The organism is Streptomyces sp. HUAS YS2 (genome assembly GCF_033343995.1).
Classification (GTDB): Bacteria; Actinomycetota; Actinomycetes; order Streptomycetales; family Streptomycetaceae; genus Streptomyces; species Streptomyces solicathayae.
In genome coordinates this window covers 6275037-6331559 of record NZ_CP137573.1, presented here as the reverse complement: position 1 = coordinate 6331559, position 56523 = coordinate 6275037, and the positions used below count along the sequence as shown (strand labels likewise).

The following is a 56523-nucleotide window of genomic DNA, read 5'->3' as shown; positions in this document are numbered from 1 at the left end:
GATCCGCAAGGACCCGATACGGCTCCTCGACGACCTTCGCCGGGAGCTCACCGAACCGGACCGGATGGTCGTCTCCGACGCCGGCGTCCGCTCCATGCTGCTGCGCAACTACCAGGAGGCGCTGCGGACCTCGGCGTACGGCTGGATCGACGACGCGCTCGCCTTCTGCAGTCCCTGGGGCTTCGACCCGGCGGACATCCCGGGCGAGGTGATGCTCTGGCACGGCGAGCAGGACGTGTTCTCGCCGGTGGGCCACTCCCGCTGGCTCGCCGAGCGCATCCCGGGGGCCACGGCGGTCCTGGAACCGGCCGCCGCCCACTTCGACGCCCTGCACGCGCTGCCCCGGGTGCTCACCTGGCTCCTGGAGCGGTGAACCCCGCGGCGAACCGCCGCCCGTGAACGGTGGACCGGGGCTCCCGGCCGGACATCCGGCCGGGAGCCCCGTCCGTCACATCGCCAGCGGCTCCAGGTCGCGGTGCGCCCGCCGCTCCTCGCGCGCCACCCGGGTGAGCGAGTGCTCCTCACCCAGCTGCCGCGCCAGCTCGTCCGCGGTCTCGTTGCGCAGCCGCGCCGCCTCGTCCTTGCGGCCGAGCGCCCCCAGGGTCACCGCCATGTTGGAGGAGACCGCCAGCACCTCGGGGTGCAGCGAGCCGAGCGCCTCGCGGAGCCCGGCCACGGCACGCCGCTCGATCTCCAGGGTCTGGTCCAGCTCCCCGAGGTCCGCCTTGGCGTTGGCGAGGTTGACCGTGCAGAACAGGACGTGCGGATGCTGCTCGCCGAGCACCTCGCTCAGCGTGCGCAGCGCGCTCTGCAGCAGCTGCTCGGCGATCTCCGGGGCCCCGCAGCCCCACTGGTAGATGCCGAGGTTGTTGACCGCGGCCAGGGTGTACGGGTGCCGCTCCCCCGGCACCTTCATGTACTGGTCCACGACCTCCTGCGCCATGTCGCGGGCCGCGACCGGCTCGCCGGACGCGAACAGGTCGGCGGCCAGGTTCAGGTCGCAGGCGAGGGTGTCCGGGTTGGCCTGGGTGTACTTCTCCCGGTACCGGGTGCGGGTGGCCGTGGTCAGCCGGCGGGCGTCCTCGACCTGGTCGGCCCGGCGCAGCGACACCGCGAGCGACTTGGCGGCCGCCAGGGTGCCGGGGAACGTCCGGCCCAGGGTCTCCTTGTAGACGTCGTAGGTGCGGCTGAGCAGGTTGACCGAGTCCTCGTAGCGGCCGACCTCGCGCAGGTCGCGGGCGAGCGAGGTGGCCGAGGAGAGGGTGTACGGGTGCTCGGCGCCGAGCACCTCGGAGCGCCGGTCGAACACCTCCTGGTCGATCTCGCGGGCCCGGGCGTACTGCCCGACCATGCGCAGGTTGAGCGCCAGGTTGTTGGCCGCGGCCAGCGTCCTCGGGTGGGAGTCGTGGAAGATCTCGCTGAAGCCCTCGTGCGCCTCGGTGGCCAGTTCCATCGCCCTGCCGTACTGGCCGAGCGCGCCGAGGTCCATGGCGAGACCACTGGTGGTCATGTACGTGTGCGGGTGCGAGTCGCCCAGCACGGTCCGCTGCCGCAGCAGCGTCTCCTCGCCCAGCTCCCGCGCCTCCACGAAACGGCCCTGCGTACGCAGGATGTTGGAGAGGTGGAAGCGCAGGTAGAGGTACTGGAGGTCGTCGTTGCCGAGCATGTCCCGCCAGGCCTCGCGCAGATCGCTGGCGAGCGCGAACGCGGTCCGCACGTCACCGCGCTTCCACAGGTAGCGGACGCGGTCGATGAGCAGCCGCCGGGTCTCCGAGTCCTTGCAGTAGCGGGCCTCGGACGGGCCGAGGTGCGGCCAGATGTTGTTGAACCGCGGCCAGGTGTCCGGGTTGTCGATCGGCTCGTCGTCGTCCGGCCGGGCGCCGGCGAGGATGCGGTGCACGGCGTGCCGGGCGTCCCGCTGCTCCTCCTCGCTGAGCTGGGACCGGATCACGGCCTGGACGAGGCGGTGCACCTGGATGGAGTTGGAGACCTGGTCGACCTTGGCGAGGGCGAACCGGCCGATCTCCCGGATCACCCGGCCGAGGACCAGCTTCTCCTGCAGGGAGGGGTCGTAGGGCTTGAGGGCCTCGATCATCTCCTTGCTGTAGAGCAGGTTGGCGTGGATCGGCTCGGGCGCGAAGAAGGCGCAGAGCTGGAGCAGCCGGACGGCCGCGGGCGAGCGCTGCTTGAGCCGCTCGATGGAGACGTTCCAGGTGGCGGCGACCGGTTCGGGGTAACCGACGGGCTGGTTGAGGGCGAGGGCGCGGGGCGCCTGCTGCTCCAGTTGCTCCAGGTAGGAGGAGACCGGGGTGGCGGTCTCCGCGATCCAGGCCGCGGCCTGTTCGACGGCGAGCGGCAGGTCGCCGACCGCGCCCGCGACCCGGTCGGCGTCGTCGGCGCTGAGTCCGGGCGCGCGCCGCCTCAGGTGCTCGACGGACTCCTCGCGCAGGAAGACGTCGACGGGCAGCGCGTTGCCGTGCTGGCTCCAGCTCTGGTTGCGGGAGGTGACCAGGATGTGGCCGCCGGTCGGGAAGTACCGGGTGAGCTGGTCGGGGTCGTCGGCGTTGTCGAAGACCAGCAGCCAGCGGTTGGACGGCACGCCGCGACGCAGCAGGTCGATGGCCTCCTGGGAGGCGGCGGCCATGTCGTCGCCGCCCTGGGCGCCGAGCCGGCCGGCGAGTTCGGCGAGGCCGGCCACGACGTCGTCGGTCTGCTCGGCGGAGATCCACCAGACCAGGTCGTAGTCCGCCATGAACCGGTGCACGTACTCCAGGGCCACCTGGGTCTTGCCGACGCCGCCGAGGCCGTACAGGGTCTGCGGCTGCGGCAGCACGACGGCCATGCCGGCGCCGAGCTGGTCGCGCATCCGCTCCAGGACGACGGAGCGGCCGGTGAAGCCGGAGTTCCGGGGCGGCGCGTTCCAGATCTTGGGGACGGTGCCGGGGAACCGCGGTCCGGGCGCGACGCCGTCGGGCAGGTTGACGGGCCGCTCCAGGGCCCGCAGCAGGGCGCTGGTGGCGTGGGACTCGTCGAGCCGGTACAGGTCGACCGGGTTGCGGTCGATGTACGGGGTGGAGAGCCGGACGTCGCCGACCCTGAGCGGCAGCAGGTGGCGGCGGCTTCCGGCCGAGTCCTCGGCCGCGGCGCGCTGCCACACCTCCATGGCGCGGGTGGACTTGAGGTAGGCGCTGGACAGCAACACGACGGTGCGGGCGGCGTGTTCGGTGGAGTGGGCGTCGTCCGGCCCGGGTTCGGCGGAGACGTCGCGCGGGACCACGCGGAAGCCGGCCCGGGTGAGCACGGACTCGATCCAGTCGGCCCACATGCGGTTCTCGGCCACGTACGACAGGAACAGGTCGGCGGGCAGCGCGGGCCGGCGCCGGGTGAAGGCGTCCCGGATCCGCAGCCGCGGTTCCTCGGCGACCGGCGGCATGCCGGTGATCTCGCCCTCGGTGACGACGGCGGTGAGCCGTTCGAACGCGGAGAGCAGGGACGTGGTGAGTCCGGCCTCGTCGCCGAACGCAGCGAGGGTCTCCTCGTAGGCGTAGTAGGGGCGGTACGGGATCTCCACCGAGCCCCAGTAGGCGGTGAGGTCGTCGCCGGTGAGGTCGCTGGGGAAGCCGTCGAACTTGAGCCGCGCGAGGGCGCGTCCGGCGTCGGCCTTCTCCTTCTCGCCCTCGTCGATCCGCATCGGCACCGGGTAGATCTTGATGCCCCGGCCGCGGTACTGCTCGTGGATCTGCCGGGCTATGGAGGCGGCACCGTCGATGGACTGGTCGCTGAGCGTGAAGCAGTCGACCAGGACGTCGGGCAGGTGGACGGTGCAGATGTCGGCGATGTCGCTGAGGCCGGTACGGCTGTCGATGAGGACGTAGTCGTAGTTGGCCTTCATGTCCTCGCGGAGGGCGTCGAAGAAGTGCCCGCCGCCGAGCCGGTTGTAGAAGTCGTCCCAGTCGAAGGTGGAGGCGGTCGCCGAGTACTCGCGGTTCTGCTTGCCCGCGGAGACGAAGTCGAGGGTGCCGCCGGCCGGGAACTCCCAGCCGAGCGCCTCGGGCCGCAGCGAGACCGCGTGCGGCTGGATCCGGGCGTACTCCTGGTGCCAGTCGTCCGGGCGCTCGACGGGGCTGGTGGCGGCCCAGGCGTACTCGGTGATCATGTCGATGACACCGGTGGTGGCGCCCAGGGTGGCCGGGTCGAGGAACGGGTGGAAGAAGCGGTGCAGACCCGGCGCCTCCAGGTCCCAGTCGACGGCCAGCACCCGCTTTCCGTTGGCGGCGAGTATCCAGGCGGTGTTGGCCATGGCCATGGTGCGGCCTGTACCGCCCTTGTACGAGTAGAACGTGACGATGCGTCCGTCACGGCTGGCTGTCATCCGGGTCCTCCGCATCGGGCGCTGGAAGCGTGTCGGGGGTGTACTGGGTGATCGCGTAGTCGTTGGGCATCGGGCCACGCAGCCGGGGGCGTTCGGTGTGCCGGCCACCGGCGGGCGGGTAGACGGTGGCATGCCTGAGGTACTGCTGGGCGGCCGTCTCGACGACCTGGGGGAGGAGTTGGCTGAAGACCTCCATGCTGGGCACACCGCGGGCGGCGGCCCGGCCGGCGGCCCGGCCCTGGCCCATCTTGACGGGCATGGTGCGGGCCAGGATCTCGGTCAGTTCGGCCTCCTCCTCCATGCTCTGCCGGTCCAGCCGGTTCCAGGGGACGATCACGCTCACCCAGGGACGGTGCTCGCTGTCGAAGGCGGCGAGCCGCTCCCGTCTGCTCTCGTCCTTCAGCGCCCAGCGGTCGACGATCAGGATCTCGGGGCGGGTCGGTGGCTGTTTGGCGTCCAGGATGCCGCTGTCCAGGTCGAACGAGCTGAGTCTGACCTGGTAGTTGAGGGATCGGACGAGGTCCTCGGCGACGTAGGCGAGGGGCCTGGCGGCGTCGGGGTAGTAGGGGTTCCAGTCGTGCGAGGACTCCCCGTAGTAGTCGGCCGAGCGGCCGTGGGGCAGGTCGTGGCGGGTGGGGGCGGCGATGGTCACCTGGATGGGCCGGGGGCCGCCGCTGCCCTTGGCCCCGAAGGCGCTGGGGGCCTGACGGTAGTCGAGCGGCCGGGTGGGCGCCACGGCCGCGGAGTCCGCCACCGAGACGATGCGTTTGGCGAGTTCGTAGACGGCACGTTCGTACTCCTCCGCGAACACCCGGAGTTTGATGAGCCCGTAGAGCCCGTCGGTGAAGTAGCGGTCCCCGAACGCCCGGTGGTTGAACTGCAACCGTTCGGCGGGGCCCGGTAGTTGCTCGGGCGGTACGGGCACCCAGAGTGCGGGCACGATCGCCTCGGCCGGTTTGTTGTGCTTGGCGTGGTGGGTGATCGTCCGCTGTTCGAAGGCGAACCACTCCTTGCCGCACATCTCGCTGGCGAAGTAGCGGGGCGAGAACAGCGGGACGAAGACCCGGCACGTGGCCAGGACCTCACCCAGCCGCTCCGACCAGCCCTCGCCGGAGCGTATCTCCCGGTCCATGAAGCCCGCGGGGGCTCCGGCCGGGAGATCCGTCATGGCCATCACATGGCCGCACAGATCGCGGAAGAGTCTCTCGACCCACATGTCCGGGTCCTGGCCACCCGGTCCGTACCTCGGCGTATGCGCGTAACTCAAGAAGAAGTACGGGCGATGGTCCGCCGCTCGCTGTTGCGATGACGCTTGCACACGACCCCCGTCCTGTGTGGCCCACACCCACGATTCGGAAAGGACGTGAGCGAATTAATCATTCCGGAGCAGACCTTGGTCCATCCCCATGACGTTCAGTCAATCAGCGCCGCTTTTCAGTCATCCATAGCACCGCATGGTCGACCGCATCCCTCAACGAGAACAGCCTTGCGAACGTTCCCCCCAGTTGCCCGATGTGCGCCAGCTGCCAGGGGAAGGAACCGCCGACCGCCGCGAAATCGCTGTCGTCGAGTTCGGCGTCCCGGTACTCCGTCCATTGCGGCCCGTCCGCCCCCCGGACCACACAGCGATACGTCCGCTCCGGCGCCCCCGTGCGGTATTCGGCGAGGTGGAACGCGGTGCAGACGGAGAAATCCACGTTGATCATCAGAACCCGCGCATCGGCCCGGTAGAGCGCGCCGAGCGGCGATTCCTCTCCGAGGTGGCTGTGCAGCGGATGCCCGGCCATCAGCGCCTCGGCGTCCCGGCCGACCGCCGCGAACGAGGTCTGCGGATGGGCGCTGCGCACGGCCCCGGGAGCCGTGCGCACCGACTCGGCCAGCCGGCCCATCCCCGGGCAGGGGGTGCGCAGTGGGTCGAAGGCCGGCATCTCCGCCCGGACGGCCGCCGCCTGCCCGGGTGTCAGCCCCGCCACCCGGGCCCGGTAGTGCGGCGAGGTGTCGGAGTTCTCCGGGGTGAACGCCGGGACGACCAGGGTGCCCTCGGGCCCCAGCGCCCTCCGCAGCGCCTCGCGCACGATGTCCGCCTCCAGCCCCGTCCGGGACAGGGAGGCGTGCACCAGCAGTGTCGTGCCCCGCCCGATCCCTAATCGGGCGAGATCGGCGACGATCCGTTCCGCGGGCCCGCCCCGGGGCCCTCCGGCCGCGTCAGTCACGGCTCATCTCCTCGCGCAGTCCGGCCAGCAGCGCCCTGCCGCTGACGGTCGTCTCGGCGGCGCGCTCCAGGGTGTCGAGCGCCCGCGCCGCGTGCTCGGCGTGCCGTGCGTCGCCGGGCTCGTACCCGGCGAGCCCCACCCGCTCGTACGCCCCGGCGAGCAGCCGGGAGTACGGGACCGGCGTGTCCTGCCAGGGCGCGGGGTGGCTCCACACGCCGTCCTGCGCGTGGAGGTCCGCCACTTCGAGGAGTGCCCGCAGCCTGGCCCGCCGGAACCCGACGAGCACTGCCCTGGCCAGATCCGGCACGGTGCCGCGCAGCGGGAGCCCGAGGGCGCCGTACCCGTGCCGGCCGACGGACGGCTCGGTTCCGGCCAACGGGGTGAGGGTGTGCAGCGCGGCGGCGGCCTCCTCGGCCTGGCCGGGCACCCGCTCACGCAGCAGCGCCCAGGCGCGCGCCAGCCGGCCGCTCCACCGGGCGGCCTCCTCCAGGGAGAGCCGGTGGTGCGCGGGCGCGCCGAAGCAGTCCCGGTACGGGTCGAGGTCGTCGATCGCCGCGTCCGGGGCCCCGTCCCGGCCGAGGCTGCGCACCGGCCGCCATTCGGGACCGGTCTCGTCGAGCCGGACGATCCGGCGCTCGACGCCTTCCACCACGACGAGGAAGCCCTTCTCGGCCACCCGCACCTCGGCCTCGCCGCGGGCGGGGGCGCCGGTCAGGTCGAGTTCGCCGAGCGTCGGCAGGATCAGGGCGCCGTTCTCGTAGCCGACCCGGACCGGCAGCTCCACGCCCCCGCGCACGGCCGCGGCGGCCACGTACCGGGCCAGCCGCAGCGCCGTCGCGGGCGCGTCGGGGCGGTCCGCGCGCAGGGCGTGCAGGGCGTCCAGGAGCCAGCCGCGGGTGTACGGGTGCACCAGGATCTCGTCGAGGCCGTCCGAGCGCGCCTCGACGGCGCAGGCGAGCTCCCAGGCCTCCGCCCAGGGCTCGCCGCCCCGGCCGTCGAGCGCGTGGTGGAGTTCGGCGAGCAGGCCGCGGTCGAGCTCGTACTGCTCGACGGGGAGCGCAGCGGGTCCGGCGACGGCCGGGGCGACCAGCGCCGGGGCGGCGCGCTCCTCGATCCCGCGGACCAGCGCCTCCAGGTCGGCGCAGTACACGGAGGGGTTGGCGAACGGGTCCCGGCCGGTGTCGTCGGGCCGGTAGCGGTGGGTGTAGAGCCCGCCGCCGCAGGAACGGACCACCGGGCAGGAGCGGCAGGTGTCGGCGACGCCGGCCAGGCCGAGCTGGCGGGCCCGTACGCCGGGGTGGGCGGCGACCTCGTCGAGGGAGTGGGTGAAGACGTCGAAGCCGGTGGCGGCGGCGCCGTCGTAGGCGCTCTTGAGCGAGTCGACCTGCTCCAGTGTGCCGTCGGTCTCGACCACGACGAGGTCGGTGGGGGCCAGGCCCAGCGACTCGGTCAGGCTGGGGCCGCCGGCGAGGGTGGAGAGCACCGACTCGAAGAACCGGACGGGGACCGGCCGGCCCTGCGCGTCCCAGCGGTCGAAGACGGTGAGCAGCCAGTCGGCGTACGCGGTGGGCGAGCCCTCGGGGCGCGGCGGCGGGTGCTCCCAGGTGGCGTGCGGCAGCAGGAAGTCGATCCGGGGCGGGTCGAGTTCGAGCAGGGCGTCGTACACGGCGACGGGGTCGTTCGCGATGTCGATGGTGCACAGCAGGCCGAGGTCGAGGTGCCGGTAGCGGTCCTGGTGCAGGAGCTCGACGGCCCGGAGGACCTTGGCGTGGCTGCTGCGGCCGTCGGCGTAGCGCCGGTGCCGGTCGTTGGCGGCCTTGTCGCCGTCGAGGGAGATGCCGACCCGCACGCCGAACTCGTCGAAGATGTCCAGATGGCGGGGGCTGAGCTGGATCCCGTTGGTGTGGATCCGCAGGTCGAGCGAGGTGACGGGGGCGACGGTCCGGGTGAGTTCCGCACAGACCGCGCGCAGTCGCGCGGGTCCCGCCAGCAGTGGCTCCCCTCCGTGCAGGATGACCGACACGGAGGTCAGAGCATGTTTCTCGGCATGCTCCGCCAGTCGCAGAGCAGTCCGGGCGACCGCTTGTTCAGAGATCACCCTGGGTCGGGCTCGCCAGCTCTGATCAGCGTGTTCATAGATGTAGCAGTGATCACATGCGAGATCACAACGACTGTGGATCTTGAGAACTACTTCCTGGAAAGGAACCAGGGGTTCGGTCATTCCGCCAGTCTAGAGGGCGGAATTGAAGCTCGATGCACGCTCGGCACGGTCCGCGGTCAGCGGCAGAAGACGACCGATCTTCTTCGCGGTGGCGGCTTCCCGAACGTCGATCTCGGCGAGGGGCACCCGGTTCTTCTTCGCGGCAGCGAAGGTGACAGAGGTCTGAAGGCTCACGACGGCCGTCCTAGATCATCAATGTGCTCATTGCTGAGGCTGGCACCATTGCGGTGCGTGCGCGCACGACTTTACCCTCATGACCACCTGCGGCAAATCAGCGTGCGGCGAGGAAATCTGAACGTCACTTTCGTTCACCTGACCGTACGGAACCGGCCATTACTTCGAAAGAGTGAAGCCACAACCGCAAAGACGGGGGTACGTATGAGCGGGCTCGGCGGTCCTCTCCAGAGCATGGTCTTCCGCAACGCAGATCTGCCGGCGCTCTTCCACCGGACCGACGAGATCGCGGTGACGCGGCAGCGCGAGGCCACCACCGACACGCGGCTCCAGCTGCTTCTTCTCGTCCTGGGTGCCTCCTTCGCCCTCGCTCCGTACCGACTCGCCAGCGCCTTCAGCGCGTTGACCTACGCCGGCGTACTGGCGGTGACCTACCGGGCGTCCCGCAGGCGCGCAAAGTCGCACTGGCAACTGAACCGCTCCGCAGCCGAGTTCATCAAGTCGACCTGCTGGCGGTATGCCGTCCACGGTACCCCCTACGACGCCAACTCACCTGATCCTGATGGGGAGTTCACGGCTCGACTGGAGGACGGGCTGACCGAGCTGCGCAAGGTCGGCTGGCAGGACCCCCGGGAACAGGAGTCCGGGGCGGGCGCCGAACTCATCACCGGACCCATGCGGATGCTCCGCGAGAAACCGTTCAGTGTACGCAAGGAGACGTACGTCCGCGACCGGCTGATCGAGCAGCGGAACTGGTACCACCGGCGGACGGTGGTGTCACGGCGGGCCACCACGTTCTGGTCGGCGACCATCGCCCTGCTCACCCTGCTGGCGCTGTTCTTCGGCGTGCTGCACACCCTCGCCGTCGCCGAGAGCTTCGACCCGGCCGGCGTGCTGTCGGCCGCCGCGGCGGCCTGTGTGGCCTGGGGCGAGGTGCGCCGGCACCAGCCGCTGATAGCGGCCCACTCGCTCGTCGAGGAGGACCTGGCCACCATCCAGACGGCGATGCAGACCACGGTCGACGAGGCGCGCTGGCCGGCCGCGGTCTACGAGGCGGAGCGCGTGGTCTCTCCCCAGCACACCGACTGGCTCGTGCGACACCGCAGTTGACGGACCGTCGGGTCAGCCGCGGCGGACGCCCTCGCGCCAGATCACGGTGACCGGTCGGCCCCGCTCCCGTGCGTACCGCACGATGTCGCCGGTGCCGCCGAGCCCGCGGGCCGGCTCGCCGTCCCAGACCGCGAGCAGCGCGTCGCAGTGGTCGGCGATGTAGGCGCCGGCGGCGAAGTAGGCCTCGTCCGTGGAGTGCGCGAAGGCCATCCGCACCTCGCGCGTGGCCCGCTGCCGCAGGACCTGGTAGCGGGCCAGTTCGCCGGGCTCCTCGAAGGCCTCCTCGTAGTCCCCGCTGGGGATGACCACGGTCAGTTCGGCCCCGCAGTCCAGGGCGATGCCGGCGAACAGCTGATCCGCCCCGGCGGCCAGGCTGGAGTACGCCTCCAGGCCGCCGCCGAAGCCGCACAGCGCGGCCGTGAGCTCCTCTTCGAGAGCGGCCTTCACATGGGGGTAGGCCGCCTCGGGAATGTCTCTGTGGCCGGTCACTCCGATGCGCTTCACTGACTAGCAACCCCCCGTCACCCGGTGCCCGACCGTCCCCACATCCTCCCAGACGTGTGCGAAAGGTCGAGCCCCCGCCCGGAATTCCGGACGGGGGCTCATTGGAGTGAGGGAGTGTCAGTAGACGCTCACTCCGTACGCGCTGAGCGCCTCGGTGACGGGCTGGAAGAAGGTGGTGCCGCCGGTGCTGCAGTTGCCGCTGCCGCCTGAGGTCAGGCCGATGGCGCGGCTGCCCGAGTAGAGCGGGCCGCCGGAGTCGCCGGGCTCGGCACAGACGTTGGTGCGGATCATCCCGTAGACGATGTCCCCGCCGCCGTAGTTGACCGTGGCGTTGAGGCCGGTGACGGACCCGCCGTGGGTGCCGGTGGTGGAGCCGCGGCGGGTGACGGACATGCCGACGGTGGCGTTGGCCGCGCTGGTGATGTCCTGGGAGCCGACGGTGCCGGACTTGGTGACCGTCGAGTTGGTGTACCGGACGATGCCGTAGTCGTTGGTCGGGAAGCTGGAGCCCGCGGTGGAGCCGAGGACCGTGGTCCGGCCGGAGTTGGACCACCAGGTGCCCGCGCCGTCGGTGCAGTGACCGGCGGTCAGGAAGTAGTAGTTGCCCGCGCTGTCCCGGACGTTGAAGCCGAGGGAGCAGCGCCAGCCGGACGCGTAGATCGCGTCGCCGCCGGAGATCAGCTTGGTGAACTTGCCCGGGGTCCGCTCGACGCGTATCGCGCCGGCGTTCGTCCCGGCCTCGCGCTTGATCTTGGCGATCTCCGCCTTGGAGACGGTGGAGTCGGCGGTGACGACGAGGGCTCCGGTGGCCTGGTCGACGTGCCAGGCGGTGCCGGGGACGTCGGCCTTGAGGACGGCGTCGCCGGCGGCGGAGAGCTGGGAGGCGCTGAACGTTCCGGCGGAGTCCGCGTTCGCGGTGGGGACGGCGAGCACGGCTGCGGCGGCGACGAGACCGGTGGTGACGGCGAGGAGGCGGGTCCGTCTCGTGGCTCCGCTGCGGGGGGTGGTGCGCTTGATCCTCACTTCTCGTTCCTCCAGAGGGGAATCGGGGGCCCGCCGTGGGGTGTCGGGCCCGTGAGGCGCGGCCAGGGGCCGGCGCTGTGGGGGAGTCTCGATCCGCCCGGGGCGGCGCCGCAAGGGCGCCTTTCGGCCGTACAGCCCTCAACTACCGGGCGGATCGGGCGAGTTGTCGCGACAGCGATCAGTAGAGGCTGACGTTGTACTTGGAGAGGGCCTCGGTCACCGGCTGGTAGAAGGTGGTGCCGCCGGAGCTGCAGTTGCCGCTGCCGCCCGAGGTGATGCCCAGGGCCTTGGTGCCGTCGTACAGCGGGCCGCCGGAGTCGCCGGGCTCGGCACAGACATTGGTCTGGATCATGCCGCGCACGGTGCCGCCGCCGGAGTACCGCACGGTGACGTTCAGGGCCGTGACGGTGCCGCCATGGGTGCCGGTGGTGGAGCCGGTGCGCTTGACGGACTCGCCGACGTAGGCGTTGGCTGCGGTGAAGCCGCCGGTGTGGCTCAGGGACGCGTTGTCGTAGCGGACCAGGGCGTAGTCGTTGCCCGGGAAGCTGGAGCCGACGGTGGCGCCGATGAGGGTGGTCTGGGCGGAGCTGGTGTACCACGTGTTCGCCACGTCGCCGCAGTGGCCTGCGGTGACGAAGTAGTAGGTGCTGCCGCTGCGGGCGTTGAAGCCCAGCGAACAGCGGTAGCCGCCGCCGTAGATGGCGTCGCCGGCGGCGAGCAGCGGGGTGAAGACGCCGGGAGAGCGCCGGACGTCGAGGGCGCCGGCGTCCGCGCCCGCCGAGCGTCTGATCTTCGCGATCTCGGCGTCGGAGACGGTGGAGTCGGCGGTGACGACGACCCGGCCCGATGCACGGTCGACATACCAGGCGGTGCCGTCGACGTCCGCCCCGAGTACGGCGGCGTCGGCGCGGGCGAGCTGGGCGGCCCCTGCGGCGGCGGGGGCGGGCGCCGCCTGGGCGCCGGGGAGTGCGAGAGCGGTGGTGGCCGCGAGACCCGCCGCGACGGCGAGCAGACGGGTGCGCTTGATCCTCACTGATCTCCTCCTGGAAAAAGTGGAGGGGCCCGGGGGTGGCGGGCCCGTGAGGCGCCATCAGGTGATGTGTCCCTGACATGCACCGCCAGCGATAGTGGCCTCACCGGGCGCGGCGCACAAGACCGCGGGACGTACGGGGCCACGGCGACGGACGGGACGGCAGTTCCCCGGCCACCCCGATTCCCACCGCCGACCTGCGGATCAGCCGGTCAGCACCTGCCGCTCCCCCGCCGGGACCGGAACCGGCAGCGTGTTTCCGGGCGGCGGGAACGGGCAGATGAAGTGGTCGGCGAACGCGCACGGCGGGAGCAGGGCGCGGTTGAAGTCGACCGTCACCGAGCCGTCGGCCGCCGGGGCGGCCGGGCGCAGGAACCGGAAGCGGTAACTGTCTTTCCCACTGGTGTCGTCCGCGAAGACCGCCCACAGCGAGCCGTCGTCCTCGACCGCGACCTGGAGGCTCTGCGCCGCTCCTCCGATCGCGAAGACGATCTCCCCGGCCAGTCCGAGCCCGCGCTCGCGCCCGTCGGCGTTCTCCACCCGGATGCTGTGCGCCTCCTCGTACGACCGGTAGACGCCCGGCAGCACCCAACCCGCGTCGTACGGGGTCGCCTCGATGCCCCGGTAGGCGCGCCGCGCCGAGGACTCGGGGTCGAAGTCGCGTACCGCCCACAGCCCTTCGCGGCGCAGCACCACGAGACGGCGGCCGGCCGACTCGACCCGGGACTCCGGGATGGGCCCGTGGTCGGCGGTGAGCCGGACCGTACCGATCAGGGGCGCGCCGTCGACGGTGATCGCGTCCTCCGCGCCGGCCGTGAGGACCACCTCGTCACCGTCCTCGCGCCACTCCCCCGGAACGGCCGGAATTCGACCCTCCGGGTTGTCGGCGAGCCAGTACGTGCCGGTGAGGGAGAGCGGACCGTGGGGTTCGGCGACCGCGGCAGAACGCCGCTCGTGCCAGTGCTGCCAGTCCTTCTGCGGATCGGTGCTCATGGGGTCACCTTCGCATACGGACCCGCGCGGCCCTGGGTCGCCCGAGGCCCCCGGTCGGCTGAGATCGCCTCAGCAGCCGCAGTCGCAGCCGCAGTCGCAGCCGTCGCAGCAGCCGCCGTCGCCGCCGCTCTCTCCGCAGCAGTTGCAGCAGTCCCCGCAGCCGCTGCAGTCGCAGTTCCCGCAGTCGCAATCGTTGCAGAGGCCCTCCTTGCGCTGCCGGTCCCAGGGGTCCTCGTACGTCCCGCAGCACATCTGGCAGGTGCAGGCCAGCGCCATCCACATCGCGCAGCCGGCTATGAGCCCGCGCCGGCCCCGGTTCGGCGGCTCGGGCGGCAGCGGCCCGCCGGGGCCACCGGGGCCACCCGGACCGGGCGCGTACGGGTTGCCGGGCACGGGGCCGTACGGGCCGGGCGCGTACGGCCCGGGCTGGTGCGGGCCCGGCTGGTACGGCCCCGGCTGGTGCGCGCCGGACACGCCGTGCGCGCAGGTGGTCGTACCGAAGGCCCGGTCGATCGAGCGGCCCAGCTCGTGCGCGAGCAGCACATGCGCCAGCCTGCCGTCGACGAACTCCGCGTCGCGCAGCGCCAGACGGATGCCGTGCAGCGCGTCGTCCGCGAGCCGGCGGGCCTCCTCGAGGGAGGTCCCGGTGGCGGTCAGCGGGTTCCAGGCACCGGCGGCCTCGTCCGCGGTCCGGTCCTCGACGGCGTCGAGGAGGTGCGCCAGCCGGCCGAAGAGCCGGCCGGCCTCGGCCAACGGCTCGGCGTTGCCCGGCCTGCCGGCCAGCACCGCGGTGTGGGCGAAGGCGGCGGCGGTCGCGGTCTCCGTGGGCTCGGTGACGGTGAGCAGGGAGGTGCCCGGACCGGCCAGCGCCTCGATCCCGGTCTGCCGGTCCACCGCGTCGACCAGGACCGCAGTGTCGAAGCCGAGGTCCCGGCCGGCCCGCGCCCCTGCGCGGTCCCAGGAGCGGGCGACCCGGCGGGCGGCCGCGGCCACCGGACGGCGGGCCAACAGCCCGTCCCGGTCGGCGACGTGGTCCCGTACCTTCGCCGAGGCCAGCACCAGGGAGACCGCCGCGGCGAGGCGGGCCCCCTCCCCCATCGCGACCGGTGCGGTGCGCATCGCGCGCAGCGGACAGGGTCCGGCGACGCGCCGGTCGGCGGTGGTGACCCCCGCCTGAGCCTCCGTCAGGACCGAGACGATCAGGCCGTCATAGTTGGTGGCGACCCGCGCGAACTGTCCGTGGTCGGCCCGAAGAGCCAGGCACAGGCCGCAGAGATGGGCCATCCACTCCGTCCTGAGCCCGTCGGTGAGACGGTGCGCGCAGGGCCTGACGATTCCGAACAACGATTCCCCCGAGCTTCGAGCGCCAGTGCGGCGGGCATCGTATCGAGCCACCGCCGTTCACCCGTACGTCCCCCTGATCACCCGTCCGGCCCGGCCGGGCCCGACTTTCCTATTTTGTGCGGTACGCGACACGTACGAGGCTCCGTCAGGCGCCCTATAAGGGAAGAACCTTGACGTATCGCCATATCTTCTGCACCAGTCCCGTCACGAATCCCCTGCGCGGTGCCTATCCACTTGGCGCACGATCCGCATCATGGACGACCATAGGGATGCGGAACCACAAGTGACCGCGCTGAAAGGAGGCGTCCATGGGATCGGTGCGCAAGGCGAGTGCATGGCTGGGTCTCGTCGAGGACAGCGACGAGCGTTACTACGACGACGAGTACGCCGAGGGAGCCGAGAGCGGCGACGCCTGGGTGACGGACCCGCGGGTGCGGGTGGCCTCCGACTCGGCGCAGGAGCAGGGCCGGCGGATCGCCACCGTCTCGCCTGACGGCTTCCGCGACGCCCGGGGCATCGGCGAGCTGTTCCGCGACGGCGTCCCGGTGATCGTGAACCTGACGTCGATGGAGTCGTCCGACGCCAAGCGCGTGGTGGACTTCGCGGCGGGCCTCGCCTTCGGCCTGCGCGGCTCCATCGAGCGGGTGGCGACCCGGGTGTTCCTGCTGACCCCCGCGGACACCCAGATCGTCAGCGGTGACCCGGCGGGTCGTGCGCAGGACGGTTTCTTCAATCAGAGCTAGGTCCGGAGTGGCTCCGGCCAGGGGTCCGGGGGTTGTCCCCCGGGAAAGCACAGCAACCAGAGCTGAGGGCCGGCGCCGCGGCACCGATCAGTGCGCCGCCCGGCCGGACCCGGCCGGCTCGGCCGGTTCCCGCCGGTGCGGCAGCCGCGCCCCGACCGGCCCGGCGTCCTGCCCTCCGAGCGGCCCGGCGTCCGGTTCGCCGACCGGCCCCGCGACGGCTTCGGCGTCCTTCGGCTCGTCCGCGCACGCGTCCGCGTGATCGTCCGGCAGCTCCGCCGGGCACTCCATCACCCGGGGCAGCCGCAGCGCCATCAGCGCCCCGGCCAGCAGCAGACCGGCGCTCACCACGAGCGTGACGTGCAGGCCCGTGACGAAGGAGTGCCGGGCCGCGTCGTGCAGCGCCGCGCCGGCCGCGCCGCCGAGCTGATCGGCGACCCGGTACGCCTCGCCGAGCGAGTTCGCCGCGGCCTCGGACGCCGCGGCCGGCACGCCGGGGACGTCGTGGAGACCGGGCGCGTACGCGGCGTTCATGACGCTGCCGAGCAGCGCGATGCCCATGCCCGCGCCGAGCTGGTACGAGGTCTCGCCGATCGCCGCCGCGCCGCCCGCGCTCTCCGGCGGGGCCTCGCTGAGCATCGACTCGTACGCGCCGAAGAGCGTGGTCTGCAGGCCGAAGCCGAGCAGCACGAAGCCGACGGTGAGCAGCACGGGCCGGTCGTGCTGGCCCATGAGGACCAGCAGCAGCACCGCGGAGGCGGTGAGCACGAAGCCCCAGCCGACCATCCGGCGCGGGCCGATCCGGTGCAGCGTGGACGAGCCGGTGGCCCCGGCGGCCATCGCGGCGAAGGTGAGCGGCAGCAGCCGCAGCCCGGTCTCCAGCGGGCTCAGCCCCAGCACCAGCTGGAGGTACTGGACGGCGATCAGCTGGAGGCCGACCAGCGCCAGCATCGCCAGCACGACGCAGCCGACGGACGTGGTGAACGCCGGGCGGCGGAACAGCCGCATGTCGATCAGCGGATGCGGGCGGCGTTTCTGCCGCCGTACGAAGAGCATCAGCAGCGCGGCGCCGAGCAGCAGCGGGGCCAGCGTGGCCGGGGCGAGCAGGGCCTCGCCCACACCGGCGCGCTTGACGCCGAGCACGACACCGAGCACGCCGACCGCGGCCATCAGCGCGCCGAGGACGTCCCAGGGGCCGTCGGCGCGGCCCCTGGACTCCGGCAGCAGCAGGCGGCCGAGCGGCAGGATCACCGCCATCAGCGGGATGTTGATCAGGAAGACCGAGCCCCACCAGAAGTGCTCGACCAGGAAGCCGCCGAGGACGGGTCCGGTGGCCGCGCCGACGGCGGCGACGGCGGTCCAGATGCCGATGGCGGTGGCCCGCTCGCGCCGGTCGGGGAAGACCGCCCGGAGGATCGAGAGGGTGGCGGGCATGATCATCGCGCCGCCGACACCGAGCAGCACCCGGGCGGCGATCAGTACCTCGGGGCCGGTCGCCAGGGCGGCCAGGGCGGAGGCGGCGCCGAACAGTCCGTAACCGAGCAGCAGCACCCGCCGCCGTCCGATCCGGTCGCCGAGGGTGCCGAAGAGGATCAGCAGCGCGGCGCAGACGAGCGGGTAGGCGTCGACGACCCAGAGCAGCTGGGTGGAACTGGGCCGGAGGTCGGCGGTGAGGGAGGGGACGGCGACGTGCAGCACGGTCGCGTCCAGCGCGACGAGCAGCAGGCTGACGCAGAGGACGACGAGGACGACCCAGCGGTTGGTGCCGCCTCCGGCGGCACGCGGTCGTGTTCCGGCCGTGATCGTCCGCGCCATGTACGTACCTCCCAGTGGTTCCTCACGTTCGGCGGGCGCCGGCCCCTGAGGGCGGCCCGGCATCGGCACGCGAGTGAGTCGTCAGCGTACGCGAGTTCGGAGGCCGGGCGCGTGGCGCAGCTCTCACCCGTCCGGCCGGTGGGTGTGGCGTACGCCACTGGGCCGGTCCGGCGTGCCGGATGGAATTCCCTGCCGCCGACCGGGTGAAGTATTTCGTCGACACCGGTCTCGACAGACAAACAGACTTACGGAATCGACCGGCTCGGCAATAGGGCACAAGGTCACCGGGATTTCCCGGGACGACGAGAAGACGGCCGGAAGACGACGGGAATTGGAGCCGGGAATGAGACCGACTCCACATCACATGGTCATCACGAACAGCCCGGATCGGCCGGGTCGCGCACTCACTCCCTGTAACGTCGATTGGGTGCGTACCGACATCTTTGCCCGGCTGGACCGGGAGCCGGAACCGCCGAAGATAGAGATCCCGCGGATGACCCGGACCCGTCTCGCCCTCTTCGGCGGGACGCTGGCGTTCTATCTCGCGATCGTGGTCGCCGTGCTGCTGTCCACCTGGCTGGTGCTGCTCGACTGGAAGATCATGCTCTTCCGGCCCTACCAGCAATGGCCCGAGCTGCACGCGTTCCTCGACTACTACGTCGTGCTCGGCCAGCGCGGCCCGACCGCGGTGATGGTCGCCGCCTGGCTGGGCTGGCGCTCCTGGAGACAGCACACGCTGCGCCCGCTGCTCGCGCTCGGCGCCGCGCTGCTCCTGCTCAACGTGACGGTCGGCTCCGTGAAGCTCGGCCTGGGCCGCCTCGGCCCCCACTACGCGACGCAGATCGGCTCCGCCGAGCTCTTCGCGGGCGGCGATATATTTCCGTCCGGCCACACCGCGAACGCGGTGGTGACCTGGGGCATCCTGGCCTACCTGGCCACCACCCCGCGGGCCCGGCGCTACCTGTCGGCGCTGTCCGCGGTGGTCGCCCTGGGCGTCGGTCTGACCACGGTCTATCTCGGTACGCACTGGCTGAGCGACGTCCTGCTCGGCTGGGCCGCCGGCCTGGTGATCCTCCTGGCGCTGCCCTGGTGCGAGCCGGTCATCGCCCGTGCCGAGGCGTACATCCTCGGGCTGCGCGAGCAGCTGCGGGCCCGCCGCCGTCTGGTGCCCTCGCTTCCGGTCGCGGCCGGAGGCCCCCGACCGTCGCTGTTCCCGCAGCGTCCGGCGGGTGTCGCGGGCGGCGAGCACGAGGCGCACGAGGGTCCGGTGCGCGAGCCGGTCGGGGCCGGCAGCGGCCGGTCCGGCGCGACGCGCGGCACCGGCGCGGGTACGGGCCAGCTGGCTCCGTCCGCGCGCTCGCACGCCCATCCGCACGGCCACCCGCACCCGCACGCGGTGCGGTCGGACCGGACGCCGGTCACCCCTGCCGGCAGCCGCCGGCCGCCGCGGTCGCGTCCGGCGACGGGCGGCTGACCGCCCGGAACGACGCGCGGGGGCGGTACGCACAGGCCATCCCCCGCCATGGCGAAGGCCCCGGCTCAGGCCGGGGCCTTCGTCGTACCACGGGAGCGGTTCAGCCGAGCCAGCAGCGCAGGACGGTGTTCTCGTTCTCGTCCACCTCGAAATTGATGCGGCTCGGCATGTACTCCATGGTGATGATCGAGCCGGGCGCGACGGAGCGGACCGTGGTCCATCCGCGGCTTCTCGCGAGCTGTTCCGCGCCGTTCGCGTCGAGGCCCACATAGGCCTCCGGAGCGTCTTCGGGCGGTACGGGAGAGGTCGGTATCGGTGCCATGCCACTCACGTTAGGCGGCCTCGGACGGTGACGGAAGCAGGGCGTCCAAGAGATCTCCCAGCACGCCCACGTGCCACACCTGTCACACTTCTGTCACAGCTCGCCAACGTGCGTTTAGTGCGAACACCGTCACTCGTACGGGGAGTTTCCCACCGGTTCCCAGGTAATTCCGCCCTCCTTCCGGGACAAGTCTCACAGGGTTGCGCTAATTGCCGGAACCGGCGCCTCCGGAGAAATACCGGCCGTCCGTGTCCACCCGGCATTCACGTCTCCCGCGCAGGACGCACACGATTCGCGGACGGACCACCGGAGGCAACCCATGGGGACGGACACGGCGGCGGCTGGCGTCGAGGAGCCGCCGGCCCGGCAGCGCGCGCCCCGGCGGCGGGGCCGGGCGCTGGTGGGCTGGCTGACCACAACCGACCACAAGCGGATCGGTCACCTCTACCTCGTCACGTCGTTCGCGTTCTTCCTGCTGGCCGGTCTCCTGGCGCTGCTGATGCGCGCCGAGCTTGCCCGCCCGGGCCTCCAGCTGATCGACAACGACCAGTTCAACCAGGCCTTCACCCTGCACGGCACGATCATGCTGCTGCTGTTCGCGACGCCGACCTTCGCAGGCTTCGCCAATGAGCTGGTGCCGCTGCAGATCGGAGCGCCCGACGTGGCCTTCCCGCGGCTGAACATGTTCTCGTACTGGCTGTTCCTCTTCGGCGGCCTGATGGTGATCAGCGCCCTGCTCGTACCGGGCGGCGCGCCAGGATTCGGGTGGACGGCGTACGCACCGCTCAACGGTCTGACGCGGACCCCAGGCGTCGGCGCCGACCTGTGGATCATGGGTCTGGCGCTCTCCGGTTTCGGCACGATCCTCGCGTCGGTGAACTTCCTGGCGACGATCATCGGCATGCGAGCCCCGGGGATGACGATGTTCCGGATGCCGATCTTCACCTGGAACGTGCTGTTCACGACCATCCTGGTGCTGATGGCCTTCCCTGTCCTCGCCGCCGCGCTGCTGGTGCTCGAGTCGGACCGGCGGCTCGGCTCGGTGGTGTTCCACGCCGAGTTCGGCGGGGCGCTGCTCTGGCAGCACCTCTTCTGGTTCTTCGGCCATCCCGAGGTCTACATCATCGCGCTGCCGTTCTTCGGCATCGTCACGGAGATCCTGCCGGTCTTCTCCCGCAAGCCGGTCTTCGGCTACATCACGCTGATCGGCGCGACCATGGCGATCACCGGTCTGTCGGTGGTGGTGTGGGCGCACCACATGTTCGCGACGGGCGCGGTGCTGCTGCCGTTCTTCTCGCTGCTCTCGTTCCTGATCGCGGTGCCGACCGGGGTGAAGTTCTTCAACTGGACCGGGACGATGCTGAAGGGCTCGCTGAGCTTCGAGACGCCCATGCTGTGGGCGATCGGCTTCCTGGTGTCGTTCCTGTTCGGCGGGCTGACCGGGGTGATCCTCGCGTCGCCCCCGATGGACTTCCAGGTCACCGACTCGTACTTCGTGGTGGCGCACTTCCACTACACCGTCTTCGGCACGGTCGTCTTCGCGACCTTCGCCGGCTTCTACTTCTGGTGGCCCAAGTTCACCGGCCGGATGCTCGACGAGCAGCTGGGCCGGATCCACTTCTGGACGCTGTTCGTCGGCTTCCACCTCACGTTCCTGGTGCAGCACTGGCTCGGCGCGGAGGGCATGCCGCGGCGGTACGCCGACTACCTGGCGGCCGACGGCTTCACGACGCTGAACACCGTCTCGACCATCGGCGCGCTGCTGCTCGGCTCGTCCACCCTGCCGTTCCTCTACAACGTCTGGAAGACGCAGCGGTACGGCAAGAAGGTGGACGTCGACGACCCGTGGGGCTACGGTCGCTCGCTGGAGTGGGCGACCTCCTGCCCGCCGCCCCGGCACAACTTCACCTCGGTGCCCCGGATCCGGTCCGAGAGCCCGGCGTTCGACCTGCACCACCCGGAGTTCGCGGCCTTCGAGGAGGCCCGGATCAGCGAGCCTGCGGGTCGCCGGGCGCCGGGACGGCCGTCGGAGCCGTCCGGTCCAGGGCACGGGACAGACGGTCCCTGAGGGCGCGGATCCGGTCGTCGAGTTCGGGAGGGTCCACCACCTCGAACTCGAAGCCCATCATCATCACGTGGATCACCAGGACGTCCAGGCCGTGCGCACCGGCGCGCAGCAGGCAGCGGTCCGGCCCGTCCGCCTCCAGGACGCCGTCCATCGGCCCGACGACCCGCGCGGCCTCGGCGAGCGGCACAAGGAGCCGGACGACCCCCTCCGCTGCGTACGCGGCGCCGGACACGCCCTTCGCGACGTAGGCGGCCAGGTCGTCGGCGGGCGGCTCGCGCGGCGGGAACCGGGGGCCGTGCGGTGGCTTGGGGGTGATCCGGTCGGCCCGGAAGGTCCGCCAGGCCAAACGGTCCACGTCCCACGCGACCAGGTACCAACGCCGCTCGGTGCAGACCAGGCGGTGCGGTTCGACGGTGCGGCGGGTGGCGGCGCCGCTGTGGTCGCGGTACTCGAAGCGGAGCCGCTCGGCGTCCCGGCAGGCATTGGCCAGCTCGGTGAGGACAGAGGGGTCCAGCGAGCCGGACGGGGTGCGCAGCATCGGCACGGTGAAGGCGTTGAGCGCGCTGACCCGCCGCCGCAGCCGCCCGGGCAGCACCTGCTCCAGCTTGGCCAGGGCGCGTACGGAGGTCTCGCCGATGCCTTCGATGCCCTGCCCGGCGGCCGTGCGCAGCCCCACCGCGACGGCCACGGCCTCCTCGTCGTCGAGCAGCAGCGGCGGAAGCTCGGCCCCGGCGCCGAGCCGGTACCCGCCGCCGGTCCCGGGGCTGGCGTCGACGGGGTAGCCGAGTTCGCGCAGCCGGTCGACGTCCCGGCGCACGGTCCGCGCGGTCACCCCGAGCCGGTCGGCCAGGACGGCCCCGGACCATTCCCGGTGTGTCTGGAGCAGCGAGAGCAGGCGCAGCAGGCGCGCCGAGGTTTCCAGCATGCGCCCGAGTCTGCCAGCGATCGCGGACAGCTACGGTCCGCGATCGGAAGGGGAACCCGGAGCGGAACCGGGGCCCGGACCGGAGCGGACCGAGACCAGGACCGGGGCCCGGACCGGGGCCTAGCGCTTGCCGCGCAGGATGTCCGCCGCCCTGTAGCGGACCCCGTAGGCCGCGTCGAGGAGCGTGCCGCGGAGCTGTTGGAAGGCGTCGCGGGCACGGTTGCGCGGGCGGCCGGTGCCGCCACGGGCGACCAGTTCCGTCCACAGGCTCTCGTGCAGCGCGGCGATCCGGACCGGGTCGAAGCGCTCGGCTGCCGTGCGGGCAGCCCGCGCGGTCGTCGCCCGCAGCTCGTCGTCCTCGATCAGCTCCAGGAGCGCTGCGGCTACCGCGTCCACGTCCCCCACCGGGACGAGCCGACCGTCCACGCCGTCCTCGATGATCTCGCGCGGCCCGTGCGGGCAGTCCGTGGCGACGACCGGCAGCCCGCACCGCATCGCCTCGACGATGGTCATCCCGAAGGACTCCAGGCGGGAGGTCACCGCCGCGATCGAGCCCTTCGCCCACTCCGGCTCCATCGGGTTGGCGGTGCCCATGAAGGTCACGTTCCCGCCGATCCCGTGCTCCGTGACCTGCTTCTCCAGCGCGCCGCGCTCGTTGCCGGTGGCGTCCCCGGTGCCGTAGATCCGCAGCTGCCAGTCGGGCCGGGCGGCGACGACCTTGGCGAAGGCGTCGACCAGCACGTCGTACCGCTTCACCTTCGTCAGGCGGCCCGCCGCGACGACCACCTTCGACGCCGGGTCGGCGGGCGGCACCGACGGCGCGGGCACGCTGTTGGGCACCGCGTCGATCCGCACCCCGGGCAGCTTCAGCCGCGTCCGGTACGAGCGGGCGTCCGCCTCGGTGACCGTGGTGACCGCGTCGAGCAGCACGTACCGGTGCCCGATCTCGCGCCGCAGGCGGTAGCCGTGGCTGTCCAGGGTCAGGTGCTCCTGCCCGACCCGGACCGGGCCGCGCCGGGTCTGCCGGGCGATGTGGACGTTCAGACCGGGCCGGGTGCCGACGACCACGTCGGCCTCGAGGTTCCTCAGGTGCGCGGCGATCCGCTCGTCGGTGAGCCGGCTGTACTGCTTCCAACGGCCGTCGCCGCGCGGGAAGACACGGGCCGGCTTCGCGTAGTCGGGGTGGTTCCCGTCGTACTCCGGGCTGTTCTTCCGCAGGTCCACCAGGTGGCGCATCGTCACTCCGGCGGGGGCGCCCAGCATCGGCTCGTCGCGGTGCCGGAAGACGGAGACGATCTCGACCTCATGACGCTCCGCCAGCACCCGGGCGAGGTTGAACGTCGTACGGATCGTGCCGCCGATGCCGTAGGCGTTGTGCAGCAGAAAGGAAATGCGCATGGCGCTGACGCGCCTCCCCCGTTGAGACGTCAGTTGCAAAAGTGGGTCTCCACGGGACTGTACTGCCCCGGCTCGGAGGGCATCACGGCCGGTAGGGGATCTGCGGCACGGACGCACAGTTGGTCGTCATGTCCCCACCCTGCGTCACCCAGCCGTGGTTGTCCTGCCACCGCGCGACGGACATACACGTGTCCCGGGTCTTCGGCGGTTCGGCCAGGTGCTCGAAACGGACCGGCAGCAGGAGCCCGTCCGCGGTGTACGGCTCCGGCCGGTTCAGGAAGCGCTCGACGCAGGCCCGGGTGAGGTCCGCGCCGCAGGACTTCGCGGCGTCGGTGAACCACATCGCGGCCGCCCAGCCCTCCAACTGCCACTGGGCGAGCGGCCGGCCCTTCAGGGTGCCCCGGATGCCCTCGCGGAACGCCCGGACGGCCGGCTGGTCCGTGTCCTCGTAGTTGCGGCTGGAGCCCGTCACCCACAACGCGTTGCGGCAGACGGGGGACTTCGCGTACTCCTCGGGCACGGCCGCGTTCCAGTTCTGCACATTGGTCACCTTGGCGGTCACCTCGACCCGGGCCTCGTCCATCGCCTCGCACAGCCGGGCGTTGCCGTGGCTGTCCAGCGCGTCGAAGACCAGATCGGCGTGCTGGGCGCGCAGATCGGCGGCGACGGCCCGGTAGTTGGGCAGCGCGAAGTCGACCTGCTCGGTGACCACCTTGTACCCCTCGGTGCGCAGCCCCTCGACGATCAGCCGGGCGTACGCGGCCGAGGCGGCCTGGTTGTACGAGACGACGGCCGCCGTGCCGGCCCCGTGCTCGGCCCGGAAGTAGCGGTACACCTCGGTCCCGCCGTACAGGACGCCGTTCCAGCCGGGTGAGGAGCCGGTGCGCGGGGCGAGGCTGCCGTAGATCCCGTACAGGTGCGGATAGGTGTCGTACGCCGGGCCGAGCGGCTGGCCACCGATGTCGGGGACACCGGCCCGGTCGACGAGCGGGGCGCCCGCGTAGTCCAGGGCGGTGGTGGCGACCAGCGCGAACACCTTCTTCTCGTCGACGAGTTCGTGCACGCACGCGGTGTTCCCGACGCCGCTGCCGCCGTCGTCGCAGGTGACCGGCTCGATCCGGCGGCCGTTCAGTCCGCCGTCGGCGTTGAGCGCGGCGAAGTAGGCGAGCGCGCCTTCGCGCGGCCCGGTGAAGGCGTCGCCGCCGACGGGACTGGTGGCGCTGGTGATGATGCCGACGCGGAGCGGCTCGCCGCCGGCGGAGCCGGTGGGCCGCCCCGCGAACGCGCTCTCCGGGAGCCGGCTGCCGCAGGCCGTGGCGAGCGCCAGCAGCAGCGTCAGGAGCAGTGCCTCAGCAGCCCGGAACGGCCGCATTGCCGCTCTGCTTCACCAGTGCGCACAGGGTCTGGACCGAGACCTTCCAGACGCCGTCCTGCTCGACCGAGGTGCCCTTGGCGTTCGGGATCGCCGGCTGGCCGCCGATCAGCAGGTCGTACGTGACGTCCGCCTTGTCGACCGCGGTGAAGGAGATGGCGCGGACCGCCGCCGAGCTCTTCGCGGCGTTCGGGTCGTTGGCGAAGGCGACCAGCACCGGCTGCATCTGCTCGCCGTTCTCCAGGACCCTGACCTTCTCGGCCACCGGGGTCTTCGGGTCGAAGAAGGCGGTCCAGTTCTTGGTGATCTCGGCCTTGGCCGCGACCGGATTCGCCGGCTGGTTCGTGGGTTGCGTCTGCGTCGGCGTCTGTGTGGTCCCCGAGTCGCCCCCGTCGTCGTCGGAGCAGCCCGCCGCGACCGGAGTGAGCACCAGGACCGCGGCGGCCGCGAGGGCCGCGACGCGGGAACGCGCGCCGAATCTGTCGAGAACCATCTGGCTCACCACCGGGTGTCCGTTCAGGCCACATGGCCTGATGATTCCAGGGTGAGCCGGTTCCGGGCATAGCGCAAAGGAAGAGGCAAGGGAGGTCCCGTCGGTGCCGACACCCCGGATGCTGCTGTGGGCCGGGCTCGCGGCGGTCGCCGCGGGCGCGGTGCTGTGCGCGGTCGGCTGGTACGGGATCTCGGGCGAGCGGTTCACGGAACGGCAGCTGCCGTGGCTGGCGTCCTCGACGGTGCCGGGGGCGGCGCTGGTGGTGGCGGGCGCGGTGCTGGTGGCGGTGGGGGCGGTCACGTCGGCGGGGCGGCCGGCCGGCGCTGCGGAGGCGAAGTCGGAGTGGGAGTCGGAGTGGGACTCGGACCGGGAGTCGGAGTCGGGCATCCGGGAGGAACCCCCCGCCCCGTCCTCCGAGGAGCCGCCGGTCCGGGTCCCCGGCGGGACGCTGGCGCACCGGCCCGACTGCCCGTTGGTGGCGGGCAGGCCGGAGGCCGTGCCGGTGGGTGACGACGCGCTCGATCCCTGCCCGGTGTGTGAGCCGTGGCCTCGCTGACGTACGAACTGACCCTCGCCGGCCTCGCGGTCGGCAGCGCGGCGGCGCTCACCGGGATCGGACTGATCGTCACCTACCGCGCGACGGGCGTGCTGAACCTGGCGCACGGCGCGATCGCGATGGTCTGCGCGTACGAGCTGCGGCAGTTCGTGGTCGAGTGGGGCTGGCCGCTGTGGCTCGGGACGGCGGTGACGCTGCTGGTGGTGGCGCCGGGGATCGGTGTGGTCCTGGACCGGGCGGTGTTCCGGCCGCTGGCGCTCACCGGCTCCGATCCGACGCAGACGCTGGTCGCCTCGATCGGTGTGTTCGTGCTGCTGGTGGGCGGCGCTGCGCTGGTGTGGGGCACGGGGGCGCGGGACGACGCGCCGGTGCTGCTCGGCGACGACCCGTGGGTGCAGCTCGGGACGGTGGTGCTGCTGGCCTGCCTGGTGGGGGCGGTGACGCGCTGGTCGGCGTTCGGCCGGGAGCTGCGGGCGGTGGTGGACAACCGGCCGCTGGCGGTGCTCGGTGGGATCGACGCGGACCGGGTCGCGGCGGTGGGGTGGGCGTTCGGCTCGTTCACGGCCGGCCTGACCGGGGCCCTGCTCGCGCCGTACGTGCGGCTGGACCCGTACGGAATGCCGCTGCTGGTGGTCGAGGTGATCGCGGTGGCGGTCGTGGCGCGGATGCGGAGCCTGCCGGTGGCGATCGGGACCGCGCTGCTGATCGGCGTGGCGCAGGCGCAGCTGACCCGGCTGCACCCGGAGGGCTGGGCGGGGCCGCTGGTGCAGGCGGTCGGCGCGAACCTGTTCGTGGTGGCACTGCTGGTCGCGGCGCTGCTGCTGCCGGGGATGGGCGCGCGGGACAGCCTCCCGCCGCCGGCCGCGCCGGGGCGTACACCGGTGGGGGTGTGGCCGGTGGTGGCGGTGCTGTTCCTGCTGCCGCTGGGGTTCGCGGGCTCGGACCTGAGGACCTCGATCCAGGTGCCGGCGCTGGCGATCGTGCTGCTGTCGCTGGTCGTGGTCACCGGCCGGGGCGGCCAGATCGCCCTGGGCCAGGCCGCGTACGCGGGGCTGGGCGCGCTGTTCACGGGGCTGCTGACGGGCGCGGGGCTGCCGGGGCTGGTGGCGCTCGGGGTGGCGGTGCCGCTGGTGGCGGTGGCGGGGCTGCTGACGGGATGGCCGGCGATCCGGCGACGCGGGCTGGCCCTGGCGCTGGCGACGCTGGCGGTCGGGGTGGCGGTGAGCCGGTTCGTCTTCGCGCAGCCGTACGCGACGGCGGGGCTGTCGCTCGACCGGCCGGCGGGGTTCGCGCACGACCGCGGGTACTACGCCCTGGAACTCGCCCTCCTCGCGGGCTGCCTGCTCGTGGTCGCGGCCCTGCGCCGGGGCCGGGCGGGCCGCGCGCTGGCGGCGCTGCGGGACCACGAGGCGGGCGCGGAGGCGGCGGGCGTCCCGGTGAGCCGCCTCAAGCTCCTCGCCTTCGTCCTCGGCGCGGCGCTCGCCGCCCTCGGCGGCGGGCTCCTCGGCATGTCCCTGCGCGCCTTCGACCCGGAGGCGTACGACCCGATCCGCGCGCTGCTGTGGTTCGCCGCGATCGTCGTCCTCGGCGCGGACAGCCTCCTCTCCCCCCTCGTCGCCGCCGCCCTCCTGGTAGCCCTCGACGCCGGCCCCCGAGGCGGCCTGGCAGCCGCCCTGATCGGCATCCTGGCCACCCTGATCTCCCGAGTCCCCCCACTGACGACCTGGCTGACCAGAGCAACGGCGGGGCCAGAAGGGCGAGCGGCGCCCGGCGGTGGCGCCGCCGGGCGGGGGGCGCCCAGCGGCCCGACGGGACCGCCGGTCCGGCGTGGCGCCGCGGCGGGGCCGCGCGACAGGCCCGGCACAGCGGCAGGCGGCACGGCGGGCGACGCGGCCACGGGCCATGCGGCGCCCGGCGACGCGGCGGGACCAACGGTCCCGCGCGGCACAGCGGCGGGGCCGCGCGACAGACACGGCGCAGCGGCAGAGACGGCAGGCCCGACCGGCACGGCGGACGACGACACAGCACGCGGCAGCACGGCAGCGGGCGAGGTAGCGGGCCGCAAGGCCGCGGGCGGCGCAGCCGGCAGCACGGCAGCGGGCGCGGTAGCGGGCAGCAAGGCGGCCGGCGGGGCGGCCGGCGGGGCAGCCGGCACCACGGCAGTCGGCGGGGCGGCCGGCAGCACGGCGGCCGACGGGGCGGCCGGCGCCACGGCAGCGGGCGAGGTAGCGGGCCGCAAGGCCGCAGGCGGGGCAGCCGGCGGTACGGCGGGGCCGCCTGTGCCGCGCCGCACGGGGGCGGGCGGCGGGGCCCCTGCGCCGGCCGGGACCGGCGACGAGGACCACGCTCCCACGCCCGCCGAGGGCGGCCCTGCCCCGGCCGCCGGCGGCGGGCGCGCGCGTGGCGCGGGGCCCGGTCCGGGCGGAGGTGCTGGGCGCGTCGCTACTGCCGAGCCCGTCCCCCGGCTTCGGGCCGTCGGGTTGCGGGTCGTGCATCCCGGCGGGGTCACCGGTCTCGACGACGTCGGGATCGAGCTGGTACCCGGGCGGGTCACCGCGGTCGTGGGGGCGAACGGGGCCGGGAAGAGCACGCTGTTCGACTGTCTCGCAGGCAGCCTGCGGCCCCGGTCCGGGCGCGTGCTGCTCGACGGTGTCGACATCACCCGCCGCCCCGCCCACGCCCGTACCCGCCTCGGCATCGGGCGGACCTTCCAGCAGCTCGCGGTCTTCCCGTCGCTCACCGTCGAGGAGAACGTCCGCGTCGGCGCGGAGCAGGGCGGCGGCCCCGGCTCCGGCTCCGGCCCCACCGACGCCGCCCTCCGCCTGCTCGGCCTCGCCGGGCCCGTCCGCCGCCTCCCCGCCGCCGGGCTGCCCACCGGCACCCTCCGCCGCGTCGAGCTCGCCCGCGCCCTCGCCGCCCGTCCGCACACCCTGCTCCTCGACGAGCCCGCCGCCGGTCTGGACTCCGCCGAGACCGACGCCCTCGCGCGGCTGCTGTCCGCGCTGGCCGCCGACGGCCTCGCCGTCCTCGTCGTCGAGCACGACCCGGACCTCGTCGCCGGCATCGCCCACACCGTGCACACCATGGAGGGAGGCCGGATCGTGTCATGAGCGTCGAGATCGCCCTGGTCGCCGCCCGCGTCCGCTACGGCCCCCTGGAGGCCCTGCACGGCCTGGACCTGCCCGTCCCCGCCGCCACCGTCACCGTTCTCCTCGGCCGCAACGGCGCCGGCCGCACCACCGCCCTGCGGGCCCTCGCCGGCACCGTCCCGCTGTCCGGCGGCCGGGTGGTGTGGCGGGGCGCGGACGTGACCCGGCTGCCGGCCCACCGGCGGGCCCGCCGCGGCCTCTGCCTCGTACCGGACCGCCAGGCCGTGTACGCGACCCTCACCGTCGCCGAGAACCTCGCTCTGTCCCCGGGCGACCCGGACGAGGCCCTCGCCGCGTACCCCGCCCTCGCCCCGCTGCTCCCCCGCCGCGCCGGCACCCTGTCCGGCGGCGAGCGGCGCATGCTCGCCGTCTCCCGGGCGCTGCTCACCCCCGCCGCCCGCGTCGTCCTCGTCGACGAGCCGACGCTCGGCATGTCCCCGCCCGTCGCGGCCCGTACGTACGAGCTCCTCGCCGCCCTCGTGACGGACCGCGGCGCCGCCGTCGTCCTCGCCGAGCAGCGCCTGCCGCCGCCGGCCGGCCTGCCGCCCGGCACGCTCGTCCACGAACTTCGGCGGGGCTCCCTCGCGTTCAGCGGGGAGCCCCAGGAACCGACTACTTCGCGGGAATCGAGATGAGGAGCATCGTCCCGGTCCTCAGGCGGTTCGGATCGGCCCCGATCTCCTTCCGGTTGGCCTCGTAGAGCGCCTTCCAGCCGCCCTTGATCGCGAACCGCCGGGCGATCGAGCTGAGCGTGTCGCCGGGCTGGACGGTGTGCACCCGCCCGCTGAGCCCGTACCGCTTGGAGCAGACCGGCCACGCCTTCCAGCCCTGGGTGCGCAGCACCTCCTCGGCGACCTTGATCTGCTGCGCCCGGGTGGCGAGGTCGGCCCGCCGGGCGTATCTGAGCCCGCCGTGGTCCTCCCAGGTCGGCTGCCAGAACTGCAGCCCGCCGTAGTAGCCGTTGCCGGTGTTGATGTGCCAGTCGCCGCCGCTCTCGCACTCGGCGACGCAGCCCCACGGCCACTGGTCGGTGCGACAGGAAGCCGCCGAGGACGCGGCGGACGCGGCACCGGCGGGAGCGGCGGGGGCCGGGGCGGCGGCGGCCGGGGCGGCGCACACCCCGGTGATCAGGGCGCCGGCCGCGAACACGACGGCGCGGCGTCCGCCGCCCGCCCAAAATCGGATCTTCGACATCGGGTCACGCTAAGGACCGCTCCCCCGGCACGACCGCGCCGCCGCGCGGACCGCGCGCCGACCCCACCCGGTCGGCCGATGGCCCGTCAGATCCGGCGGCAGCTCCGACGGCGGATCCGTGACGGCTCCGTCAGCGGATCCGTGACGGCTCCGCCACCACGTCCCCGCGAACCGCAACGCGTGGCATTTGCCGCGTGACTCCGGCCACGCATCGCCCGTTGAACTCGGCATGAGACGACCGGGATCCGCCCGGCGTCGCACGTACCGAGTCCAGGGAGCCCCCCGTGCCGCGCATGCTCGACGTCAGCGAGGACGTACGCGCCGAGATCGGCGACGAAGAAGCCGACCGGCTGCTCGCCGGCGAGAACGCCCCGGGCAGCTACGACTGCACCTCCTGCCGGACGCCGGGCGACTCCGACCAGGAACGCACGAGCACCGTGCTGTTCATCGGCGACGAGACCGCGGTGCTCGCGTTCGCCCACGCCACCTGCATCCCCTCCCAGGTCGTGCAGGTCGCCGAGGACCAGCTGCAGGGCGCGGTCCGTTCCATCACCGCCACGGACGCGGCGGACGCGCTGACCGCCGCCCACCCGGAGCAGGCCGTCCTCGGGGTGACCAGCGGTCTCGTCCTGATCGAGGGCGAGCTGCACCCGGCGCTGGTCGTGGAGCCGACCGCGCCGGTCGCCCGTCCGGGTTCGGGCGGCACGAGCGACGAGTTCCTGCCGCTCCTCGCGGAGCAGGGCTTCCAGCCCGTCGCGGACGTCAACCAGAAGCCGGCCGTGCTGCCGGGCTGGTCGGTCCTGGTGGCCATGGGCCAGCTGCACTCGGTGCTCCAGCCGGGCACCGGCGGCACCGGCCAGGTGGCGTGGTGGCAGGCCCACCAGCCGCTGCAGGTGACCGAGGGCTGGCGGGCCGCCGCCAACAAGTCGCACACGGTCCTGGTGTTCGCCGCCCCGGTCGGCTCCATCGGCCAGCAGCCGCGCGAGGACCTGCTGCGCGACGCGCTGGAGAAGGCCGCGGCCAACGGCCGCCTGGTCGCCGCCGCGATGCCGCTGGCCGGGACCTGATGGGAGACGTGCGCCCCGACATAGGACCGGCGTACGTTCCGGGGGTGCCGTCCGTTCCGCGCCCCCGGCGCGCTCCCCTTTCGGAAAGCCGCCCGCATCCGGCGGACGGCGGGGTCGTTGGCACATACGTGCACGCATACGATCCCTCCCCCCAGCCGTACCAGAGCCCGATCCCCGCCATGCGCCCGGCGCAGGAGGGGGCGGCGGAGCAGTCGCAGACGCCGATCTACGACGCGCTGTACTCGGAGTACCGCAGGGCCTTCAGGTCCCTGCCGGGCGACCGGAGCGGCGAGGAGGACCTGCACTTCCGGTCCTTCGGTTCGAGCGGGTACGGCGGCACGGGCGGATTCGCGTATCCCCGGGCGTGGCAGGCGGCACTGCCACCGAGCCCCCGGCGGGGGCTCTGACCGGAGGGTGACACGGCGAAGGGCCGGGGCTTCGAGCCCCGGCCCTTCGCCGTCACGTCACGTCCCTCACGGGCACGTGCCTCGCGGGCACATGCCTCCGGGGCACATCACTTCTTGCGGCCGCGCTTCTCGCGCACCCGCACCGAGATGTGGATCGGGGTGCCCTCGAAGCCGAACTCCTCGCGCAGCCGGCGCTCGACGAAGCGGCGGTAGCCCGCCTCGAGGAAGCCGGAGGCGAAGAGCACGAACCGCGGCGGCTTGGTGCCCGCCTGCGTGCCGAACAGGATGCGGGGCTGCTTGCCGCCGCGGATCGGGTGCGGGTGGGCGGCGACCAGCTCGCCGAGGAAGGCGTTCAGGCGGCCGGTGGGGACACGGGTCTCCCAGCCCGCGAGCGCGGTCTCGATCGCCGGGACGAGCTTGTCCATGTGGCGGCCGGTCTTCGCGGAGACGTTGACCCGGGGCGCCCAGGCGACCTGCTGCATCTCGGTCTCGATCTCGCGCTCGAGGTAGTAGCGGCGCTCCTCGTCCAGCTCGTCCCACTTGTTGTAGGCGATGACGAGCGCGCGGCCGGACTCGACGGCCATCGTGATGATCCGCTGGTCCTGGACCGAGATGTTGTCGGTGGTGTCGATGAGGACGACGGCCACCTCGGCCTTCTCGACCGCGGCGGCGGTGCGCAGGGAGGCGTAGTAGTCCGCGCCCTCCTGGAGGTGGACCTTCTTGCGGATGCCCGCGGTGTCCACGAACTTCCAGGTGATGCCGCCGAGCTCGATCAGCTCGTCGACCGGGTCGCGGGTCGTGCCGGCCAGCTCGTTGACGACCACGCGGTCCTCGCCCGCGACCTTGTTCAGGAGCGAGGACTTGCCGACGTTCGGACGGCCGATCAGGGCGATCCGGCGCGGGCCGCCGATCGCGTTGCCGAAGGTCTGCGCGGGGGCCTCGGGCAGGGCCTCCAGGACGGCGTCGAGCATGTCGCCGGTGCCGCGGCCGTGCAGCGAGGAGACCGGGTACGGCTCGCCGAGGCCGAGCGACCACAGCGCGGTGGCGTCGGCCTCGCCGGAGGGGCCGTCGACCTTGTTGGCGCAGAGCACTACGGGCTTGCCGGCCCGGCGCAGCAGCTTGACGACGGCCTCGTCGGTGTCGGTGGCGCCCACGGTGGCGTCCACGACGAAGACACAGGCGTCGGCGGCCTCGATGGCGTACTCGGCCTGGGCGGCGACGGAGGCGTCGATGCCGAGGACGTCCTGCTCCCAGCCGCCGGTGTCGACGACCTTGAAGCGGCGGCCGGCCCATTCGGCCTCGTAGGTGACGCGGTCGCGGGTGACGCCCGGCTTGTCCTCGACGACGGCCTCGCGGCGGCCGATGATCCGGTTCACCAGGGTCGACTTGCCGACATTCGGACGGCCGACGACGGCGAGGACGGGGAGCGGGCCGTGCCCGGCCTCCTCGATCGCGCCCTCGACGTCCTCGACGTCGAAGCCCTCTCCCGCGGCGAGCTCCATGAACTCCGCGTACTCGGCGTCGCCAAGTGCCCCGTGGTCGTGCTGGTCGTTCATGAAGTCCGTTCCTTGATCATTCGTGGTCGGTGGGTCCCCGGGCTGCGGGGCCCACTACTCAGAGTCTCGCTCAGCGTCCGGTGAGACGCCTGGCGTTTTTCAGGTGCGCGGTGAGCTGCTCCTGAATACGTACGGTGGCGTCGTCCAGCGCCTTGCGGGTGCGTCGGCCGCTGCCGTCGCCCGCCTGGAAGGCGTCGCCGAAGACGACGTCGACGCGGCTGCGGAGCCGCGGCAGTGCCTTGATCAACCGTCCGGGCGTCTCGGTGCTTCCCAGGACAGCGACCGGGACGATCGGGGCACCGCTGCGGACGGCGAAGTACGCGAGGCCGGCACGCAGCGAGGCGAAGTCTCCCTCGCCGCGGGTGCCCTCCGGGAAGATCCCGAGGACGCCGCCCTGCTCCAGGACGCCGAGGGCGTTCGCTATCGCGGTGCGGTCGACGCTCGCGCGGTCCACCTTGAGCTGCCCGATGCCCTCGAGGAAGCTGCCCAGCGGGCCGACGAACGCCTCCTTCTTGATGAGGAAGTGCACGGGGCGCGGGGCGGTGCCCATGAGCATGGGGCCGTCGATGTTGTGCGCGTGGTTGACCGCGAGGATCACGGGACCGGACGCCGGCACCCGCCAGGCGCCGAGGACGCGCGGCTTCCAGAAGCCGTACATCAGCCCGATGCCGATACGGCGGCCGACAGCGGCGCCTCTGTCGGACGGCTGGGTCACTTGACGGCCGCCCTCTTCTCCTCGACGAGGGTGACGACACACTCGATGACCTGGTCGAGCGTGAGCTCGGTGGTGTCGACCTCGACGGCGTCGTCGGCCTTGGCGAGCGGCGAGGTCTTGCGGCTGGAGTCGGCCGCGTCCCGCTTGATCAGGGCTTCCTTGGTGGCGTGCACGTCGGCGCCCTTGAGCTCGCCGGATCGGCGGGCGGCGCGGGCCTCGGGGGACGCGGTGAGGAAGACCTTGAGGTCCGCGTCGGGCAGCACGGTGGTGCCGATGTCCCGGCCCTCGACGACGATGCCGCCGTCCGCCTGGGCGGCGATGGAGCGCTGCAGGTCGGTGATGAGGGTGCGCACCTCGGGGACGGCGCTGACGGCGCTGACCTTGGAGGTGACCTCCTGGGTACGGATCGGGCCGGCGGCGTCGAGCCCGTCCACGCTGATCGACGGGGCGGCCGGGTCGGTGCCGGAGACGATCACCGGCTTGGCGGCGGCGACGGCGACGGCCTGCGCGTCCTCGACGTCCACACCATTGGTGATCATCCACCAGGTGATCGCCCGGTACTGGGCGCCGGTGTCCAGGTAGCGCAGCCCGAGCTTGGCGGCGACCGCCTTCGAGGTGCTCGACTTGCCCGTGCCGGAGGGCCCGTCGATGGCGACGATCACGGATTCCACGGTGTGGGGCACCTTCCTGGTGGCTGCAGACGGCCCCGGCGGACGCGAGGGACCACCACAAGGTTACCGACTCGCGTCCACCCGTTCGGCCGCACCGTCACGGCGGCCCCTTCCTAGGCCGTACGGAGCGACCAGCCGCGCTCCCGGAGGGCCGCGCCGAGGCTGCCCGCCGCCGACGGCTCCACCATGAGCTGCACCAGGCCCGCCTGCTGGCCCGTCGCGTGCTCGATGCGGACGTCCTCGATGTTGACGCCCGCGCGTCCCGCGTCGGCGAAGATGCGCGCCAGCTCGCCCGGCTGGTCGCTGATCAGCACCGCGACGGTCTCGTACTGCGTCGGCGCCGTACCGTGCTTGCCGGGGACCCTGGCCCGGCCCGCGTTGCCGCGGCGCAGGACGTCCTCGACGCCGGTCGCCCCGCCGCGCCGCTTGTCCTCGTCGGACGACTGCAGCGCGCGCAGCGCCGTCACCGTCTCCTCCAGGTCCGCGGCCACGCCGGCGAGCACGTCCGCGACCGGTCCCGGGTTGGCGGACAGGATGTCCACCCACATCCGCGGATCGGACGCGGCGATCCGCGTCACGTCCCGGATCCCCTGCCCGCACAGCCTTATGGCCGTCTCGTCGGCGCGCTCCAGCCGTGCCGCGACCATGGAGGACACGAGCTGCGGGGTGTGCGAGACCAGCGCGACCGCGCGGTCGTGGGCGTCGGCGTCCATGACGACGGGCACGGCGTGGCAGAGCGCGACCAGCTCCAGGGCGAGGTTGAGGACCTCGGTGTCGGTGTCGCGGGTCGGGGTGAGCACCCAGGGCCGGCCCTCGAACAGGTCGGCGCCGGCGGCCAGCGGGCCGGAGCGCTCCTTGCCGGCCATCGGGTGCGTCCCGATGTACGCGGTCAGATCGAGCCCCAGCGCCTCCAGCTCGCGCTTCGGGCCGCCCTTGACGCTGGCCACGTCCAGGTAGCCGCGCGCGACGCCCGCGCGCATGGCCTCGGCGAGCGTGTCGGCCACGTGGGCCGGCGGGACGGCGACGATGGCGAGGTCGACCGGGCCCTCGGCCGGCTCGTCCGTGCCGGCGCCGAGCGCGGCGGCGGTCCGGGCCCGGGAGGGGTCGTGGTCGACGAGGTGGACGGTGACGCCCCGCCCGGAGAGGGCGAGGGCGGCCGAGGTGCCGATCAGTCCGGTTCCGATGACGACGGCGGTTCTCACTGGGCGATGTCCTTGCGCAGGGCGGCCGCGGCGCCGAGGTAGACGTGCGCGATCCGGGACTTGGGCAGGTCGGACTCGATGTGCGCGAGGAGGCGGACGACACGGGGCATGGCGCCCGCGATGTCGAGTTCCTGGGCGCAGATGAGGGGCACGTCGACGATGCCGAGCCGGCGGGCGGCGGCGGCCGGGAAGTCGCTGTGCAGGTCGGGCGTGGCCGTGAACCAGATGCTGATCAGGTCGTCGGCGGTCAGTCCGTTGCGCTCCAGGACGGCGGTGAGCAGCTCCCCGACCTGCTCGTCCATGTGTCCGGCGTCGTCGCGGTCCAACTGGACCGCGCCCCGGACGGCTCGTACCGCCACGTCGTGTGCTCCTTCGGTCATCGAGTGCTCCGGTCAGCCTAGTCAGCCTAGAGAGCCGTTCGGCGCGGAAGCCGCGGCGACCGCCCTCCGAGACGGGCGGAGGGCGGTCGCGCGATACCGGGAGGACCCGGGCGGGCCTCAGAGCCGCTGCTGCCGGATGATGTCCTCCAGCGACTCCGTGGGCACCTGGCCGTTCGGGGTCAGCTTGTCGACGACCTGCGGGAGCGACCGGGCGATCTCGTCGGCGGCCTGCTGCGGGCTGACGCCGGACTCCTGGGCGACCTGGCGCAGCGTCTCGTCGGGCAGGGCCCGGGCGATCTCGTCGCCGCTGACGGGCTTGTTCTGGCCGGATCCGATCCACGACTGGGCCTGGTCGACGAGGCCGGACCTGGTCAGCAGGTCGAGCAGACCGCCGAGCGGGTTGCCGGCGCCGGCGGCGGAGCCCGGGGCGGCGCCCGCGGACGAGCCGCCCTGACCGCGCATCAGCGCGCCCAGCAGCGAGCCGAGGACTGCGCCCGCTCCGCCGCCGCCCTGGGCGCCGCCGCCCTGGCCTCCGCCGCCGAGGAGACCGCCGAGGAGACCGCCGAGGAGACCGCCGAGATCGCTTCCCGCCATCGTTCTGCCTTTCGTCCGGTTCGGAACACGCCCAATGTCACGCAGACCGGTACACATCGCCACCGGGGGTGTCCGGGGCGTGGAGGGCGGGGCGGGGTAGAAAGGTCGGATGCTGCTCCATGTCGTACCGCTGGACGAATGGTCCGCGGCCCCCGAGGCCGCCTACGCCCCACCGTCGCTCTCCGCCGAGGGCTTCGTGCACTGCTCGCCGGACGAGACGACGGCGCTGGCGATCGCCGACGCGCACTACCGGGACGTGCCGGGGCCGCTGCTCGTCCTCGTCGTGGACGAGTCGCGGCTGGCGGCGGAGGTCCGCTGGGAGGGCTCGGAGGACTCGCTCTTCCCGCACGTGTACGGGCCGATCGAGCGGGCGGCGGTGACCGCGCTCCTGGAGGTGCGGCGGGACGCGGACGGCCGTGCGAGGGAGCTGACCCCCTGGGTCTAGGCGTGTTGCGGGGTCCCCGCGGGGCGCGGGCCCAAGCTGTACGCCATGACTTCTGAACCCACCCCCCGCCGCTCCGTGCTGCTGGCCGGCGCGGGCTCGGTCGCCGCGCTCGCCGCGACGGGCTGCGGCTCGGACAGCGACTCGGGCGGGGCGGCTACGCCGACCCCGACGACGGCCCGGCCGACGAGCCCGGAGACGTCCGCCTCGCCCACCGGCCTGCCCACCGGTCCGACCAGCGCGTCGCCGCCGGTGCCCGGTGAGCTGGCCCGCACGTCGGAGATCCCGGTGGGCGGCGGCAAGGTCTTCGCGGACCGCAAGGTCGTCGTCACCCAGCCCGAGGCGGGCGAGTTCAAGGCCTTCTCGGCGATCTGCACGCACCAGGGCTGCACGGTCAACAAGGTCGCGGACGGCACGATCGACTGCCCCTGCCACGGCTCGAAGTACCGCATCGCCGACGGCTCGGTGGCCGCGGGCCCGGCCCCCCGCCCCCTGCCGGCCGAGCAGATCACCGTCTCCGGAAACTCGATCACGCTGGACGGCTGACGCGCACTAGCCTGGCGCGCATGACTCCCGACGAACTGGTGCGCGACCACACGATCTACTCCTGCGTGATGGGGTCGCGTGCCTTCGGTCTGGCGACCGAGGGCAGCGACACCGACCGCCGGGGCGTCTTCCTCGCCCCGACCCCCCTCTTCTGGCGCTTCGACAAGCCGCCGGCGCACGTGGAGGGGCCGCGCGAGGAGGAGTTCAGCTGGGAGCTGGAGCGCTTCTGCGAGCTGGCGCTGCGCGCCAACCCGAACGTCCTGGAGTGCCTGCACTCCCCCGTCGTCGAGCACGTCGACGACACCGGCCGCGAACTGCTGGCCCTGCGAGAGGCGTTCCTCTCCCGCCAGGCGCACGGCACCTTCGTCCGCTACGCGGCCGGCCAGCGCAAGAAGCTCGACGCCGACGTCCGCCAGTACGGGGCCCCACGCTGGAAGCACGCGATGCACCTCCTGCGCCTCCTGATGAGCTGCCGCGACCTGCTGCGCACCGGCGAACTGACCATCCACGTCGGCGACGAACGCGACCGCCTCCTCGCGGTGAAGCGCGGCGAACTGACCTGGCCCGAGGTCGAGTCCTGGATGTCCCGCCTCACGGAGGAAGCCGACCGCGCCTCCACCAGGAGCCCCCTCCCCGCAACCCCCGACCACGCCCGAGTGGAGGACTTCCTCACCCGCGCCCGCCGCACCTCAGCCCTGCACGAGCTCTAGCCGGGTCCGCACCACGAGGGGGTTAGGCGTCCCAGAGGGCGCCCAGGGTGAGGAGTTCGCTGCGGTATTCGATGCGTTCGGCCCATTCCTTCGGCCAGGCGCCCGCGCCCAGGTGGGCGCCGGCGAAGGCGCCGGTCAGGGCGGCGATGGAGTCGGAGTCGCCTCGGGTGCAGGCGGCGCGGCGGATCGCGGTGACCGGCTCGTCGGGGAAGAGGAGGAAGCACAGCAGGGCTGTGGCCAGGGCCTCTTCGGCGATCCAGCCGTCGCCGGTGTACTCGCAGGGGTCGATCTCGGGGTCGGCCGTCCGCAGCACCTCCGCGAGCTTCTCCAGGACGGCCAGGCACTCGTCCCAGCCGCGTTCCATGAAGGTCTCGGGCGTCGCGTCGTGCGAGTGGGTCCACAGGTCGCCGAGCCACTTGTGGTGGTAGCGGGAGCGGTTCTCGTACGCGTACGAGCGCAGCCGGCCGACCAGGCCCAGCGGCTCCGCGCCCTGGGTGAGCAGGTACACCGCGCGGGCCGTGAGGTCCGAGGCGGCCAGGGCCGTCGGGTGGCCGTGCGTCAGCGCCGACTGGAGCTGCGCCGCGCCCGCCCGCTGCTCGTCGCTCAGGCCCGGGACGAGGCCGACCGGCGCGACCCGCATGTTCGCCCCGCAGCCCTTGGAGCCGATCTGGCTGGCCTCCTGCCAGGGGCGGTCGCCGTCGAGCAGGTTGCAGGCGACCATGCACGTACGGCCGGGCGCGCGGTTGTTGTCCGGGGAGTGGTACCAGTCGACGAACTCGTCCCGCAGCGGCCGGACGAGCCGCAGCGGGGCGAGCACGCCCCGGTCCACGGCGGTGCGCAGGCCCCGCGCGACCGCGAGCGCCATCTGGGTGTCGTCGGTGACGTACGCCTTGCCGCGCCCTCCGGGCAGCTCCATCCGCCGCCAGGGCCCGCACTTGGCGAGGATGGCCGGGACGTCGCTGAACTCGGTGGGGAAGCCCAGCGCGTCGCCGAGCGCCAGGCCGACGAGGGTCCCGGTGGCTGCCTGCTTGGTGATGGTCCGTGCAGTGATCACGTGGATGACCGTCCTTCCGGTCGCAGCAGGGGCGGGTGCAGCGCCGTGGCGCTGCCCGCCCGGTACAGAGCGGCCGGTTTCCCCCGTCCGCCGGTGAGGCGCGGTGGCCCCTCGACCGCCCGGACGAAGCCGGGCGTGGCGAGGACCTTGCGCCGGAAGTTGGGGCGGTCGAGCTCGACGCCCCAGACCGTCTCGTAGACCTCCCGCAGCTCGCCGAGGGTGAACTCGGGCGGGCAGAAGGCGGTGGCGAGACACGTGTACTCGAGCTTGGCGCCGACCCGTTCGCGCGCGTCGGCGAGGATCCTGTCGTGGTCGAAGGCGAGCGGCCCGTGCCCCCCGTACGGCAGCCAGCGCGCCTGCGCCGCGTCGCCGCCGCCGCGCGGCTCCGGCAGGTCGTCCGGCACCAGCGCGGTGTACGCGACCGAGACCACCCGCATCCTCGGGTCCCGGTCCGGGTCGCTGTACGTCCGCAGTTGCTCCAGGTGGAGCCCCGAGACGCCGGCGTCGGAGAGGCCGGTCTCCTCGGCCAGCTCGCGCCGCGCGGCCTGCTCGGAGGACTCCCGCGGCAGTACGAAGCCGCCGGGCAGCGCCCAGGTCCCCGCGTACGGCTCCTGCCCGCGTTCGACGAGCAGCACGTGCAGCCGCTGCTCGCGGACGGTCAGGACCGCGAGGTCGACGGTGACGGCGAAGGGCTCGAAGGCGTACTTGTCGTAGCCCTCGGGTGCCCGGGCGGTGCTCATGGGATCTCCGCGTTCAGGTGCCAGCCTCCGGCCAGCAGGGCGTCCACGGCGGCGACGGCGGTCGCGAGCCGTTCCTCGTGCGGGCCGGTGAGGACCGCGGCCCGCCGGCCGGTGTGCGCGAGCTGCGTGAGCAGCCGCGCGGTCGTCCAGGCCCGCAGCGCGGCACGGTCCGCCGGGGGTCCGTCGGCCGACGGGGACGTCTCCTCGCCCCTGTCCGGGATCCGTACGCCCCGGTGGTCGGTGAGCAGCCACAGGTGCCCGCGGCCCCGCGCCGCCACCCGGGCCGTCTCCTCGCTCGCCCCGCCCAGGTGCCGCTCGTGCCGGATCGTCAGGGCGAAGGCGTCCGCGTCGCAGAACAGCACCGGCGAGCCCGTGCGGGCCGCCTGCTCCTCCCGCTCCGCCTGGCCGCCGGCGATCAGCGGGTACTCCTCCGAGCGCAGCGCGCCCACCGGCCGCCGGCCCCGGTACTCGTCCGTGTAGTCCGGCACGCAACGGGTCCGCGCCCACACCCCGCCGCGCCGCCGGTAGTGCTCGGCGAGGGCGAGGGCGAGCGTGGTGGCGCCGGTGGACTCCGCGCCGAGCACGACGACCCGCCGGGTCAGCGCGGCCCGCACGGGAGGCTCCAGGAAGTCCCACCAGCCGACCGGGTCCTTGCGCACGGCGGAGCCGGAGACCGGGAACACGCTGCGCCCGGGGTCCACGCAGACCGCCTCCGCGCCGAGCCTGCGCGCGAGTTCGTCCCCGTACGGCTCGGAGCTGAAGACCGCGTCGATCCGCTCCGGCACGGCGGCCCTGAGGACGGTCGTGGGTACGGCGGACGGGTCGGTCAGGTCGGCGGCGGCGACGATCCGGACGTCCCGGTGCACCTCGCGCAGCCAGGCGACCCGGTCGTCCAGGGCGAGCGGGTCCGGGGCGGAGCCGCAGACGAGGACGGTGAGCCGCTCGCAGCGGTCGCGGGCGGTGCGGACGAGGTGGTGGTGGCCGGCGTGCGGCGGACGGAACCGCCCCAGGACCAGCCCGTGCCCGTAGCGCTTCATCCCCGTCACCTCCGCCCGCACCGGCACGTCCCCGCCGCGCCTTCGGGCGCCGTGGCGCCGGTACCGCCTGATCCACCCCCGTGGGTCCAGGCGGTCCCGGCGGCACACGACACACCGAGCTCTTTAAGAGTCATTCTGACTATAAAGCGTGGAGGCGTTCGCCCACAAGTACGAAGACCCGCGGAGATACGAAGGGGCCCGTGAACGCCTTGCGGCGGTCACGGGCCCCTTCGTATGTCGTCGGTGGGCGGCCTACAGGCCGACCTCCTTCATCAGCATGCCGACCTCGGTGTTCGTCAGACGGCGCAGCCAGCCCGACTTCTGGTCGCCGAGCCCGATCGGGCCGAACGCGGTGCGGACCAGCTTCTCGACCGGGAAGCCCGCCTCGGCGAGCATCCGCCGCACGATGTGCTTGCGGCCCTCGTGCAGCTGCACCTCGACCAGGTAGTTCTTGCCGGTCTGCTCCACGACCCGGAAGTGGTCCGCGCGCGCGTACCCGTCCTCCAGCTGGATGCCGTCCTTGAGCCGCTTGCCGACCTCACGCGGCAGGGGGCCCGTGATGGCGGCCAGGTAGGTCTTCTTCACGCCGTACTTCGGATGCGTGAGGCGGTGCGCCAGCTCGCCGTGGTTGGTGAGCAGGATGATGCCCTCGGTCTCGGTGTCCAGCCGGCCGACGTGGAAGAGCCGCGTCTCACGGTTGGTGACGTAGTCGCCGAGGCACTGGCGGCCGTCCGGGTCCTCCATCGTGGAGACGACGCCGGCCGGCTTGTTCAGTGCGAAGAACAGGTACGACTGGGTGGCGACGGTCAGGCCGTCCACCTTGATCTCGTCGCTCGGCTGGACACGCTTGCCCTGCTCGAGGACGATCTCGCCGTTGACCTCGACGCGGGCCTGCTCGATGAGCTCCTCGCAGGCGCGGCGCGAGCCCATGCCGGCGCGGGCGAGCACCTTCTGCAACCGCTCGCCCTCCTGCTCCGCGCCCGGGAAGGTCTTCGGGGTCTTGATCTCCGGCCGGCCGGCGTACCGGTCCCGGTTGCGCTGCTCGATCGTGGCGTCGAGTTCGCGCGAGCGGGCGGGGGCCTGCCGCTGCCCGTGCGGGCCGCGACGCGGCGGGGTGCCGCCCTGGGGGGCCTTGGGGCCGCCCTTCGCGCCCCCGCGGGCCGCGGCGCCGCGCCCCTTCTTCGGAGCCTCGGACGGGCCGCTCACGTCGTAGGAGCGCTCCTCGGGGCGAGGCCGGCGCGGGTTGCTCGCGCGCTTCTGGTCGTCGCGGCCACCGCCACCACCGGCGCCGCGGTAACCGCCGCCGCTGCCGGCACGGCCGCCGCCGCCGCTGCCACCGCGGCCGCCGCCACCACTGTTGCCGCCGCGGCCGCCGCTCTGGCCACCACGGCTCCCGCCGTTGTTTCCGCTGTTCCTGCCGCTGCTGCTTCGCATCAAACTTCCGTCTTGTCGTCGTCCTCACGATCCGGTGCATCCGGATCGAACGACGGGACCCCTTCCTGCGACTCGGCCTCGATCGCGTCCGCCTCGGGGAGGAAGGGCGCGAGCTCGGGAAGTTCGTCCAGGCCGCGCAGGCCCATCCGCTCCAGGAAGTAGTTCGTCGTCCTGTACAGGATCGCACCTGTTTCGGGTTCCGCGCCCGCCTCCTCGACGAGACCGCGCTGCAGCAGGGTGCGCATGACACCGTCGCAGTTCACGCCGCGCACCGCGGAGACCCTGGAACGGCTGACCGGCTGGCGGTACGCGACGACCGCGAGGGTCTCCAGGGCCGCCTGGGTGAGCCGGGCCTGCTGGCCGTCGAGGACGAAGCGCTCGACGGCGGCGGCGTGCTCGGGACGGGTGTAGAACCGCCAGCCGCCGGCGATCAGGCGGAGCTCGAAGCCGCGGCCCTGGACGGTGTACTCGTCGGCCAGCTCGCGCAGCGCGTCGCCGACGGCCCGCCGGGGCGTCTCCAGGACCTTGGCGAGGTGCTCCTCGGTGGCGGGCTCGTCGACGACCATGAGCACGGCTTCGAGCGCGGACTTGAGGTCGTCACGGACGTCGCTCATTCCATGGCCTCCGTTACTTGATCGAACTCGTCGGTCACGCGGGTCTCCTGGTCGCCGCCGGTCCAGGACACGGTGAGGTCCCCGAGGGCGTCCTGCTGGTCGAGGGCGACAGCCTTCTCGCGGTACAGCTCCAGGAGCGCGAGGAAGCGGGCGACGACGGTCAGGGTGTCCTCGGCGTCCTCCGCGAGCTCGCGGAAGCTCACGGTGCCGCGCTCCTTGAGGAGCGCGACGACGATCCCCGCCTGCTCGCGGACGCTGACCAGGGGCGCGTGGATGTGGTCCACGTACACCTGCGGCTTGGCCTTGGGCTGCATCGCCTTCACGGCGAGCCTGGCGAAGCCCTCGGCGCCGATGCTGATGACGACCTCGGGCAGCAGCTCGGCGTGGTGCGGCTCGAGCCCGACGGTCCGCGGGTACCGCCGCCCCTCGGACTCCCACCGCTCGGCCAGGATGCCGGCGATCTCCTTGTACGCGCGGTACTGGAGCAGCCGCGCGAACAGCAGGTCTCGCGCCTCCAGGAGCGCGAGGTCCGCCTCGTCCTCCACCTCGGCGGAGGGCAGCAGCCGCGCGGCCTTGAGGTCGAGCAGCGTGGCCGCGACGACGAGGAACTCGGTCGTCTGATCGAGATCCCAGTCCGGCCCCATGCCTCGGATGTACGCCATGAACTCATCGGTCACCTTGGACAGCGCGACCTCGGTGACATCGAGCTTGTGCTTCGCGATGAGCTGCAACAGCAGATCGAACGGCCCCTCGAAGTTCCCGAGCCGCACGGTGAACCGCCCGGCGTCGGCGGTAGCGCCGGCCGGCTCGGCCGTCGCTGCCGTCGGTGCGGTCGTGGAATCGTGGGCTGCCGCGGGCTGTGCCTCGGCAGGGCCGGAGGGCGTGGTTTCCCGTCCGCTCGGGCCGGCCGCCCCCGGCTCGGTGGGTGCCGGGCCGGCCGGCGGCCCGTCGGGGCCGGACCCGGCCTCGGACGCTCCGTCGCCCTCCCGCGGGGCGGGCGGTTCGGCGGCGGTGCCTGCCACCGCAGGCTCCGCGGGGGCCGGCCCGCTCGATGCGGGGCGGGCGTCGTCCTCGGGGCCGCCGGGGGCCGCCGGCCCCTCGCCCTCGCCCTCACCCGCGGCAGCGGGCGGCGCAGGGGTGCCCGGGCCGCGGCCCAGGGGGCGGCGGCGAGGGTGGTGGGACGTTTCGGCGGGGGGCGGGGGCATCGGGGTCCAGGGAGGAGCGGGAGCGCGGCAGCCCGCAGGCTACCGTCAGCGGCCGCGCAGCCGCCGGACCAGGATGCTCGCGTCGCCGCGCGACTCCAGGTCCGCCAGGACCACCGCGACCGCCTCGCGGACGATCCGTCCGCGGTCCACGGCGAGGCCGTGCTCGCCGCGCAGCACCAGCCGCGCGTGCTCCAGGTCCATGAGCTCCTCGGCGGAGACGTAGACCGTGATCTTCTCGTCGTGCCGTTCCCGCCCACTGGGCCGCCGGCTCGGCGAACGGCCGCGACGGCGCGCCGCGCCGCCCGCCTGCGCGGGCGCCGCCGGGGACTTCGGCGGGGCCGAGGGCTCCGGCTCCGCCGTCCTGGCCCGGGGCTCGGACGTCTCGGAGTCGGCCGCCGCGTGCTCCTCGGAACCCGCGCCCGCACCCGACCCCGGCGCCGACCCCTCGGCCGCCGCCTCCGTGTCGCTCTCGCCCGCCGGCGCGGGCACCCTCGGCTCGCCCCGGCGGGGCGAGGAGGACTGCAGGGCCATGCCCCCGGTCGTACGGAACAGCTCGTCGGCTCCGGGCAGACTCACTCGGCGTGACACCGGGCGAGCACCTCCCTGGCCAGCTGGCGGTACGCGGCGGCGCCGACGGAGTTGGAGGCGTACGTGGTGATGGGCTCACCGGCGACCGTGGTCTCCGGGAAGCGCACGGTCCGGCCGATCACCGTGTGGTACACGTGGTCGTCGAACGCCTCGACGACGCGCGCGAGGACCTCACGGCTGTGCACGGTCCGGGAGTCGTACATCGTGGCGAGGATGCCGTCGAGCTCCAGCTCGGGGTTCAGCCGCTCCTGGACCTTCTCGATGGTCTCGGTCAGCAGCGCCACACCGCGCAGCGCGAAGAACTCGCACTCCAGCGGCACGATGACCTTGTGAGCGGCCGTCAGCGCGTTCACGGTCAGCAGGCCGAGCGAGGGCTGACAGTCGATCACGATGTAGTCGTAGTCGTTCATCAGCGGCTTCAGCGCACGCTGCAGCGTCGACTCGCGCGCGACCTCGGAGACCAGCTGGACCTCGGCCGCCGACAGGTCGATGTTGCTCGGCAGCAGGTCCATGTTGGGGACCGCGGTCTTGAGCAGCACCTCGTCCGCCGACATGCCCCGCTCCATGAGCAGGTTGTAGACGGTGAGGTCGAGCTCCATCGGGTTCACGCCGAGACCCACGGACAGCGCGCCCTGCGGGTCGAAGTCGACGAGCAGGACCCGGCGTCCGTACTCCGCGAGCGCGGCACCCAGGTTGATGGTCGACGTGGTCTTGCCGACGCCGCCCTTCTGGTTGCACATCGCGATGATCTTCGCGGGACCGTGATCGGTCAGCGGTCCCGGGATCGGGAAGTACGGCAGGGGCCGTCCGGTCGGGCCGATCCGCTCGCGGCGCTGCCGGGCGGCGTCGGGCGCGAGGGTGGCCGCGTACTCGGGGTCGGGCTCGTACTCGGCGTCGGGGTCGTAGAAGTGCCCCTCGGGCACCTCGTCGTAGGCGGCGAAGTGGGTGGACTCTCGGCCACTCTCGTTGCCGGCCGTGGCGTTCACGTGTAGGCCGTCCATCATCTTCATCGTGTGGGCTGTCGTCATGGGCTGATGTGTCGCGTGTGTCGCGTGGGTCCGGACAGCGACGGAGCCGACAGGGCCGTCACCTGGCTCTCCACCCCCGGGAGTGAATGTCGACTTATTCACAAGTCGTCTTACCTCCTTGGATGTGACCAGGAACATTTATCGATAGGTCAGCGTGGCACCATGCCGACGGTTGGCGACTCTATGGCGTGTCACCGCTCCGCAGCAACACAATCCGCCGGACCCGGCACGATGTGTCGGCAACCGAACACCCCTCTGTCAAGGGTGCGCAGGCATGCATCCACACGTTTCAGGGGTGTGCGAAACGGTTAAAGGGTTACGTTCGAGGCGAGTTGAACAAGGCCCGTGAAGTGGCCGGACACACATCCGGCCGGACCTTGGTCGACAAGGTCCGGCCGGATGCGTGAGGTTGACGGCACCCGTTGACGGTCCGTCCCCTTGGGTCAGCCCAGGAGGCTGCTCAGCTCGAGGTGCTCGTAGCCGTGCGCCTCGGCGACCTCCTTGTAAACGACCTTGCCGTCATGGGTGTTGAGACCCAGGGCGAGCGCGGCGTCGCGGCGCAGCGCCTCGACCCAGCCGTTGTTGGCCAGCGACACGATGTAGGGCAGCGTGGCGTTGGTGAGGGCGTACGTGGAGGTGTTCGGCACCGCGCCCGGCATGTTGGCGACGCAGTAGAAGACCGAGTTGTGGACCTGGAAGGTCGGCTCGGCGTGGGTGGTCGGGTGCGAGTCCTCGAAGCAGCCGCCCTGGTCGATGGCAATGTCGACAAGGACACTTCCGGGCTTCATCTTGGCGACGAGCTCGTTGGTGACCAGCTTCGGGGCCTTGGCGCCCGGGATGAGGACGGCACCGACGACGAGGTCGGCCTCGATGACGGCCTTCTCCAGCTCGAAGGCGTTGGAGACGATCGTCTTGACCTTCGTGCCGAAGATCTTGTCGGCCTCGCGGAGCTTGTTGATGTCACGGTCGAGCAGGGTGACGTGGAAGCCCAGGCCGATGGCGATCTGCACGGCGTTCCAGCCGGAGACGCCGCCGCCGATGACGACGCACTCGCCGGCGTGGGTGCCGGGGACGCCGCCCGGGAGCACGCCGCGGCCGCCGGCCGAGCGCATCAGGTGGTACGCGCCGACCTGCGGGGCCAGGCGGCCCGCGACCTCGGACATCGGGGCGAGCAGCGGCAGCGCGCGGTTCGCGGTCTCGACGGTCTCGTAGGCGATGGCGGTGGTGCCGGACTCCAGGAGGGCGTCCGTGCACTCCTTGGAGGCGGCCAGGTGCAGGTAGGTGAAGAGCGTCTGGTCCTTGCGGAGGCGGTGGTACTCCTCGGCGATGGGCTCCTTGACCTTCAGCAGCAGGTCGGCGGTGGCCCAGACCTCGTCGGCGGTGGCGAGGATCTCGGCGCCCGCGGCGACGTACTCCTCGTCCGTGATGGAGGAGCCGACACCGGCGTTCTGCTCGATGAAGACCTGGTGGCCGTTGCGGACGAGCTCGTGGACACCGGCGGGGGTGATGGCCACACGGAACTCGTTGTTCTTGACCTCGCGGGGGATGCCGACCTTCATCGTCGATCACGGTCCTTGAATCAGGGGGATAAGTGGAGCAATGCCATACATACCCGGAAGCATTGCTGCGCACCGGGGCAGACCGCGTTCGATTGCGGCGGACCCAGTCTAATGAAGGATTTCCAGCTGTCTAGCCTTACAAACAACTAATCCTCGCGAGAAGCACTACGGATTTCGTAGGCGGAGGGGTCGGTTCCAAGCAGTCTCTCCGCGGCTGCGCGGTGCAGCCGGGCCGCCGCGGGGTCGCCCAGCCGGTCGAGGGTGTCGGCCAGCCGGAGCTGGAGCGCCGCCTGCAGCCGCTCGTCCCGGGCACGCCGGGCCCACTCCACCGCCTCCTCGCAGGTCCGCAGGCTCTCCTCGGGCCTGCCCGCGTACTCCTGGACCCGCGCGGCCTCGCTCAACGCCCGTGCGTGGCCGGGGAGATCGCCCAGTCGGCGGTGGCCCGCGGCGGCCGCGCGCCAGTTCCGCAGGGCCTCGCCGTAGCGCCCCGCGTACGTGAGCACCGCGCCGAGGCGGCCGTACAGCCGCGCCTGGTCGGCGCGCTCGTCGCGGGAGAGCCGGTGGGCGAGCGCCCGGCCGTACCAGTCGCCGGCCCGCTGCCAGTCCCCCAGCTCCTGGTAGGAACCGCCTACGGATTCCATCGCGCGGCCGATCGCGTACGGGTCGTTCGCGGCCCTTCCGGCGTCCAGCGCGGCCCGGTAGCGGGTCAGGGCGGCCTCGGTACGGCCCGTCCGGGCGTCCAGGTCGGCCAGGTTCAGCAGGGCGGCGGCCCGTTCCCGGTGCAGGCCGCGGCGCTCGGCGACGTCCAGGACCAGGCCGTGCAGTCCGTACAGGTCGGCCGCGGCCTCCTCCGGGCCCCGGTGCGCGGCCAGCGCCCGGACCAGGGCGGCGACCAGGCGGCGGGCGAGGGTGTCGAGCTCGCCGTCGGCGACGGCGAGGCGGGCGGCGGCCAGCAGCGCGGGACGGCGGGCGCGCAGCCAGTCCGCCCCGTCGTCGGCGGTCGGGAAGCGCAGGGCGCGGGGCATCCCGGCGAGCTTGCGGCGTGCCGGCGAGCCCTCGGGCTCGGTGACCGCGCGGCAGGACTGGAGCAGCCGTACGGTCCGCTCCAGCATCCGGGCCCGGGCGAGCTGGACCTCCGCGGGCCGGTCCTGCTCCTCCATGAGGGCGCGCAGCGGGGCCGCGAGGTGGCCGGGCACCTCGTACTGACCGCCACCCGCCTCCCGTACGAGGCCCAGCTCGGCGAAGTCGGCCAGGGTGGTCTCGGCGGCGGAGACGGAGCAGCCGGCCAGCGCGGACGCGGTGTGGGGGTCGGCGAGGCCGAGCGGCGCGAGGGCGAGCAGGCGCAGTATCCGGGCGGCGGCCTGCGGGAGGGAGTCGTACAGGAGGCGGAAGGCCCGGTCCTGCGGTTCGCCGGTCAGCGCGCGCAGCCGCTTGGCGAGGTCGGCGACGGAGGACTTCGGGTGGGCGGCGAGCCAGCCGCCGGCCAGGGTCAGCGCGGCGGGCTTGCCGCCGCAGACCTCGGTGAGCGTCTCGGCGGCCTGCGGGTCGACGGTGATGCGCACGGATCCGGTGAAGCTCTCGAGCAGCTCGATCGCCGACTTGGGGTCGAGGCCGCCGAGGGTGCAGGGCCGTACGTCGGGGATGCCGGTGAGCGGGCCCTGGGCGACGGCGACGACGAGGCAGTCGGGGTTGTCCGGGAGCAGCGGGTCGACCTGTTCGGCGTCCACGCAGTCGTCGAGCAGGAGCACCATGCGGCGGACCGCGAGGGCCTCGCGCAGTGTCTCGGCCAGCTCGTCGCCGTCGGCCCCGGCGGGTCCGGCGATGCCGAGCTCGTCGAGCAGGGCGCGGGCGGTGCGCTCGGTGGGGACGGGGGCGCCGCCGAACTCGGTGAGCCGGGCGCGCAGGATGCCGTCGGGGTACGGGGCGGCGAGCCCGGCGGCGAGTTCGCGGGCGAGCGCGGTGCGGCCGGAGCCGGGGCGGCCGGCGATGAGCAGCACCCGCGCGCGGGGGGCCTTGCGGCCGGTGAGGGTGTCGAGCCCGGTGCGTTCGATGTCGGCGCGCAGGGCCTTCAACTCCCGTTGCCTGCCGAAGAATCGGCGCACGCCGCCCGCCGTCACCGCCTGGTCCGACACGGGCCACACTCCCGTCTGCCTGCGCACGCGTTCCGATCCCGCGGGGACTCCGCACGGGCGATCACGAGCGTAGTTCAGGCAGGCCCGCCGCCTCGGCGGAGCACGGCGGACAGATCCCCCGATCGGATCAACAGATCGTCATACCAGAGGAGTGGAAAGGCGTTCGCCCCCGCACCCGGAGCGTGCACATGATCCGGGGGCGGAGCCCCCGGACCTTCTCCCCCTACGCCGCGAACGGCCGAGCCGGCCAGGGCGCGTCGGCCTGGCGGAGGGCGTCCACGCCGTCGGCCGCGCGGGCGACCGTCAGGGACAGGACGCCCACGACGAGGCAGTTGTTGTGGAGTTCGCCCGCCAGCACGCCGCGGACCAGCTCGGTCAGCGGGACGCGGGCGAGTTCCATGTCGGACTCCTCCTCGGAGACCTCGAACCGCTCGCCCACCGCCTCCGACAGACCGCGCGCCAGGAAGATCCGAATCGCCTCGTCGCAGCCGCCCGGCGTGGTGTACACGTCCGTGAGGACGCGCCAGTCCTCCGCCTTGACATGCGCCTCCTCGTACAGCTCGCGCTGCGCCGCGTGCAGCGGGTTCTCGCCGGGCACGTCGAGCAGACCGGCCGGGATCTCCCACAGCTTGTGCCGTACCGGGTGCCGGTACTGACGCAGCACCAGGACCCGGTCCTCGTCGTCGACGGCGAGGACCGCCACCGAACCGGGGTGGACCTGGTAGTCGCGGCGCGCGACCGTGCCGTCAGGCATCACCACGTCGTCCGTCCGGACGCTGGTCTTGTTCCCCTGGAAGGGCGTCGTCGTCGCGACGACCTGCCACTCCTCGGGGGTGTCCTGCAACTCCATCAGCGTCCGTCCTCCCACACGCGAAACCGGGGTACGCGCCCCGAGAAGGGACCCGTACCCCGGCAACGGTAACAAGACGCGTTACTGAGCGGTCTTGCGCTCCACCGCCGCCTTGACCAGGCCCGCGAACAGCGGGTGCGGGCGGGTCGGGCGGGACTTCAGCTCCGGGTGCGCCTGGGTGGCGACCAGGTAGGGGTGGACCTCGCGCGGGTACTCGACGTACTCGACGAGCTTGTTGTCCGGGGAGGTGCCGGAGAAGACCAGACCGGCCTTCTTCTCCAGCTCCGCGCGGTAGGAGTTGTTCACCTCGTAGCGGTGACGGTGGCGCTCCTCCACGTACGGCTGGTCCGCGTAGACCTCACGGACGACCGAACCCTCGGCGAGCTTCGCCGGGTACAGGCCCAGGCGCATCGTTCCGCCCAGGTCGCCGGCGCCCTCCACGTACGCGAGCTGCTCCTCCATCGTCGAGACGACGGGGTGCGCGGTGGCCGGGTCGAACTCGGTGGAGTTCGCCTCGGGGATGTCCGCCAGGTTCCGCGCCGCCTCGATGACGATGCACTGCAGGCCCAGGCAGATGCCGAGCAGCGGCACCTTGTTCTCACGGGCGTACTGGATCGCGCCGACCTTGCCGCTCACGCCGCGGTCGCCGAAGCCGCCGGGGATGAGGATGCCGTCGACGTCACCGAGCTGCTTCTTCGCGCCGGCCGGGGTCTTGCAGTCGTCCGAGGTGACCCACTTGACCTTGACCCGGGCCTTGTTCGCGAAGCCGCCGGCCCGCATGGCCTCGGTGACCGAGAGGTACGCGTCGGGCAGGTCGATGTACTTGCCGACCAGCGCGATGGTGACCTCGTGGTCGGGGTTGTGCACGCGGTCCAGCAGGTCGTCCCAGGTCGACCAGTCCACGTCGCGGAACGGCAGGTCGAGCTTGCGCACGACGTACGCGTCCAGACCCTCGGTGTGCAGCACCTTCGGGATGTCGTAGATCGACTTGGCGTCGATGGCGGCGACCACGGCGGCCTCGTCCACGTCGCACATCAGCGAGATCTTGCGCTTGATGGCGGTGGGGACCTCACGGTCGGCGCGGAGCACGATCGCGTCGGGCTGGATGCCGATGTTGCGCAGCGCGGCGACGGAGTGCTGGGTCGGCTTGGTCTTCAGCTCGCCGGACGGGCCGATGTACGGCAGCAGCGAGATGTGCACGACGAAGACGTTGTCCCGGCCGACCTCGTGGCGGACCTGGCGGACGGTCTCCAGGAACGGCAGCGACTCGATGTCGCCGACCGTGCCGCCGACCTCCGTGATGACCACGTCGACGTCGTCCGTCGCCATACGGCGGATCCGCGACTTGATCTCGTTGGTGATGTGCGGGATGACCTGGACGGTGTCGCCGAGGTACTCGCCGCGCCGCTCCTTGGCGATGACCTGCGAGTAGACCTGGCCGGTGGTGACGTTGGCCGAGCCGTCGAGGTCGACGTCGAGGAAGCGCTCGTAGTGGCCGATGTCCAGGTCGGTCTCGGCGCCGTCGTTGGTGACGAACACCTCGCCGTGCTGGAACGGGTTCATCGTGCCGGGGTCGACGTTCAGGTACGGGTCGAGCTTCTGCATCGTGACCCGCAGGCCCCGGGCCTTGAGGAGCGCACCCAGGCTGGAGGCGGTCAGGCCCTTGCCGAGGGAGGAGGCGACACCCCCGGTGACGAAGATGTGCTTGGTCGTCGTGGTGTTGGGCGGCATCGCCAAGAGGGGGCTCCCGTGGTCGCGTTCTGGAGGTGCGTACCGGCGTCCGCTCCGGAGAGTTCCGGGGGTGCCGTCGCTGCGGTTTCGGGGTCCTCGGCTGTCGCCGTTTTCCACCGGTCCACGGGGTACCAGGGTATCAGCGCCGCGGGGGGATGGCTTCCGGCCACACGGGGCACACGGGTGCACACGGACGGCGACCGGCGGCGACGGGCCGAGCCGGTCCGGCGCGACAATTCACCATCCGGTCACCCGACAATCGGGTCCTCCCACCCCATCGGCCACTTTCCGCTCCCCCGATCGGAGCAGCGGCGTTGCCCGGACGACCGCGCGGATCATTAGGGTGCGACGTATCCTGCTCGGACACGCTGCCGAGCCGGGCCGGCCAACGGCACCACCCCCGTCGTCAACCGGTCGATCAGGTCTCGTCAACGAACCTTGACCCGCTGACCTTCGTAGACCATTGCAGCAAGCGCCCCGCGGGGCGGACGTGGCCGTTCGACTGGAGATGCACGTGGCCGGGCGTATCGAGGATTACGCACTCATCGGAGACATGCAGACGGCGGCGCTGGTCTGCCGGGACGGCTCGGTCGACTGGCTGTGTCTGCCGCGCTTCGACTCGCACGCCGTCTTCGCCGGCCTTCTGGGCACCGAGGAACACGGGTTCTGGCGGATCGGCCCGGCCGTCCCCGAGGGCAGCCCCCCGCCACTCGCCGACCGGCGGCGCTACCGCGGCGACTCGCTGGTCCTGGAGTCGGAGTGGGACACTCCGCGCGGCACGGTCCGGGTGATCGACTTCATGCCGCCGCGCGACGGCGCGCCGCAGCTGATCCGAATCGTCGAAGGGGTCAGCGGCCGGGTCCAGATGCGCTCGGCGCTGCGCATGCGGTTCAGCTACGGCAGGGTCGTGCCCTGGGTGCACAAGGTCGGCGAGCGCACGGTCGCCGTCGCGGGCCCCGACTCGGTCTGGCTGGACATGGACGCCGAGACGCACGGCAAGGACCTCACGACGTACTCGGACTTCACCGTCACCCCGGGCGAACGGGTCACCTTCACCATCAGCTGGCAGCCCTCGCACAAGGAGCCACCGGCCCTGCCGGACCCCGAGGGCTCGCTCGACGGGACCGTGGACTTCTGGCGCGAGTGGGTCGAGCAGTGCACGTACCACGGCCCGTACCGGGAGGCCGTGGTCCGCTCGCTGATCACCCTGAAGGCGCTGACGTACGCGCCGACCGGCGGCATCGTCGCCGCGCCCACCACCTCCCTGCCGGAGGAGATCGGCGGCGTACGGAACTGGGACTACCGCTACACCTGGCTGCGCGACGCGGCGATCACCCTCTCCTCGCTGCTGCGCACCGGCTACCGCGAGGAGGCCCGCGCCTGGCGGGAGTGGCTGCTCCGCGCGGTCGCCGGAGACCCGGAGAACCTGCAGATCATGTACGGCATCGCCGGCGAGCGGGAGCTCGGTGAGCAGGAGCTGGACTGGCTGCCCGGGTACGAGAACTCCGCCCCGGTCCGGGTCGGCAACGGCGCGGCGGGCCAGCTCCAGCTGGACGTGTACGGCGAGGTCACCGAGGCGCTGCACCTGGCGCACATGACGGGCCTGTCCCGCAGCGACTACGCAGCGCTGCTCCAGCTGCGGCTGATCCAGTACCTGGAAGACCACTGGGACCAGCCCGACGAGGGCATCTGGGAGGTCCGCGGTCCGCGCCGGCACTTCGTGCACTCCAAGGTCATGGCCTGGGTCGCGGTCGACCGGACGATCAAGCTGATCGAGTCCGGCGACGCGGAAGGCCCGCTGGAGCGCTGGCGGGAGCTGCGCGACGACATCCACCGCGACGTCTGCGAGAAGGGCTACGACGCGGAGCGGAACACCTTCACCCAGTCGTACGGCTCCCGGGAGCTGGACGCCTCGCTGCTGCTGATCCCGCAGATGGGCTTCCTGCCGCCGGACGACAAGCGGGTCATCGGCACCATCGAGGCGATCCAGCGGGAGCTGTCCACGGAGGACGGTTTCATCCTGCGCTACCCGACGGAGGGCGAGGACGCGGGCGTGGACGGGCTGCCCGGCGACGAGGGGGCCTTCCTGGCCTGCTCGTTCTGGATGGCGGACGACCTGGCGATGATCGGCCGGGTGGACGAGGCCCGCAAGCTCTTCGAGAGGCTGCTGGCGCTCCGCAACGACCTGGGGCTGCTCGCGGAGGAGTGGGACCCGCGGCTGCAGCGCCAGGTGGGGAACTTCCCGCAGGCGTTCAGCCACGTCCCGCTCATCGACACGGCGCTGCGGCTGACGGCGAGCGGGGCGTACGGGGGCTGAGGGGCGTCGCCTCGGCGCCCCGGGGCGCCGAGGCGACGGGTGCGGGTGGCCGGAATACGATGGGAAGGTCCTGTCGCCCCTCGCGGAAGGGGGGCTCCCATGGGTCCCCACGTGTCCGAAAGCGCCCTGGCCGGACTGGTCGAGGATCTGGCCGGTGAGGTGATCGTCCCCGGCGATCCGGGGTACGACGAGGCCCGTGCCGTGCACAACGGCATGATCGACCGGCATCCCTCGGTGATCGCCCAGTGCGCCACCCAGGCGGACGTGTCCAACGCGATCCTGTTCGGCCGCGAGGCGGAGCTGCCCATCGCGGTCCGCGGCGGCGGTCACAGCGTCGCCGGGACGTCCGTGGTCGACGGGGCGCTCGTCGTCGACCTGCGCCGGATGCATGCCGTCGTCGCCGACCCGGAGAACATGACCGCACGGGTCGAGGGCGGCGCGACGATGAGTCATCTGGACCACGCCTGCCAGCCGTTCCACGTGGCCACCACGGGCGGCCGGGTGTCCACCACCGGCGTCGGCGGCTTCACGCTGGGCGGCGGTTCGGGCTGGCTGGAGCGGAAGTTCGGGCTGGCCAGCGACAACCTGCTCGCCGCCGATCTGATCACCGCCGAGGGCAAGCACGTCCACACGGACGCGGAGGAGAACCCGGAGCTGTTCTGGGCGCTGCACGGCGGCGGCGGCAACTTCGGCGTGGCGACCTCGCTGACCATGCGGCTGCACCCGCTGCCCCGGATGAGCGTCGCGATGCTGTTCTTCCTGCCCGACAAGGCGCCCGAGGTTCTGCGCACCTTCCGCGACCTGGCCGCCGTCGCCCCGGACGACGTGGGCGGCGGCGCGATCTACATGCCCGCGCCGCCGGAGCCGTTCGTCCCCGAGGACCTGGTCGGCAAGCTGGTCTGCGGGACGGTGTTCACGTACGCCGGCCCGGTCGCCGGGGTCCGTGAGCTCGCGGCGCCGCTGTTCGCGCTGACCCCCGTCATCGAGATCGTGACGGACATCGCGTACACGGACCTCCAGTGCATGCTCGACGACCCGCCGGGGTTGCGGAACTACTGGTCGGCCGAGTACCTGCGGGAGTTCCCCGACGCGGCCGTGGACGTCTTCTGCGACCGCGGCGCGCGGATCCCGCCGACCACCGCCACCCAGCACGTGCTGTTCATGATGGGCGGCGCGGTGGCCGCCGGGCCCTCCCGGTACCCGCAGCCGTGGCGCACCGCGCCCTGGGCGGTGCACCCCTTCGCGACCTGGGAGGACCCGGCGTACGACGAGCAGGCCCGGCAGTGGGTGCACGACGTACGCGCGGACGCGCGGCCGTGGGCGCTCGAGTCGACGTACCTGAACTTCGTCGGCAACGAGGGCGAGCAGCGGATCGTCTCCTCGTTCGGCGAGGAGAACTACCGCCGGCTCGCCGCCGTGAAGGCCGAGTACGACCCCGACAACGTGTTCCGCTT

Annotated in this window: 50 protein-coding genes (2 of these 50 running past the window's edge); 15 read left to right on the top strand and 35 right to left on the bottom strand. The window is 72.7% G+C overall.

Annotated elements, in window-relative coordinates; genetic code table 11:
* A protein-coding gene (locus tag R2D22_RS29315) for an alpha/beta fold hydrolase (RefSeq protein ID WP_318107706.1) crosses the window boundary here: on the top strand, window positions 1-373 show its end. Its footprint begins 482 nt before the window's first position; 373 of the gene's 855 nt are visible here — the last part of the coding sequence; its start codon lies beyond the left edge, outside the window; its stop codon occupies window positions 371-373.
* 75 nt (window positions 374-448) lie between these two features.
* Here the strand turns inward: R2D22_RS29315 and fxsT are convergent, their stop codons facing one another.
* The 5 genes from fxsT to fxsA all read right to left on the bottom strand — a co-directional run bounded on the left by fxsT (window position 449) and on the right by fxsA (window position 8980).
* Window positions 449-4372 (bottom strand): FxSxx-COOH system tetratricopeptide repeat protein, encoded by a 3924-nt coding sequence (fxsT, locus tag R2D22_RS29310; protein ID WP_318107705.1) that lies wholly within the window; start codon window positions 4370-4372, stop codon window positions 449-451.
* Window positions 4356-5690, bottom strand: coding sequence for a TIR-like protein FxsC (locus R2D22_RS29305; RefSeq protein ID WP_318107704.1), 1335 nt, complete (start codon window positions 5688-5690; stop codon window positions 4356-4358). The genes fxsT and R2D22_RS29305 overlap by 17 nt, the downstream gene beginning before the upstream one ends.
* A 103-nt stretch (window positions 5691-5793) precedes the next feature.
* On the bottom strand, window positions 5794-6585 hold the full coding sequence (locus tag R2D22_RS29300) for an AAC(3) family N-acetyltransferase (protein ID WP_411977094.1): 792 nt from the start codon (window positions 6583-6585) through the stop codon (window positions 5794-5796).
* The gene (gene fxsBH / locus R2D22_RS29295; protein ID WP_318107703.1) at window positions 6578-8806 is read right to left on the bottom strand and encodes a radical SAM/SPASM protein FxsBH, inactivated beta-hydroxylase extension form; all 2229 of its coding nucleotides are present in this window, start codon (window positions 8804-8806) and stop codon (window positions 6578-6580) included. The genes R2D22_RS29300 and fxsBH overlap by 8 nt, the downstream gene beginning before the upstream one ends.
* Before the next feature lie 9 nt (window positions 8807-8815).
* Entirely contained in the window at window positions 8816-8980 is a 165-nt protein-coding gene (gene fxsA / locus R2D22_RS29290) for an FxSxx-COOH cyclophane-containing RiPP peptide (protein WP_318107701.1), read from the bottom strand.
* Between the two features lie 234 nt (window positions 8981-9214).
* Between fxsA and R2D22_RS29285 the strand changes: the two genes are divergently transcribed.
* On the top strand, window positions 9215-10090 hold the full coding sequence (locus tag R2D22_RS29285; protein ID WP_318107699.1) for a DUF4231 domain-containing protein: 876 nt from the start codon (window positions 9215-9217) through the stop codon (window positions 10088-10090).
* Between the two features lie 12 nt (window positions 10091-10102).
* Here R2D22_RS29285 and R2D22_RS29280 read toward each other — a convergent pair whose 3' ends face one another.
* The 5 genes from R2D22_RS29280 to R2D22_RS29260 form a co-directional block, all read right to left on the bottom strand.
* Window positions 10103-10594 (bottom strand): hypothetical protein, encoded by a 492-nt coding sequence (locus R2D22_RS29280; protein ID WP_318107697.1) that lies wholly within the window; start codon window positions 10592-10594, stop codon window positions 10103-10105.
* 117 nt (window positions 10595-10711) lie between these two features.
* A complete protein-coding gene (locus R2D22_RS29275; RefSeq protein WP_318107696.1) occupies window positions 10712-11617 on the bottom strand; it encodes a S1 family peptidase in 906 nt (301 codons plus the stop codon).
* 178 nt (window positions 11618-11795) lie between these two features.
* Complete coding sequence (locus R2D22_RS29270) at window positions 11796-12650, bottom strand: S1 family peptidase (RefSeq protein ID WP_318107694.1); 855 nt, start codon at window positions 12648-12650, stop codon at window positions 11796-11798.
* A gap of 201 nt (window positions 12651-12851) precedes the next feature.
* Window positions 12852-13640 carry a DUF1684 domain-containing protein gene (locus tag R2D22_RS29265; RefSeq protein WP_318107693.1) on the bottom strand — a complete coding sequence of 263 codons (789 nt, stop codon included), beginning with the start codon at window positions 13638-13640 and terminating at the stop codon, window positions 12852-12854.
* 69 nt (window positions 13641-13709) lie between these two features.
* A complete protein-coding gene (locus R2D22_RS29260) occupies window positions 13710-14984 on the bottom strand; it encodes a DUF5685 family protein (protein ID WP_318107692.1) in 1275 nt (424 codons plus the stop codon).
* 308 nt (window positions 14985-15292) lie between these two features.
* Between R2D22_RS29260 and R2D22_RS29255 the strand changes: the two genes are divergently transcribed.
* Window positions 15293-15727, top strand: coding sequence for a cell division protein SepF (locus tag R2D22_RS29255; RefSeq protein WP_318107690.1), 435 nt, complete (start codon window positions 15293-15295; stop codon window positions 15725-15727).
* 87 nt (window positions 15728-15814) lie between these two features.
* On the opposite strand, the gene R2D22_RS29250 is transcribed toward R2D22_RS29255, so the two are convergent.
* Entirely contained in the window at window positions 15815-17539 is a 1725-nt protein-coding gene (locus R2D22_RS29250) for an MFS transporter (RefSeq protein WP_318107689.1), read from the bottom strand.
* 427 nt (window positions 17540-17966) lie between these two features.
* Here R2D22_RS29250 and R2D22_RS29245 point away from each other — a divergent pair, with 427 nt between their 5' ends.
* Window positions 17967-19013 carry a phosphatase PAP2 family protein gene (locus R2D22_RS29245; protein ID WP_318107688.1) on the top strand — a complete coding sequence of 349 codons (1047 nt, stop codon included), beginning with the start codon at window positions 17967-17969 and terminating at the stop codon, window positions 19011-19013.
* Window positions 19014-19113: 100 nt separating this feature from the next.
* Here R2D22_RS29245 and R2D22_RS29240 read toward each other — a convergent pair whose 3' ends face one another.
* A complete protein-coding gene (locus tag R2D22_RS29240; RefSeq protein ID WP_318107686.1) occupies window positions 19114-19335 on the bottom strand; it encodes an I78 family peptidase inhibitor in 222 nt (73 codons plus the stop codon).
* A 319-nt stretch (window positions 19336-19654) separates the two neighbouring features.
* Between R2D22_RS29240 and ctaD the strand changes: the two genes are divergently transcribed.
* Window positions 19655-21403 carry an aa3-type cytochrome oxidase subunit I gene (gene ctaD / locus R2D22_RS29235; protein ID WP_318107684.1) on the top strand — a complete coding sequence of 583 codons (1749 nt, stop codon included), beginning with the start codon at window positions 19655-19657 and terminating at the stop codon, window positions 21401-21403.
* Here ctaD and R2D22_RS29230 read toward each other — a convergent pair.
* The 4 genes from R2D22_RS29230 to R2D22_RS29215 all read right to left on the bottom strand — a co-directional run bounded on the left by R2D22_RS29230 (window position 21324) and on the right by R2D22_RS29215 (window position 25591).
* Window positions 21324-22328 (bottom strand): helix-turn-helix transcriptional regulator, encoded by a 1005-nt coding sequence (locus tag R2D22_RS29230; RefSeq protein ID WP_318107682.1) that lies wholly within the window; start codon window positions 22326-22328, stop codon window positions 21324-21326. The genes ctaD and R2D22_RS29230 overlap by 80 nt on opposite strands.
* A 120-nt stretch (window positions 22329-22448) precedes the next feature.
* A complete protein-coding gene (locus tag R2D22_RS29225) occupies window positions 22449-23726 on the bottom strand; it encodes a glycosyltransferase family 4 protein (protein ID WP_318107680.1) in 1278 nt (425 codons plus the stop codon).
* 82 nt (window positions 23727-23808) lie between these two features.
* Complete coding sequence (locus tag R2D22_RS29220; protein ID WP_318107679.1) at window positions 23809-25098, bottom strand: ABC transporter substrate-binding protein; 1290 nt, start codon at window positions 25096-25098, stop codon at window positions 23809-23811.
* Complete coding sequence (locus tag R2D22_RS29215) at window positions 25076-25591, bottom strand: MTB12 C-terminal domain-containing protein (protein ID WP_318107677.1); 516 nt, start codon at window positions 25589-25591, stop codon at window positions 25076-25078. Before R2D22_RS29215 ends, R2D22_RS29220 begins: the two co-directional genes overlap by 23 nt.
* 103 nt (window positions 25592-25694) lie before the next feature.
* On the opposite strand from R2D22_RS29215, the gene R2D22_RS29210 reads away from it, so the two are divergent.
* Genes R2D22_RS29210 through R2D22_RS29200 form a run of 3 tightly spaced genes read left to right on the top strand, consistent with a single transcriptional unit; the run spans window position 25695 to window position 29931 of the window.
* The gene (locus tag R2D22_RS29210) at window positions 25695-26147 is read left to right on the top strand and encodes a hypothetical protein (protein ID WP_318107675.1); all 453 of its coding nucleotides are present in this window, start codon (window positions 25695-25697) and stop codon (window positions 26145-26147) included.
* Window positions 26135-29257 carry an ABC transporter permease subunit gene (locus R2D22_RS29205; protein WP_318107673.1) on the top strand — a complete coding sequence of 1041 codons (3123 nt, stop codon included), beginning with the start codon at window positions 26135-26137 and terminating at the stop codon, window positions 29255-29257. Before R2D22_RS29210 ends, R2D22_RS29205 begins: the two co-directional genes overlap by 13 nt.
* Window positions 29254-29931: an ATP-binding cassette domain-containing protein gene (locus R2D22_RS29200; RefSeq protein ID WP_318107672.1), complete on the top strand. Its 678-nt coding sequence runs from the start codon at window positions 29254-29256 to the stop codon at window positions 29929-29931. Before R2D22_RS29205 ends, R2D22_RS29200 begins: the two co-directional genes overlap by 4 nt.
* Here the strand turns inward: R2D22_RS29200 and R2D22_RS29195 are convergent.
* Window positions 29909-30490, bottom strand: a complete 582-nt coding sequence (locus tag R2D22_RS29195; RefSeq protein ID WP_318107671.1) for a transglycosylase family protein — start codon at window positions 30488-30490, stop codon at window positions 29909-29911. The two genes, R2D22_RS29200 and R2D22_RS29195, sit on opposite strands and share 23 nt — an antisense overlap.
* Window positions 30491-30774: 284 nt before the next feature.
* Here R2D22_RS29195 and R2D22_RS29190 point away from each other — a divergent pair, with 284 nt between their 5' ends.
* Together R2D22_RS29190 and R2D22_RS29185 are read left to right on the top strand one after the other, a co-directional pair.
* Window positions 30775-31557: a hypothetical protein gene (locus tag R2D22_RS29190; RefSeq protein ID WP_318107670.1), complete on the top strand. Its 783-nt coding sequence runs from the start codon at window positions 30775-30777 to the stop codon at window positions 31555-31557.
* A 179-nt stretch (window positions 31558-31736) separates the two neighbouring features.
* Window positions 31737-31964 (top strand): hypothetical protein, encoded by a 228-nt coding sequence (locus tag R2D22_RS29185; protein WP_318107669.1) that lies wholly within the window; start codon window positions 31737-31739, stop codon window positions 31962-31964.
* Between the two features lie 107 nt (window positions 31965-32071).
* Here the strand turns inward: R2D22_RS29185 and der are convergent, their stop codons facing one another.
* The 6 genes from der to R2D22_RS29155 all read right to left on the bottom strand — a co-directional run bounded on the left by der (window position 32072) and on the right by R2D22_RS29155 (window position 37082).
* Window positions 32072-33520 (bottom strand): ribosome biogenesis GTPase Der, encoded by a 1449-nt coding sequence (gene der / locus R2D22_RS29180; protein WP_318107668.1) that lies wholly within the window; start codon window positions 33518-33520, stop codon window positions 32072-32074.
* A gap of 70 nt (window positions 33521-33590) precedes the next feature.
* A complete protein-coding gene (locus R2D22_RS29175; protein ID WP_411977169.1) occupies window positions 33591-34178 on the bottom strand; it encodes a lysophospholipid acyltransferase family protein in 588 nt (195 codons plus the stop codon).
* Between the two features lie 53 nt (window positions 34179-34231).
* Complete coding sequence (gene cmk, locus R2D22_RS29170) at window positions 34232-34918, bottom strand: (d)CMP kinase (protein WP_318107665.1); 687 nt, start codon at window positions 34916-34918, stop codon at window positions 34232-34234.
* A gap of 101 nt (window positions 34919-35019) precedes the next feature.
* Complete coding sequence (locus R2D22_RS29165) at window positions 35020-36108, bottom strand: prephenate dehydrogenase (RefSeq protein ID WP_318107663.1); 1089 nt, start codon at window positions 36106-36108, stop codon at window positions 35020-35022.
* Window positions 36105-36467 carry a chorismate mutase gene (gene aroH, locus R2D22_RS29160; RefSeq protein ID WP_318110060.1) on the bottom strand — a complete coding sequence of 121 codons (363 nt, stop codon included), beginning with the start codon at window positions 36465-36467 and terminating at the stop codon, window positions 36105-36107. The genes R2D22_RS29165 and aroH overlap by 4 nt, the downstream gene beginning before the upstream one ends.
* A gap of 138 nt (window positions 36468-36605) precedes the next feature.
* Window positions 36606-37082 (bottom strand): YidB family protein, encoded by a 477-nt coding sequence (locus tag R2D22_RS29155; protein ID WP_318107662.1) that lies wholly within the window; start codon window positions 37080-37082, stop codon window positions 36606-36608.
* A 109-nt stretch (window positions 37083-37191) separates the two neighbouring features.
* Here R2D22_RS29155 and R2D22_RS29150 point away from each other — a divergent pair, with 109 nt between their 5' ends.
* Genes R2D22_RS29150 through R2D22_RS29140 form a run of 3 tightly spaced genes read left to right on the top strand, consistent with a single transcriptional unit; the run spans window position 37192 to window position 38780 of the window.
* The gene (locus tag R2D22_RS29150) at window positions 37192-37527 is read left to right on the top strand and encodes a DUF952 domain-containing protein (protein WP_318107660.1); all 336 of its coding nucleotides are present in this window, start codon (window positions 37192-37194) and stop codon (window positions 37525-37527) included.
* A gap of 45 nt (window positions 37528-37572) precedes the next feature.
* Window positions 37573-38070 (top strand): Rieske (2Fe-2S) protein, encoded by a 498-nt coding sequence (locus R2D22_RS29145; RefSeq protein WP_318107659.1) that lies wholly within the window; start codon window positions 37573-37575, stop codon window positions 38068-38070.
* A gap of 20 nt (window positions 38071-38090) precedes the next feature.
* Window positions 38091-38780: a nucleotidyltransferase domain-containing protein gene (locus R2D22_RS29140; protein ID WP_318107658.1), complete on the top strand. Its 690-nt coding sequence runs from the start codon at window positions 38091-38093 to the stop codon at window positions 38778-38780.
* A gap of 22 nt (window positions 38781-38802) precedes the next feature.
* Here the strand turns inward: R2D22_RS29140 and R2D22_RS29135 are convergent, their stop codons facing one another.
* The 12 genes from R2D22_RS29135 to R2D22_RS29080 all read right to left on the bottom strand — a co-directional run bounded on the left by R2D22_RS29135 (window position 38803) and on the right by R2D22_RS29080 (window position 52752).
* Window positions 38803-39834 (bottom strand): ADP-ribosylglycohydrolase family protein, encoded by a 1032-nt coding sequence (locus R2D22_RS29135; protein WP_318107657.1) that lies wholly within the window; start codon window positions 39832-39834, stop codon window positions 38803-38805.
* Window positions 39831-40574 (bottom strand): NUDIX hydrolase, encoded by a 744-nt coding sequence (locus tag R2D22_RS29130; RefSeq protein WP_318107656.1) that lies wholly within the window; start codon window positions 40572-40574, stop codon window positions 39831-39833. The genes R2D22_RS29135 and R2D22_RS29130 overlap by 4 nt, the downstream gene beginning before the upstream one ends.
* Window positions 40571-41611 (bottom strand): AAA family ATPase, encoded by a 1041-nt coding sequence (locus tag R2D22_RS29125; protein ID WP_318107655.1) that lies wholly within the window; start codon window positions 41609-41611, stop codon window positions 40571-40573. The genes R2D22_RS29130 and R2D22_RS29125 overlap by 4 nt, the downstream gene beginning before the upstream one ends.
* Before the next feature lie 252 nt (window positions 41612-41863).
* The gene (locus tag R2D22_RS29120) at window positions 41864-43045 is read right to left on the bottom strand and encodes a pseudouridine synthase (RefSeq protein ID WP_318107654.1); all 1182 of its coding nucleotides are present in this window, start codon (window positions 43043-43045) and stop codon (window positions 41864-41866) included.
* Window positions 43045-43659, bottom strand: coding sequence for an SMC-Scp complex subunit ScpB (gene scpB / locus R2D22_RS29115; RefSeq protein ID WP_318107653.1), 615 nt, complete (start codon window positions 43657-43659; stop codon window positions 43045-43047). The genes R2D22_RS29120 and scpB overlap by 1 nt, the downstream gene beginning before the upstream one ends.
* On the bottom strand, window positions 43656-44864 hold the full coding sequence (locus R2D22_RS29110; RefSeq protein ID WP_318107652.1) for a segregation and condensation protein A: 1209 nt from the start codon (window positions 44862-44864) through the stop codon (window positions 43656-43658). The genes scpB and R2D22_RS29110 overlap by 4 nt, the downstream gene beginning before the upstream one ends.
* Before the next feature lie 45 nt (window positions 44865-44909).
* Window positions 44910-45440: a hypothetical protein gene (locus R2D22_RS29105; RefSeq protein ID WP_318110058.1), complete on the bottom strand. Its 531-nt coding sequence runs from the start codon at window positions 45438-45440 to the stop codon at window positions 44910-44912.
* Window positions 45437-46480 (bottom strand): ParA family protein, encoded by a 1044-nt coding sequence (locus R2D22_RS29100; protein ID WP_229818740.1) that lies wholly within the window; start codon window positions 46478-46480, stop codon window positions 45437-45439. The genes R2D22_RS29105 and R2D22_RS29100 overlap by 4 nt, the downstream gene beginning before the upstream one ends.
* A 443-nt stretch (window positions 46481-46923) precedes the next feature.
* The gene (ald, locus tag R2D22_RS29095; protein WP_318107651.1) at window positions 46924-48039 is read right to left on the bottom strand and encodes an alanine dehydrogenase; all 1116 of its coding nucleotides are present in this window, start codon (window positions 48037-48039) and stop codon (window positions 46924-46926) included.
* A gap of 146 nt (window positions 48040-48185) precedes the next feature.
* Window positions 48186-50171 (bottom strand): tetratricopeptide repeat protein, encoded by a 1986-nt coding sequence (locus R2D22_RS29090; RefSeq protein WP_318107650.1) that lies wholly within the window; start codon window positions 50169-50171, stop codon window positions 48186-48188.
* A gap of 223 nt (window positions 50172-50394) precedes the next feature.
* Window positions 50395-51021 (bottom strand): NUDIX hydrolase, encoded by a 627-nt coding sequence (locus tag R2D22_RS29085; RefSeq protein ID WP_318107649.1) that lies wholly within the window; start codon window positions 51019-51021, stop codon window positions 50395-50397.
* Window positions 51022-51102: 81 nt separating this feature from the next.
* On the bottom strand, window positions 51103-52752 hold the full coding sequence (locus R2D22_RS29080) for a CTP synthase (protein ID WP_318110056.1): 1650 nt from the start codon (window positions 52750-52752) through the stop codon (window positions 51103-51105).
* Between the two features lie 514 nt (window positions 52753-53266).
* On the opposite strand from R2D22_RS29080, the gene R2D22_RS29075 reads away from it, so the two are divergent.
* Window positions 53267-55069: a glycoside hydrolase family 15 protein gene (locus R2D22_RS29075; RefSeq protein WP_318107648.1), complete on the top strand. Its 1803-nt coding sequence runs from the start codon at window positions 53267-53269 to the stop codon at window positions 55067-55069.
* 99 nt (window positions 55070-55168) lie between these two features.
* Window positions 55169-56523: the 5' portion of an FAD-binding oxidoreductase gene (locus tag R2D22_RS29070; protein WP_318107647.1), read on the top strand. Its footprint extends 31 nt past the window's final position; only the first 1355 of its 1386 coding nucleotides appear in the window; it begins with the start codon at window positions 55169-55171; its stop codon lies beyond the right edge, outside the window.

Excerpts from the sequence above, each read along its gene's own strand:
- fxsT (WP_318107705.1), bottom strand. The coding sequence starts at position 4,372 with ATGACAGCCAGCCGTGACGGACGCATCGTCACGTTCTACTCGTACAAG.
- fxsBH (WP_318107703.1), bottom strand. The coding sequence starts at position 8,806 with ATGACCGAACCCCTGGTTCCTTTCCAGGAAGTAGTTCTCAAGATCCAC.
- R2D22_RS29285 (WP_318107699.1), top strand. The coding sequence starts at position 9,215 with ATGGTCTTCCGCAACGCAGATCTGCCGGCGCTCTTCCACCGGACCGAC.
- R2D22_RS29265 (WP_318107693.1), bottom strand. The coding sequence starts at position 13,640 with ATGAGCACCGATCCGCAGAAGGACTGGCAGCACTGGCACGAGCGGCGT.
- R2D22_RS29255 (WP_318107690.1), top strand. The coding sequence starts at position 15,293 with ATGGGATCGGTGCGCAAGGCGAGTGCATGGCTGGGTCTCGTCGAGGAC.
- R2D22_RS29250 (WP_318107689.1), bottom strand. The coding sequence starts at position 17,539 with ATGGCGCGGACGATCACGGCCGGAACACGACCGCGTGCCGCCGGAGGC.
- R2D22_RS29240 (WP_318107686.1), bottom strand. The coding sequence starts at position 19,335 with ATGGCACCGATACCGACCTCTCCCGTACCGCCCGAAGACGCTCCGGAG.
- ctaD (WP_318107684.1), top strand. The coding sequence starts at position 19,655 with ATGGGGACGGACACGGCGGCGGCTGGCGTCGAGGAGCCGCCGGCCCGG.
- R2D22_RS29230 (WP_318107682.1), bottom strand. The coding sequence starts at position 22,328 with ATGCTGGAAACCTCGGCGCGCCTGCTGCGCCTGCTCTCGCTGCTCCAG.
- R2D22_RS29225 (WP_318107680.1), bottom strand. The coding sequence starts at position 23,726 with ATGCGCATTTCCTTTCTGCTGCACAACGCCTACGGCATCGGCGGCACG.
- R2D22_RS29220 (WP_318107679.1), bottom strand. The coding sequence starts at position 25,098 with ATGCGGCCGTTCCGGGCTGCTGAGGCACTGCTCCTGACGCTGCTGCTG.
- R2D22_RS29215 (WP_318107677.1), bottom strand. The coding sequence starts at position 25,591 with ATGGTTCTCGACAGATTCGGCGCGCGTTCCCGCGTCGCGGCCCTCGCG.
- R2D22_RS29200 (WP_318107672.1), top strand. The coding sequence starts at position 29,254 with ATGAGCGTCGAGATCGCCCTGGTCGCCGCCCGCGTCCGCTACGGCCCC.
- R2D22_RS29195 (WP_318107671.1), bottom strand. The coding sequence starts at position 30,490 with ATGTCGAAGATCCGATTTTGGGCGGGCGGCGGACGCCGCGCCGTCGTG.
- R2D22_RS29185 (WP_318107669.1), top strand. The coding sequence starts at position 31,737 with ATGCGCCCGGCGCAGGAGGGGGCGGCGGAGCAGTCGCAGACGCCGATC.
- der (WP_318107668.1), bottom strand. The coding sequence starts at position 33,520 with ATGAACGACCAGCACGACCACGGGGCACTTGGCGACGCCGAGTACGCG.
- R2D22_RS29175 (WP_411977169.1), bottom strand. The coding sequence starts at position 34,178 with ATGTACGGCTTCTGGAAGCCGCGCGTCCTCGGCGCCTGGCGGGTGCCG.
- R2D22_RS29155 (WP_318107662.1), bottom strand. The coding sequence starts at position 37,082 with ATGGCGGGAAGCGATCTCGGCGGTCTCCTCGGCGGTCTCCTCGGCGGT.
- R2D22_RS29150 (WP_318107660.1), top strand. The coding sequence starts at position 37,192 with ATGCTGCTCCATGTCGTACCGCTGGACGAATGGTCCGCGGCCCCCGAG.
- R2D22_RS29145 (WP_318107659.1), top strand. The coding sequence starts at position 37,573 with ATGACTTCTGAACCCACCCCCCGCCGCTCCGTGCTGCTGGCCGGCGCG.
- R2D22_RS29140 (WP_318107658.1), top strand. The coding sequence starts at position 38,091 with ATGACTCCCGACGAACTGGTGCGCGACCACACGATCTACTCCTGCGTG.
- R2D22_RS29130 (WP_318107656.1), bottom strand. The coding sequence starts at position 40,574 with ATGAGCACCGCCCGGGCACCCGAGGGCTACGACAAGTACGCCTTCGAG.
- R2D22_RS29125 (WP_318107655.1), bottom strand. The coding sequence starts at position 41,611 with ATGAAGCGCTACGGGCACGGGCTGGTCCTGGGGCGGTTCCGTCCGCCG.
- R2D22_RS29120 (WP_318107654.1), bottom strand. The coding sequence starts at position 43,045 with ATGCGAAGCAGCAGCGGCAGGAACAGCGGAAACAACGGCGGGAGCCGT.
- scpB (WP_318107653.1), bottom strand. The coding sequence starts at position 43,659 with ATGAGCGACGTCCGTGACGACCTCAAGTCCGCGCTCGAAGCCGTGCTC.
- R2D22_RS29110 (WP_318107652.1), bottom strand. The coding sequence starts at position 44,864 with ATGCCCCCGCCCCCCGCCGAAACGTCCCACCACCCTCGCCGCCGCCCC.
- R2D22_RS29100 (WP_229818740.1), bottom strand. The coding sequence starts at position 46,480 with ATGACGACAGCCCACACGATGAAGATGATGGACGGCCTACACGTGAAC.
- ald (WP_318107651.1), bottom strand. The coding sequence starts at position 48,039 with ATGAAGGTCGGCATCCCCCGCGAGGTCAAGAACAACGAGTTCCGTGTG.
- R2D22_RS29085 (WP_318107649.1), bottom strand. The coding sequence starts at position 51,021 with ATGGAGTTGCAGGACACCCCCGAGGAGTGGCAGGTCGTCGCGACGACG.
- R2D22_RS29080 (WP_318110056.1), bottom strand. The coding sequence starts at position 52,752 with ATGCCGCCCAACACCACGACGACCAAGCACATCTTCGTCACCGGGGGT.